Below are 47,247 nucleotides of genomic sequence, written 5' to 3'. Positions count from 1 at the left end.
CCCCCTGGGCCCATCTCTGGGCTCACCTCTGGGTGCCGTCCTCCGGGCCTGTCGGGGACCCCGTCGTCGGCCCGGGCGCCTACCGTGCTGGCGTGCCGTCCCGATCCCGCTCCTCGACGAGCGCCCGCACGCGCCCGCCCGCGGCCACCGCGCTGCGCCTCGCCGACCGTGCGGCCCGCGGAGCGCTCACCCGCGAGCTGTGCCGCCGGAGCCTGTGGGGCACCCTGCCGGCACGGCCGGCGCGGCGCCCGGACGACGTCCGACGGCTGGCCTTCACGGTCGACCTCGACTACCAGGCGGACACCGACGCGCTGCCGGCGCTCGTCGAGCTGCTGCGCCGCCACGACGCCCGCATGACCGTCTTCGCCGTCGGCGCGCTCGTCGACGCCTGCCCCGGCCCGTACGAGCAGGCGCTGGCCGCCGGGCACGAGATCGCCAACCACTCGATGACCCACCCGGACAACCCCGTGCTCGACCCGGACCGGGAGTTCTGGCACCTGAGCGCCGAGGAGATGGCCGCGCAGGTGGGAGACACCCAGGACCTGCTCGAGCGGCGGCTCGGCCTGCGCCCCCGCGGGTTCCGCACCCCGCACTTCAAGGACGCCCACCGCCTCACCGGCGTGCTGCGACGGTTCCCCGAGATCCGCTACGTCTCCAGCGCGCTCGCGACGCGCACGCCGAGCGGTGGCGAGCCCTACCTCGCCCCGACGAGGACGACGGCAGGGGAGGCGTTCTCGCACCTCTTGCCGACCGGCGACGGCGACCCCGACGGCCTGCTGCAGATCCCGCTGACCGCGTGCCCGGCCCACCGCTGGAGCCCCTTCTGCTCCTGGCACGGCATCCGCGCCGGGGCGGTACCGGGCAGCGGCGCGGGCATGCACCCGCTGCCGGAGTGGCAGGCCCTGTGGCGCAGCATGCTCGAGCGCGCCGAGCCTGACGGCCTGGCCGTCGTCTACCTCGACCCGCACGACCTCGTGCGCGACGAGGAGACGACCGCGGCGGTCTCCGCGATGCTCGCCCACGCCGTGGCCGCCGGCTGGGAGCTCACGACGCTCGACGACGTCGAGCGCGCCTACCGGCCGCTGCAGCGGGCCGCCGCGTGAGCCCGCGGCGCCCGACAGGGGTCCTCCACGTCGTCGAGAGCTGGCCCCCGGTCGTCTCGGGGTACACCAGCCGGGGCTGGGAGGTCGTGGGCGCGCAGCAGTGCGACGGCCTCGTCGCGCCGTCGGTGCTCGTGAGCAGCCGCCAGCGGGTCTACGACGACCGGCCGCTGCTGCACCCGGCGGGGCTGGCGCCCGTGGGCGGCGTCGCCCGGGTGCGCCAGGCCCCCGTCAGCTCCTCCGAGCGGCGACGACGGCGCCTGCGGCAGTGGGCGATCGACGGCCGCGCGCTGCGCCGGGCCACCGAGACCGCGGTCGCCGAGCTCGGCGCCCAGGTCGTCCACGGGCACTTCTCCTCGACGATCGGCGCCGCGTGCGCGGGCGCGGCGCGAGCGGCTGGCGTGCCCTTCGTCGCCGAGGTGCGCTTCGACCTCGCCGGAGCAGCGGTCGCCCAGACGCTCCAGCGCGTGCCGCCACGGCTCACCGAGGGGCCCGAGCGCGCCGCCCGGCGGCTCTTCGAGCGTCACCTCGCCCGCGCCGACGCCGTCGTGTCGGCCAGCTCCAGCCTCGCCGGGCTCCTGCTGCGCGCGGACCCCGACCTCGCCGGCAGGCTGACGACGGCGCCGAACGGCGTGGACGTGCGGCGCTTCTCGCCGCGCCCGCCGTCCGGTCCGCAGGCGGAGGAGGCGCTCGGCGTGCGTCGCCGGCTCGGGCTGGCCGACGACGCCGTCGTCGTCGGCTCGACGGCCAAGATGTTGCGGTACGAGGGCCTCGACCTGCTCGTCCAGGCCGTCGGGCGGCTCGCGGCCGGCCCCCCGACGAGCAGGCCGCGGGTGCACCTGCTGCTCGTGGGGGGCGGCCCCGAGGAGACGCCGCTGCGCGAGCTGGCCGCCCGCACCGGTGCGCCCGTCACCTTCACCGGCCTCGTGCCGCCCGACGCCGTCGCCGCCCACCTGCGGGCGATGGACGTCTTCGCGGTGCCGCGCCGGGACGTCTCGGTGACCCGGTACGCCGCGCCGCTCAAGCTGCTGGAGGCGCTCGCGGCCGGTCTGCCCGTCGTCGCGAGCCCCGTCGGGGACATCCCCGAGCTGCTGGGTGCTCCCGCCGGGGACGCCGAGCAGGGACCCGCGGGCGGGGCCCGGGAGGTGCCGCGGGGCCTGCTCGCCCCCGCGGGCGACGTCGGCAGGCTCGTCGCCGCGCTGGAGGCCGTGGCGGGCGACGCCGGCCTCCGCGGGCGGCTCGGCGCCGCGGCGCGCGGGTGGGCCCTGGCCGCCGCGACGTGGGAGGCGACCGCCGCGATCACCACGGGCGTCTACGAGCGCGTCCTGCCGGCCGGCTCGGGTGGCGTGGGTGGCACGGACGGCGTGGTCCCCGGTGCGGCGGCCTCGCCCGCGGACAGGCTCTCGTGAGCAGCCCGCGCCTGCTGCGGCGCGACCCGCGGGCGCTCGCCCCGCCCGCCGGGACCGTCGACGTGCACCTGCACGTGGCGGCCGACCTCGCGCCGGGCGCCTCGTCGCTGCGACGCGACCCGGGCACGCCCCCGCCGACCGACCCGGCCGGTGCGCTGGCCCTGCTCGACGAGGCCGGCGTCGACCGCGCGCTCGCCTTCCCGCCGTACCGCACCGGGTACGCCGTCGCCAACTCCCGGCTGCGGGAGGCGGCGGCCGCCTCGGACGGGCGCCTGCTCGCCGCGGCACGCCTCGGGGGGAGGGTGCCGGCCCTCGTCCCGGCGGTGTGGTCGGTGCGACGCTCGTTGCGCTCGCGGGTCGGCTCGCGACCGCCTGACGTCGACTCCCTCGAGGGCTACGCCGGCGTGAAGCTGGCCCCGCACGTCGACGGCGTCCCCGACGAGGAGCTCCTCGCCGACGTGCGCGCCCGCCGGCTGCCCGTCGTCGTGCACGCCGGGGTGACGTGCCGGCCGGCGTGGATCGCCCGGCAGCTGCTGCCGAGGCTGACCGGCTGCCGCGTCGTCCTGGCCCACCTGGGGTGCTTCCCGGCGTCGGCGCCCGCCCTCGCCGACGCCGTGGCCCTGGCGCGGGAGGGGCGGGTGTGGCTCGACACGAGCGCGTCGTGGCTGGCCGAGCTCGTCGCCGTCGCCGTCCGCGAGGCGCCGGGGCGCGTGCTCTTCGGCTCCGACGCCCCGCTCATGAGCCCGCGGGTCGCGTGGCAGCACGTCGCCGCGGCGGTCCCCGACGACGCCCTGCTCGACTCCGTCGCCCGCGGCGCCGCCCAGGAGGTGCTCGGCCTGTGACGCCCCTCCGCCTGGACCGCTCGCGCCACCCGCTCCCCGGCACGTCGACGACGAGGTGCTGCGGGAGGCGGCGGCGGTGAGCGAGCCGACGCCGCAGGAGGTGGCGCCGGACCAGGCGGCGCCGGACCCGCCGGGGCTGCTGCGGCGCACCGGGCGGGCGGTCCTGCGGCGGGCCGTCGACGCCGGCCTCGTCGGCGAGAGGCTGCAGCGGCACGTCGTCGTGTGCGGGTACCCGCGGTCGGGCTCGACGCTGCTGCAGCTCATGGTCGACGCCTGCGTCGACGGCGTCGACAGCTTCACCGGCGAGGTCGAGGGCCGGTGGGCCGCCGAGCACGCGCCACGGCGTCGCCCGTACCTGCTCACCAAGCGCCCCGCCGACGTCGAGGAGGTCGCGGCCCTGCGCGCCTGGTACGCGCGGCACCCGGGGCGCCTGCAGGTCGTCGTCACCGAGCGCGACCCCCGCGACGTGCTCGTCTCCCGCCACTCCGGCTACCCGCCGTCACGGGGCTACTACTGCTCGCCGCAGCGGTGGCGGCGCGTCCACGACCTGCTCGGCCGGCTCGGCGAGGCCGACGACGTCGTCCGGGTGCGGTACGAGGAGCTCGTCACCGACCCGGCCGCGGTCGAGCGGCGGCTCGCGGACGCCGTCGGCTGGTCCGTTCAGCACCCCTTCGCGCAGTGGCACGCCGTCGTCCAGCACGGTCGGCTCGACCGGATGACGCAGGGGGCCCTCGGCGGCGTCCGCCCGCTCGACGCGTCCTCGGTTGGGGGCTGGCGCCGGCCCGAGCACGCCGGACGGATGGCGCAGGTCCGTGCCGCGCTGCCCGAGCTCGACGACGTGCTGGCCAGCGAGGGGTGGGAGCCGTGAGCGGGCCGCGCTGGAGCGTCGTCGTCCCGTCCTACGACCGGCCCGAGGAGCTCGCGCGGCTGCTCGGCGCGCTCTCCCGGCTGCAGGTCCCCGCCGGGGGGCTCGAGGTGCTCGTCGTCGACGACGGCGGCCGGCGCCCGGCGGCCGACGTCGTCGCGCGCGTGCCGACGCCGCACCGCGTCCGGGTGCACCGCCAGCCCAACGCCGGGCCGGCTGCCGCGCGCAACGCCGGGGCGGCGCGTGCCGAGGGAGAGCTGCTGGCGCTCACCGACGACGACTGCGCGCCCACCCCGGGGTGGTTGACGGCGCTGGAGCCGCACCTGCACGCGGACGACGTGCTGGTGGGCGGTCGGACGGTCAACGCCCTGCGCGAGAACCTCTACGCCGAGGCGACCCAGTCGCTCGTCAGCACGCTCGTCGAGCCGGCGCCGGGCCGGGCGCCGACCTTCTTCCCGACGTGCAACCTCGCCGTCCGCACGCACTCCTTCGCCGCCACCGGGGGCTTCGACGAGTCCTTCCCGCGGGCGGCGGGGGAGGACCGCGCCTTCTGCGACGCCTGGCGGGCGGCCGGTGGCACGCTCGTGCACGAGCCCGGCGCCGTCGTCGAGCACGCGCACGCGCTGACGTTGCGCGGCTTCTGGCGCCAGCACCGGGGCTACGGCGCCGCCGCTCCCGCGGTCCACCGCCGTCGCGCCGCCGCCGGGCTGCTCGACGCCGGGCACGAGCCACCGGACTTCTTCTGGCGCCTGCTCACGCGCCCGCTGCGCGAGCAGCCCCTGCCGAGGGCGGTGCCGGTCCTGGCCCTCGTCGGGCTGTCCCAGGTCGCGACCGCCGCCGGCCGCTGGCGCGCCCGCTGACGCCTGCCACCCCGGCACCTCGACGTCGAGGTGCCGCAGGGAGGTCGGCTGAGAGTGCACTTCGTCGTCGACGTGCCGGGGAGGGGGCGCTCGGGGCCGAGCGGCTGTGCCCGCCTCCGGGGCCGTGTCAGGCGTGGTCGGCGAGGAAGCGTGCGATCACCGCGGCGGCGCGCGGCCCGGCGCGCCCGTCCCACAGCGGCGGCAGCTCGGGTGGGCGCGGGGGCGCGGCCAGGGCCTCCCGCGCCGCAGCGGCGAGGGTCTGCACGTCGACGAGGCGGTTGGTCCCCGAGGTGATGGTGATGGGGCGCTCGGTGTTGGGCCGCAGCGTCAGGCACGGGACGCCGAGCACGGTCGTCTCCTCCTGCAGCCCCCCGGAGTCCGTGACGACGAGGCGGGCGGCGCTGACCAGGGAGAGGAAGTCGCCGTACCCCAGGGGCGCCGTCACCGTCAGCCCCGGCACGTCCTCGACCCCGCCCGCGCGCAGGGTCCGCCCGCCGCGCGGGTGCAGCGGGAAGACCACCGGCACGTCCGCCGCCACCTCGGCGAGCCCGCGCACGAGCCGTGCCGCCGTCGCCGGGTCGTCGACGTTGGCGGGCCGGTGCAGGGTCGCGACGGCGTAGCCCGTCTCCAGCAGCGCGGCGTCCAGGCCCAGCCGCTGCAGCGCCCCGGCCGGGTCGAGCCGCTCGCGGGCCAGCAGCAGGCTGTCGATCATCGTGTTGCCGACGAGGTGCATCCGGCTCGCGGGCAGCCCCTCGTCGGCCAGGTGCGCCAGCGCCTCGGGGCTGGTGGCGAGCAGGACGTCGGAGAGCGCGTCGACGACCCGCCGGTTGACCTCCTCGGGCATGGTCGGGTCGAAGGAGCGCAGGCCCGCCTCGACGTGCGCCAGCGGCACGCCCGTCTTCGACGTCACGAGAGCTGCCGCGAGCGTGGAGTTCACGTCCCCGTACCCGACGATGAGCGCCGGGTCCAGGTCCGCGAAGGCGTCCTCGAGCCCGGTCATGAGCGCCGCCGTCTGGCGGGCGTGGGTGCCCGAGCCGACCCCGAGCGAGACCTCCGGCGCCGGCAGCTGCAGGTCGGCGAAGAAGACGTCGGACATCGCGGCGTCGTAGTGCTGGCCCGTGTGCACGAGGCGCTGCTCGACCCCGAGGTCGCGCAGCGCCGCCAGCACGGGCGCCGCCTTGACGAAGTTGGGCCGCGCGCCGACGACGTGGACGACCGGCCTCACAGCCGCTCCACCGAGTCGCCGGCGGCGACGCCACGGGTGTCGAGGAAGAGCGACGAGCCGGCCGCGACGGCGTCCACGTCGAAGGCCGAGTGCGGCTGCAGCAGCACGACGAGGTCCTGCTCCGGCGCTGCGGCCACCGGGTCGTCCACGCGGGCGACGTCGTGGCCGTCCACGCGCCAGGAGGGCACGAAGGGGTCGGCGTAGGAGACGAGGGCGCCGAGCTCCAGCAGGCGGCGGGCCACGGGCACCGACGGCGACTGGCGCTCGTCGGCGACGTCGGCCTTGTAGGTGACGCCGACGAGCAGCACCCGCGCCCCGCGGACCGAGCGGCTGACGTCGTTGAGCATGGCGCCGGCGCGGGCGACGACGTAGGCGGGCATCCGCGCGTTGACCTCCTGCGCCAGCTCGACGAAGCGGAAGGGGTACCCGAGGCGCCGCACGGCGTAGGAGAGGTAGTCGGGGTCGATGGGGATGCAGTGCCCGCCGACCCCGGGGCCGGGCCGGAACGGCGCGAAGCCGAACGGCTTGGTCGCCGCCGCGTCGATGGCCTCCCACAGGTCCACACCGAGGTCGTGGCAGAAGACGGCCATCTCGTTGACGAGGGCGATGTTGACGGTGCGGTAGGTGTTCTCGAGCAGCTTCGTCAGCTCGGCCACCCGCGTGCTGGCGACCCGCACGACCTGCTCGCAGAACGCCCCGTAGAAGGCCTCGGCGGCGTCGGCGCACGCCGGCGTCAGGCCGCCGAGGACCTTGGGCGTGTTCGCGAGGCCGTACCGGCGGTTGCCCGGGTCGATCCGCTCGGGGGAGTAGGCGAGGTGGAAGTCCGTTCCCGCCACCAGCCCTCCCCGCTCGAGGACCGGCTGCAGCAGCTCCTCGGTGGTGCCGGGGTAGGTCGTGGACTCCAGGACGACGAGCGTCCCCGGCCCCAGCCGCGCCGCCACGGTCTCGGCGGCCTGCTCCACCGCCGTGAGGTCGGGCGAGCCGTCGTCGCCCAGCGGCGTGGGCACGCAGATGACGACGACGGCGGCGCCGGCGAGCACGTCGGGGTCCCCGGTGGGCGTGAAGCCCGCGGCCAGCAGCCCGGCCACGTCGTCGTCGGAGAGGTCGTCGACCGGCGAGCGGCCCTCCTGCAGCACCGCCACCCGCTCGGGGGAGGCGTCGAGGCCGGCGACGCTCATGCCCGCCCCCACGGCGGCCGCGACGACGGGCAGGCCCACGTAGCCCAGGCCCACCACCACCACCCGCCCCTCGGCGGCGGCCCTGGTGGGTGACGACGGCGTCGGCTCAGGCACGGTCAGTTCCCCCTCGGTCCACGGCGCCCTCTGACGCGCGCCCACCGTAGGGGGAAGCCCCGGGTCGCACCGGGCGGCAGGCCGGCGGCGGACCGGCGGTCGACCCGGACCAGGCGCGCCGTCGGTGCCTCCCCCTAGCCTGCCTGCCCATGCCCTCCGTCGCGGTCGTCGTCCCGGTGCGCTCGGGCGGCCCTGCCTTCGAGCGCTGCCTCACGGCGGTCGACCGGCTCGACCCGGCGCCGGACCGGGTGCTCGTCGTCCTCGACGGCACCGACGCGGGCGCCGACCCGGGCGACCGGGAGCGGGCGGTGCGGCATGGGGCGCAGGTCCTCGCGCTGCCCGAGCGCGGAGGCCCGGGCCGGGCCCGCAACGAGGGGGTGCGGCGCCTGCGGGAGGACGTCGTGCTCCTCGTCGACGCCGACGTCGAGCCCGCCCCCGACGCGGTCGGCGTCGTTGCCTCCCACCTGGAGCAGAACCCCCACGTCGCGGCGGTCTTCGGCGCCTACGACGACACGCCCGCCGAGCCGGGCTTCCTCTCGCAGTACAAGAACCTGCTGAACCACCTCATGCACGACCGCGAGCGCGTGGCCAGCACCTTCTGGGCCGGCTGCGGGGCGGTGCGCCGGGCCGACCTCGCCGCCGTCGGCGGCTTCGACGAGCGCTACGAGCGCCCGGAGGTCGAGGACGTCGAGCTCGGCGGCCGGCTCGTCGCGGCCGGCCGCACGATCCACCTGCTGCCGCACCTGCGCGCCACCCACCTCAAGCGGTGGACGGCGCGCGGCCTGCTGCGCACCGACGTCCTCGCGCGCGCGCTGCCGTGGAGCGAGCTCATCCTGCGCACGGGCAGCCTGCCGGGCGAGCTCGACGTCTCCCCGCGCCACCGGGTGCAGGTCGCCCTCGTGCCGCTGAGCCTTCTGGCCGTGCTGGCCGCCGCCGCCACGCGCGGCCGCCGGCGGCCGCTCCTCGCGCTCTCGGCGACGGGCCTTGGCGCCGTCGTCGCCCTCGACGCCCCGCTGCTGGCCGGCTTCGCGCGCCTGCGCGGGCCGGTCTTCGCGGCGCGGACGGCGCCGTGGCGGGTCGCCGCCTACGGGGCCAGCGCCCTCGGCCTCGCCCTGGCCGCGGTCAGGGTGGGGGCCGAGCGCGCCGGTCTGCGCGCGGCGCCCGAACCCCGGCTGCGGCGGGACCTCGACGACCTCGTCGACGACCTGCACGCCCCCGCCGACGTCGACCCCGCCGGTCCTGCCGGCCTGGCCGACCGGGGGAGGCAGCCGTGAGCGTCGAGCAGCAGGCGCCGGCCGGGGGAGCCGCCGCGGCGCACCGCTCCCGGGCGCGCCGCGGCATCGACCGTGACTCGTTGCTGCGGGAGAAGCCGCGCCTGGCCGACGTCCTCGCCGCCGCGCGGCTGCTGGCGGCCGAGGTGCCACGCCCGCGCCGCTCGGCCGCCGTGCTGGTGGGCCTGAGCCTGCTCGAGGTCGGGGCCACCGTCGTCGTCGCGCTCGCCGGGCGCTCGCTGCTCGACGCCGCGACGGGTGGGACCACCGGCGGCGCCGGCGCCCTAGACACCGGGGCGCTGGTCGTCGCGGTCCTCGCCGCGCTCGGTGCCTTCGCCGCGGTGCGGGCGCGCCTGGTGCTCACCGAGGACCTCGCGATGGCCTCGCGCACGCGCGCCGTGCGCCGGCTGGCCGGGACCCTGCACACCGCCGGCGTCGAGGACCTCTCGGCCGTGCCCATGGCCGGCCTGCGCGAGGTCCTCATGACCGACGTCGACGCTGCCTACCGCTTCCTCCTCACGACGGCGAACCAGCTGACGGTCCTGCTCTTCTGGGCGGTCTCGGCGCTCGCGGTCGTCGCGTGGCTGTCCCCGCCGCTGCTCCTGCTGCTGCTCGGGCTGGGCCTGGCGTGCGGCGCGGCGCTCGTGCAGGGCACCCGCCGCCACCTGCGCCTGACGGGGGACCGCTTCGTCGCCCTGGCCAGGCTGTCCGGCCGCGCGCGCGACGTCGTCGAGGTCGAGCGCGTCGTCCTGGCCCGCCAGTTCGGGCTGGGCGACCTGCCGGTGCGCCAGATGATGGCCGCGCACGAGGAGTACGCCGACGTCGCCGTCCGCCAGGGCCGCCTCACGGCCCTCGTCCAGGCGCTGCTCCTCGGGCTGAACTCCCTGTCCTTCGTCGCCGTCGTCGGCGCCGGGGCGGTGCTCGTCGCGGGCGGCGACCTCGGGGTCGGGGGGCTCGTCGCCGTCGTCTTCGTCGTGGGCCAGCTGCTGCTGGCCGTCACCCGCCTCGGCGAGACCTCCTCGCGCGCCGCCGAGACCGCGACCTCCGGGCGGCGCATCGCGGCCTACTGGGACGCCGACGCGCCGCCCGCGCCGCCCCGCGAGCTCGGCAGCGCCCGGGTCGAGGCGGTGCGGGCGCGGGGCCTGGCCTTCGGCTGGGCCTCGGGCCAGCTGCTCGCCGACGTCGACCTCGACCTCGAGCGCGGCCGCACGACGGCGCTCACCGCCGCGACCGGCGCGGGCAAGTCGACCCTCGCGATGCTCCTCACCGGCCTGCTGCCGGCGCGCGCCGGCACCGTCTCCCACGACGTCGACGGCGAGCCGCTGACCCCGGCGGAGCTGCCGGCCGGCCGCGTCCTCTACGTCGGCGCGCGGCCGGTGCTCGTGGAGGGCTCGCTGCGCGACAACCTCCTGCTCGACGACGACGCGGAGGTCGACGACGACGTGCTGCGCCGCGCGGTCGCCCACATCACCGCCGGGGCGCTGCCCTTCGACGTCGACGACGTCGTGGTCGGCCCGCACGGCACCGGCCTGTCCTCGGGGCAGGGCCAGCTCGTCCAGCTCGTGCGGGCCGTGTGGCGCGACCCCGACGTCCTCGTCCTCGACGAGGCGACCAGCGCCCTCGACATGGCCACCGAGGAGCGGGTGCAGGCGGGCCTGCTGTCGTGGTGCTCCCGGCGGGTCTGCCTCGTCGTCTCCCACCGCCGCTGCCCCTGGACCGACACCGCCGCCCAGCAGGTGACGCTGGGCCCCGACCCGGCGGCGCCCGGCAGCCTCACCGTCCTCGCCCGCCCCGCGGGCCCCGGCGCCGACGTCTCCGGCGTCTCGCAGGACCAGGCCCGCCCGCGACCCCCCGAGGAGCCCTCGTGAAGGTCCTGCACGTCGTCAACTACGGCTGGCCGCACGTCGACGGGTACACCGTCCGCAGCCGCAGCCTCGTCGTGGCCCAGCGCCGCGAGCTCGGCTACGAGACCTCCGTCGCCGCCTCGGCCTACCCCGTCTTCGCCCGCGCGTCCGACCCGGCGCTCGTCGTGGACGGGTGGGGCCCCGGGCAGCACCAGGTCGTGCCGCGCGCCGGCCGGCTCGGCCGGGTGGCCGAGCGGGTCGTCCCGGGCGCGCTGCAGCGCGCCCAGCGGCCGGCGCTCGGCCTGGCCCCGCTGCAGGAGCGGGCCGCCGCCCGCGGGCTGCTCGACGTCGTCGACGCCGTGCAGCCCGACGTCGTCCACGCCCACCACCCGGCGTACGCCGCCCGCGCCGCCAGGGCCGCCGCGCGGGCGCGCGGGCTGCCGTTCGTCTACGAGCTGCGCTGCTTCAACGGCGACTACGACCTGGACGCGCGCAACCCCTACTACCTCGCCCGCGGGCGCCGGCAGAACGCCCTGGAGGCCGAGCTCGCCCGCTCGGCCGACCACGTCGTGACCATCGCCGACGGCCTCGCGCGGCGGCTGCGCGCCGCCGGCGTCCCGGAGGAGCGGCTGTCGGTCGTCCGCAACGCCGTCGACACGGCCCGCTTCACCCCGCAGGACCGCTCGGGCCACGACCCGTCGGTGCTGCGCGTCGGCTACGCCACGACCTTCGAGGCCATCGAGAACGTCGACGCCCTCGTCGGCGCGGCCGCGCTGGCCCGCGACGAGCTGGCGCGCCAGGGCCGGCGGCTGGAGGTCACCGTCGCCGGGGCGGGCCGAGACCTGGAGCGGGTGCGGGCGCTCGTCGCCGACCGGGGCCTGCAGGACCTCGTCGACCTGCCCGGCTTCGTGCCCATCGGCGCCATGCCGCAGTGGTACGCCGACCTCGACCTCTTCGTCGTGCCCCGCAAGGCCGCCGCCGTCGCCGCCGACACGACGCCGCTCAAGCCGCTGGAGGCGCTCGCCACCGGCCTGCCGCTGCTCGTGAGCGACCTGCCGGCGATGCGCGAGCTGCTCGCCGGGCGCGCCGGGGTCGAGCTCGTCGAGGCCAGCCCGCAGCCGCTGGCCGACGCCGTGCTGCGCTTCGCCCGGGCGCCCTGGACGCCGCCGCAGGCGCCCGACCTGGGGGACCGGGCGTGGTCGCGGGAGGTGCACCGCTACCCGGAGGTCTACCGGCGGGCGCGCGAGACGGCGGCCGCGCGCCGGGCAGGCACGGCACCCTCGGGCGCTGCGGCGGGCCGCCGGTGAGTCCTCCCGCCGACGTCCCCGACGGCCTCGTCGACGTCCACGTCCACCTGGGGCCCAGCGACTCCGGAGAGGTCTACTACCCCGACCTCGCCGCCGCCGAGCTGGCCGACGTCGCCGCGGTCGCGGGCGTCACCGCCTCGTGCGCCTTCCCGCCGTACCAGGTGGGGGGCTACGCGGGCGCCAACGCCGAGGTGCTCGCCGCGGGCCGCGGCTCGGGCGGCACGGTGCTGCCCTTCGCGCGCCTGGGCGGGCGGCGGCCAGCCTTCTGCCGGACGCCACGCCCGTGGCAGCTGCGCCGCGCGGCCCGGCGCGGGCTGCTCGGCGTCCCGCCCGACCTGCCGGGGGCGCCTGGCGCCCCGGACGGCCTGCCCGCCTACGCCGGGGTCAAGCTCCTTCCGCACCTCGACGGGCTCCCGGACGCCGAGACCTTCGCGGTGCTGCGCGAGCTGCGGCTGCCCGTCGTGGTCCACGGCGGCGAGCACGTGCCGCCGGCCTGGGTCGAGCGGCGGCTGCTGCCGCTGCTGGGGCGGTGCCCCGTCGTGCTGGCGCACCTCGGCGTCTTCCCCCTGGCCGAGCCGCTGCTCGCCGACGCCCTCGCCCTCGTGCGTCGTCGCCCGGGCGTCGTGCTCGACACCTCCGGGGTCTGGTCGTCGGTGCTCGTGGCCCGGGCGGTGCGTGCGGCGCCCGACCAGGTCGTCTTCGGCTCCGACGCCCCGCTCACCCACCCCGCGGTCGCCTGGCAGCACGTCGCCGAGTCCGTCCGGGACGACGGCCTGCTGGAGCGCGTCGGCGCCGTCAACCCCGCGCGGGTGCTCGCCGGCGCGCTGTGAGCGGGTCGCCGGCCGGGGCCGGACTTCTCAGGGCCCGTGGACGACGAAGCCCTCGGGCGTGAGGTCGTAGACGGCGACGGGCGCCTCCGAGGGTGGCAGCCCGGGCGGGCCGTCGTCGCCCCAGACGACGAGGTGGCGCGCACCGACCGCGCGCATCGCCGCGGCGACGTCCTCGGCGTCTGCGTCGGTGCCGGTCGTGCCGACGTAGGGCACGCCGGAGAGGTAGGCGAGCATCTGGGTCGCCTGCCAGTCCTGGGCGCCGGCGACCGGACCGGTCAGGGGGGCGGTGGCCTCCAGCTGCTCCGCGGTCCGCCACTCGACCTGGTTCTTGCCGAAGCGCAGCCCGAAGGCCGGGATCAGGGAGACGAAGACGAGGCCGGTGAGGACGACGCCCACGACGGTGGTTGGCCGTGCCCGCCGGCCCCCGAGCGCCGCGAGGCCGGCAGCGGCCAGGGGGATCGAGGCGAGCATCGGCGTCCACAGGTAGCGCTCGATGACGACGAGGAGGCTCAGCCCGCCGACGAGCACGGCGGCCGCACCGACGAGGCCGAGGGCGGTGGCGGCCGCCGTGCCGCCCCGTCGCAGCGCGAGGGCCAGCCCGAGCAGCGCGACCGGCACGACGGCCCACCACCGGACGACCGCCACCCACAGCGTCGTCCCGAGCTGCTCGACGACGTTGTCGAGGCGCTCGTCACCGGTCACGGCGCCGTCGCCGCGCTCCTCGCTGCGCAGGTCGGGCAGCGCCGCCGGGTCCTCCCACGGCGTCACGGCGTCGGGGCCGGCCGGGGCGTAGAGCCCGTCGTAGGTCAGCGGCGTCCCGAGGGAGCCGTCGGCGGCCCACCGGGCGTTGTAGGAGCCGGCCGAGGAGATGGTCGGCTCGCCCGCCTCGGCGCTGACGGCCGCCACCCACGGCCCGGCGACGACGGCCACGAGGGCGAGCGAGATCGCCGCCCTCCGCAGCACCTCACGTCGAGGGCGGTCCGGGCGCACGAGCCGCGCGAGGCCCACGAGGACGACGACCGCCACCGCGAAGGGCAGCCCGATCGCCTTGGCCAGGTAGGCCAGTCCGCCCAGGACCCCGGCGAGGACCGCCGTGCCGGTACCCCGGCCACCGGCGGGCACGGGAGCCGTCAGGGCCCAGACGAGCCCGAGCGCGAGCACGCACAGCAGCAGCTCGGGGTAGATGGCGAACCAGGCGGCGGTGACGAGCAGGGGCACCGCCAGCAGCGTGCCGACGTCGGCGCCGCGCCGGGTCGCGCCGCAGCGCAGGGACAGGCTGCGCAGCAGCGGCAGCGCGAGCAGGGCGGTGGCCAGGAGCACCAGCCGCAGCGCCATCGTCGTCTCGACGCCGAGCGCCACGAGCGGCGCCGCCAGCGCGGGGTAGAGCGGGCTCCAGTACGTCGTCACGGCGCCAGCGAGGTCTCCGGCGGCGAAGCGGTCGGCGAGGGCCGCGTAGACGACGCCGTCGGGGCTCACGAACCAGCGCTTGAAGGGCAGGAGGGCGAGCCAGCCGCCGACGGTGGCGACGTAGGGCATGGCCGCCCACAGCCGGTCCGCGCCCGGGCCGTCGTCGAGCGCCTGCACCGCGCGGGGTCGCCCGCGGGTCTCGCTCGTGCCGACGTGGTCGGCGCGGGCCGCGCTCATGGGACCTCGCTCGGGACGGGGGCTGGGGCCGCCGGCCGCGCCCGGCGGGAGGCGTCGGCCGCCGTCACGGTAGCCGCCGACCCCCTCCTCGCGGTGGGGCCGGTGAGCATCCGCGGATAGCCTCCGTGGGACCGGCCGGCCGGTGTCCGAAGCCGGTCGCCGCCCCCGTAGCCCAACCGGCAGAGGCGGGCGCCTTAAAAGCGCTGCAGTGCGGGTTCGAACCCCGCCGGGGGCACGAGCGCCATCAGGACGACGGGCGCCGGCGGGACGAGCGGGGCCGTGGAACGTGGCAGGTGGGTGCGACGTTGGACCACCCGAGGGCGGCGGCGCCCTCGATCGGCCACACTGGCCCAGGGCCGCCGGCCCTTCCTCGCCGACGCTCTTCCCGACAGGAGTCCCATGCAGAGCAGCAACCCCGCCTTCCGGAACGACAAGGCGTTCACGCAGGGTGGCTACGCGACGTTCGACGACACCGACCGCCGCCGCGGCCAGGCGCCGACGCGCGGCGGCTCGCAGCAGACGCAGGACATGACGCCCGAGCAGCTGCAGGAGATGTACTCCCAGCCCTCGGCGGGTGGCCCCCAGACCGGGCGGATGACCTACGACGACGTCGTCGTCCGCACGGGCGTGCTCTTCGGCATCCTCGTGGCGTCGGCGACCGCCACGTGGGTGCTGACGCCTCCCGGCCTCGGCCTCGGGCTCCTCCTCCCGCTCATGCTCGTGGGCGCCGGGCTCGGGATGTGGGCGTCGCTCAGCAAGAAGGTCCGCCCAGGCGTCATGGTCGCCTACTCCTTGCTCATGGGCGCCGTGCTCGGTGCCCTCAGCCAGGCCTTCGAGTCGGTGTGGGACGGCATCGTCCCGGCGGCGATCATGGGCACCCTCGGCGCCTTCGCCGCCATGCTCGTCGCCTACAAGACCCGGCTGATCCGGGCGACGGAGAAGTTCACGAAGCGACTCCTCATCGCGGGCATGGGCTACTTCGTCTTCGTCCTCGTCAACCTCGGCATCAGCCTCTTCACCGGTGCCAGCGTCTGGACCTCGCCGTTCGGCTGGCTCTTCGGCCTCATCGGTGTCTCGCTGGCCTCGCTGTTCCTCATCCTCGACTTCGACTACATCGAGCAGGGCGTCAAGAACGGCCTCCCGCAGGAGTACGCCTGGCGGGCCGCCTTCGGCCTCGTGACGACCGTCGTGTGGCTCTACATCGAGATGCTGCGCCTGCTCGCCATCCTGCGTGGCGGCGAGTGACCGCCCCCGCGTGAGCAGCACCCCCGGCGGGAGGGCAGGAGCAGCAGGCCCCGCCGAGGAGGGCGCGGTGCGCGAGCTGCACCGGGTCCTCGACCGTCTCGCCGCCCTCGGGCCCGGCCGCCTCGCGCGCCCGGGCCCGAGGCCTGTCGGGGCCGAGGTCGTCTCCGCCGAGCCCGCCAGGCCGGTCGACGTCGTCCGTCCGCTCCTGCAGCAGCTGGCCGACGAGGCCGCGCACCTCGAGGGGCGCTCGCGGCGCGACGTCCCCGAGCTGGCCTCGCACGCCCTCGGCGACCAGCTCGCCGTCCTGGCCGGCGACGTCCTCGCCGCCGCCCGGGCCGGGGGGGACGTCGCCGCGACGGGGCGGCTGCACCAGCACCTCACCCGCCTGCGCCGGGCTCTCTAGGGCGGGCTGCCCCGGGTCACGTGGCGCTCGGCGAGGACGGGGTGCTCTGGCCCCGCGCCCGCGGCGCCGCCACAGCACCGGCGCGCCGACGCAGACGGGCCCACTGCCCGAGCGGACCCCGGTCCGCGCCGTCGCGACGGGCCCCCTCGACCTCGGTGCCGGCTTCCTGGGCGGCGGCGACGGCCGCCTGGGCGACGGGCACGACGCGCTCGCTGCGACCGGAGTCCTCCTGCACGGGCCACAGCCCCAGCGACGTCGCGACGGCCGGCAGCAGGACGGCGGCGGCCCGCGCGTACCCGGCCGGCGACGGGTGGAAGCGGTCGGCGCTGAAGAGCTCGGGGGCGTTGCGGAACTCGACGCTCAGCAGGTCCCCCAGGGAGACCGACCGCCCGCCGGCCTCGACGACGGCGATGGTCTGGGCCGCGGCGAGCTCGCGGGACCAGCGCCGCGCCAGCGAGCGCAGCGGCTGGGCCACCGGCTCGACGATGCCGAGGTCGGGGCAGGTGCCGACCACCACCTCCGCGCCGGCCTCCCGCAGCCGCGAGATCGCCGCGCCGAGCGCACGCACCGCCTCGGGCGGGCGCAGCCGCTTGACGACGTCGTTCGCGCCGACCATGACGAGGACGGCGTCGGGGGAGGGCATCTCGGCGAGCAGGTCGTCGACCTGGCGGTCGAGGTCACGGGAGTCGGCGCCGACGACGGCCCGGTTGACCAGGCGCACGGGTCGCCCGGCGAGGGCGGCGAGGCCGACGGCGACGATGGCGCCGGGCGTCTGCTCGGCGGTGTCGGCCCCGAGGCCGTCGGCGCTGGAGTCACCGACGACGCCGAGGTCGAGCGGCGTCCCGGGGCCGGCCCCGTAGACGGCGTCGGCCTCCGGCCCGGCGGGGCCGAACTGGCGGCCCACGACCCGGCGGGCCAGCTTGGCCTCGACGGCGAGGACCCCGACGCCGACGGCCGTCAGCGCGGTCAGCCCGCCGCCGCCGTACGCCGCGGCCGCGGCCACCCGTCGTGCCCTGCGCGCCCTCGACATCGACCGCCTCCTCCCGTCCGCCTCCTGGTCCCGATGCTGCCGGCGCGCCCCCCTCCGGGGCGTCGCAGCACGGCTCCGTCGCCGCCGAGGCTAGAGGGACGGGCGCCCGTCCTGGCGTCACCTGGCCGTCGCCTGCCCCGCCGAGGGCGCGCGCGCGTCCGTCGCCCCGGGCGGGCGACCTGCAGAAGGGCCCCTCGCCCTACGTCGTCGCAGGTCAGGGCGGTCGGTGCCGGGACGAGGCCGTGCTGCGCCGGTCGGCCGGTCCCGGTCCGAGGTGGGAGGATGCGCCGGTGCGCTACGCCGAGTCCGTCGTCGACCTCGTGGGCGGCACGCCGCTCGTCCGGCTCTCCGCGGTCACGGAGGGGATCGAGGCGACGGTGCTCGCCAAGGTCGAGTACCTCAACCCCGGCGGGTCGGTGAAGGACCGCATCGCCGTGCGCATGGTCGACGCCGCCGAGGCCTCGGGGGCCCTGCAGCCGGGCGGGGTCATCGTCGAGCCGACGTCCGGCAACACCGGCGTGGGGCTCGCGCTCGTCGCCCAGCAGCGCGGCTACTCGTGCGTCTTCGTGTGCCCCGACAAGGTCGGGGAGGAGAAGCGGGCGGTGCTGCGGGCCTACGGCGCCCAGGTCGTCGTGTGCCCCACGGCGGTGCCGCCCGAGCACCCCGAGTCCTACTACTCCGTCAGCGACCGGCTGGCCCGCGAGCTGCCCGGCGGCTGGAAGCCCGACCAGTACTCCAACCCCAACGGGCCGCTGAGCCACTACGAGACGACCGGCCCGGAGGTGTGGGCCGACACCGACGGGAGGCTCACGCACTTCGTCGCGGGCGTCGGCACGGGCGGCACCATCACGGGGACCGGGCGCTACCTCAAGGAGGTCTCGGCGGGGCGCGACGGCGGACCGGTGCGCGTGGTCGGCGTCGACCCCGTCGGGTCGGTGTACTCCGGCGGGTCCGGCCGTCCCTACCTCGTCGAGGGCGTGGGCGAGGACATGTGGCCGTCGGCCTACGACCCGTCGGTGCCCGACCGCATCGTCGCCGTCTCCGACGCCGAGGCCTTCGCGATGACGCGGCGGCTGGCCCGCGAGGAGGGCCTGCTCGTCGGCGGCTCGTGCGGCATGGCCGTCGTCGGGGCGCTGGAGGTGGCGCGCGAGCTCGGGCCCGGCGACGTCGTCGTCGTGCTGCTGCCGGACTCCGGCCGCGGCTACCTCGCGAAGATCTTCGACGACCGGTGGATGGCCAGCTACGGCTTCGCGACCGCAGGCACGCAGGCGGCCGAGGCCGGCGAGGCCACGACGACGGTGCGCGACGTGCTGCGGCGCAAGGACGGCGGGCTGCCGGCGCTCGTCCACACCCACCCGAACGAGACGGTGCGCGACGCCGTGGAGATCCTCCACGAGTACGGCGTCTCGCAGATGCCGGTGGTCACCTCGGAGCCGCCCGTCGTCATCGGCGAGGTCGTCGGCGCCGTCAGCGAGCGCGACCTGCTGGACGCCGTCTTCTCCGGGGCGGCGCAGCTGACCGACCCGGTGAGCCGGCACATGTCGGCGCCGATGCCGCGCATCGGGGGCAGCGAGAGCGCGGGGGCCGCGCGCACGGCGCTCCAGAAGGCCGACGCGCTCCTGGTCGTCGACGACGGCTCCCCGGCCGGCGTCGTCACCCGCGCCGACCTGCTCGCCCTCGCCGCCGGCTGACGTCGAGGGCGGGTGCGCGCCCCGCCCCCTCCCCGCGGCGTGCGACCTCGTCGCGCCGGTCTCCCGCGACGTGTGACCTCATGTCGAGGAAGAGGTGAGGTCTCGACGCGCGCTGACTACCGTGCCCGCGTGGCCGAGCCGCGACGACTCACGACCTTCAAGCGCTGGCGGCTGGCGGACGGCGTCACGCTCGCGCACGTGCGACGGGTCGTCGAGGAGGCCGTCGTGCCTCACTACCGCGACCTGAGCGACGACGTCGAGCTCGGCCTCGAGGCGGCGGACGACCGGACGATCATCGCCGTGCAGCGGTGGCCGAGCCGGGCGGCTCGTGACGCGGCGATGTCCGGACCGCGCTTCGAGGCGTGGTGGCAGGCCTACCTCCCGGTGCTGGCCCGGTGGGACGAGCTCGTCAGCCTCGTGGACGAGTGGGAGACCGAGGTCCTCCTCTGAGCACGCGTCACCGGGCCGCGACCGCCCGGCCGACGTAGCGTCGAGGCCATGAGCATCCCCTCCGGTGACACGCCCGACCCGATCCAGCCCCAGGTCCCCACGGTCAAGGACCGGCAGGAGCACGGCAAGAGCCCCGACCTCGACGAGGAGGCCCTCGACCACCGCACGGAGCGCGAGGCGGAGACGCTGCGCCAGGACGCCGGCGGCGGCGACCACGCGCCCACGAGCTTCGACCGGGACGCGGTGCCGAACGCCGAGGAGTGACGGGCCGCCCAGAGCACGACGAAGCCCCGGTGACCGAGGTCACCGGGGCTTCGTCGTGCGCGGCTCTCGCGTGCGCGGAGATCTGTCAGCGGCCGGCGTCGACCGGCCCGTCGGCCGGCAGCACGCCGGCGGGGCAGCTGACGCCGGTGCCGGCGAGCCCGCAGTAGCCGCCGGGGACCTTGTGCAGGTACTGCTGGTGGTAGTCCTCGGCGTAGTAGAAGGGTCCGGCGTCCCGCGCCGACCGCGCCTCGGTCGTGATGGGGCCGAGGCGGAAGCGCTCCAGCTCGGCGGCGAAGGCGTCGCGGGTGCCGCGCACGGCCTCCTCCTGCTCCGGCGTCGTCCAGTAGACGGCCGAGCGGTACTCCGTGCCGACGTCGTTGCCCTGGCGGTTGCCCTGGGTCGGGTCGTGCTCCTCCCAGAAGGCCTTGAGCAGCGCCTCGGCGCTCGTGCGCCGGGGGTCGTAGGCCACCATCACGGTCTCGGTGTGCCCCGTCCGCGCGGTGCAGGTCTCCTCGTACGTCGGGTGGGGCGTGTACCCGCCCATGTAGCCGACGGCCGTCGTGACGACGCCGTCCATGCCCCAGAACAGCCGCTCGGCGCCCCAGAAGCACCCCATCGCGACGTAGAGGCGCTGCGTGCCCTCGGGCCACGGCCCCTCGAGCGGCGTGCCGAGCACGGCGTGGTTCGCCGGCACGTGGTACGGGCGGTGCTCACGCCCGGGCAGCGCGTCCTCGCGCGTCACCATCGTCGTCCTCATGCGGGTCCCGAACAGGGCCACGGCTCCTCCAGCGGGTCGAGGGGTGTGCTCCGGCGGCGCCGCACGGACGGTCGGCGCCGGTCTCCTGGCACAACCGCGCGTCCCGCCGAGGCGTTCCCCGACGCCGTCGTGCCCCCTGCCCGGACCTCGTGGCCCCTCTCCGCCCTCGAGTGCCTCACGGGCGGTCTTCGTGGCCCTCCGCTCCGCTGGGGAGGGCGCCGCTGGATCAGCCGAGCACCGCCCCGGTCCGCGACGACGTCGTCGGGGCGCCCCACGCGCTGTCGGCGTCCGCGGCGGCCCGCACGAGCCGGTCGACGGCGTCCAGCAGCACCGGCACGGGCTGGGTGAACGGCAGCCGGAGGTGCTCGTCGAACTCGTGGCTGACGCCGAAGCGTGAGCCGCTCGCGAGGAACAGGCCGTGCCGCTCGGCCGCCTCGGTGACGGCCGACGACGACGTCCCGCGCGGCAGCCGGCACCACAGCGACAGGCCGCCGGGCGGGCGCGGCACCTCCCACGTCGGCAGGCGCGCGCGGACGGCGTCGACCAGCGCGTCGCGCTGCTCCCGGAGCCGCCCGAGGCGGGCCGGCAGGCCGGCGTCGAGCCCGTCGAGCAGCACGCACGCGGCGAGCTGGTCGACGACGGGCAGCGACCCGTGCTGGCGGCTGGCGGCTGCGGCCACCTTGGCCAGCAGGGCCGGCTCGGCGCGCAGCCACCCGACGCGCAGGCCCGCCCACACCGATTTGCTGAGCGACCCGGCGGTCAGGACGGCGCCGGCCGGGCCGACGGAGGCCAGCGGCGGGCGGCCGGTGGGGTCGCCGGCGTCGAGCGCGAGGTCGGCGAGGGTCTCGTCGGCGAGGGCGAGCACGCCGCGCTGGTGCAGGCTGGCGACGACCCGGGAGCGCTCGTCGGGGGTCAGCACCGCCCCGGTGGGGTTGGCGAAGTCGGGCACGAGGTAGGCCATGGCGGGTGAGGTCTCGCGGGCCGCCCGGTCCAGCGCGCGGACGAAGCCGCCGTCGCCCCACGGCGCCGCAGGGTCGCGCGGCACCGGGACGACGCGCGCGCCGTGCCCCCGGAGCTTGTCGACGGCGTTGGGCCACGTCGGGTGCTCCACGAGCACGCGCTCGCCCCGCCGGACGACCGTCTCGATCGCCCCGGAGACCGCGGCGCTGGCGCCCGTGGTGACCAGCACCTGCTCGGGCGTCGTCGGGAGCCCGCGGGCCGTCATCCGCTCGGCGACGCGGGCCCGCAGGTCGGCGAGACCGCCGGCCGCGTAGCCGTGGCCGGGCAGCAGCTGGGGCAGCGCCTCCAGCGCGGCGGCGTAGGCGTCCGCGACCTCGGGCGGGCCGGCGGGCGAGGCGTAGGTGAGGTCGACCGTGCCGTCGCGCGGGCTGCCGGGCACGAAGGCGGCGACGACGCCGCTGCGGTCCGGCAGCGTCGTCCAGGTGCCCGAGCCGGTCCGGGAGCGGGCCCAGCCGCTCTCGCGCAGCCGCCGGTAGGCGGACGTCACGGTGACGCGGCTGACGCCGAGGGCGACGGCGAGCTCGCGCTCGGCGGGCAGCCGGCCGCCGACCGGGAGGCGCCCGTCGGCGACGAGCGCCCGCAGGCCCTGGGCGAGCGTCGCGGCGACCGGCGGGTGCAGCGACGTCCTGCCCACGAGGTCGGCGACCTCCTGCGCCGAGCGCTGCGCCGGCGTCGACGCCTCGACGGAGGTCGTCCTCCCGCCTCGCGACGGTGCGGACCGGCGGGCGCTGGGCGACGAGGAGGCCATGGAGCCAGGATGCCACGAGAGCAGGCCAATGGCGCGGTGTCAGCGGGCCAATCCATGCACCTGCGCGCCCGCCGGCGCTGGTGCCCCGAAGGCCCGGTCGCGCCAGGGCGCTGCCTCGCCCCCTGAGGTCGGGCATCGGGTCGAGGAGAGAGGGAAGACCTCCGGCATGAGGCCAGTCGTGCGTGATTGGACTGCCGCTGAGAGGCCAACGTGCGGCACACTTGAGCCATGGCATCGATCGCTCTCACCGTCCTGTTCATCGCCCTCTTCGTCGCCGGCGTCGCCCTGGCCGTCCGGGACATCCGCTCCGACGGCTACCGCGCCGAGCGCGCCGACGTCCCGGGCCCCTACTACGCCCGCCGCGCCGCGGCCGCGCACGCCCCGGTCGACCGCCTCGTCGCCGGCCCGGACCCGCGGTGACGACGGCCGGCCCGGCGGCTGGCGGCCCTGCTCCCGACGTCGCCGCCGCCGGCCGTGCCGCCGCCCCGGAGCCCGCGACGCCCTCCAGCTCCCCGCGCCCCGACCGTGCCTCGGGCGGTGCGCCGCGACCGGCGTCCTGGTCCCTGCCCCACCGCCTCCTGCGCCTGCTCGGCGGGCAGCTGCTCTTCGGCGTCGGGCTCGCCGCGCTCCTGCGCGCCGGTCTCGGCCCCTCCCCGTGGGACGTCCTGCACCAGGGGCTCGTCCGCCAGAGCGGCCTCGGCTTCGGCGTCGTGGTGCTGCTGTCCGGCGTGGCCGTCCTGCTGTGCTGGCTCCCGCTGCGGGTGCGGCCGGGCCTGGGGACGGTCACGAACGTCCTCGTCGTCGCCGTGGCCATCGAGATCGGCCTGGCCGTGGTGCCTCCGGCGTCCTCCTGGCCGCTCGGCGTCCTGCTCCTGCTCGTCGGCCTCGCCCTCAACGGTCTCGGGACGGCGCTCTACCTCGGCGTCCGCCTCGGCCCCGGCCCGAGGGACGGGCTGATGACCGGGCTGGTCGCCCGCACCGGCTACCCCGTGGCCCTCGTGCGGGGGGCCATCGAGGGCTCGGTCGTCCTCGCGGGCTGGCTGCTCGGCGGCACGGTCGGGGTGGGCACGGTGGTCTTCGCCCTGGCCATCGGCCCGCTCGTCGGTCTGCTGCTGCCCCGGCTCTCGATGCCGGTGCCTGTGCCCGCGCCCGCGCCCGCGCCCGCGCCCGTGCCCGTGCCTGTGCCCGTGCCCGAGGCTGAGGCTGGTGCCGACGCGGTGCCCGCGCCGCGTCCGGCGCCCGTCGCGGGAGACCTCGTGGTGCCGGCTCCGACTCCTCCTCGCCCGACGAGGGCCGGCCGGGTCGGCCGGCGTCGCGCTGGCCGCCGCGTAGCCTCGGGGGCGTGACCTCCGCCGTCGACCCAGCCCCCGCGGGACCTCCGGACGAGACGGCGCCACCCGGCCACCGGCCGCCCGCGGCCGGCCCCACCGACTGGTCGGGTGCGGGTTTCGCCACGCGCGCGGTCCACGCCGGCTCCGAGCCCGACCCGGTGACGGGCGCCGTCGTCCCGTCGGTCCACGTGGCCACGACCTTCGCCCAGGACGGCGTCGGCAACCTCCGCTCGGGCTACGAGTACGCCCGCTCGGCCAACCCGACCCGCGACGCGCTCCAAGAGTGCCTCGCCGCGCTGGAGGGCGGACGTGCGGCGTACGCGTTCGCCTCCGGGCTCGCGGCCGAGGACACGCTGCTGCGGACGGTGCTCGCGCCGGGCGACCACGTCGTGATCCCCGACGACGCCTACGGCGGCACCTTCCGCCTGTTCAGCACCGTCCTCGCCCGGTGGGGCGTCGACCACACGCCTGCGGACACCTCCGACGTCGGCGCTGTCGCCGCCGCGATGACGGACCGCACCCGCCTGGTCTGGTGCGAGACGCCGTCCAACCCGCTGCTCGGCGTCTCCGACGTCGCCGCGCTCGCCGCGGCGGCCCACGAGCGCGGCGCCCTGCTCGTCGTCGACAACACCTTCGCGACGCCGTACCTCCAGCAGCCGCTGGCGCTCGGGGCCGACGTCGTCGTCCACTCCACGACGAAGTACTGCGGCGGGCACTCCGACGTCGTCGGCGGCGCGCTCGTCGTGGACGACGCCGTGCGCGCCGACGGCGAGCCGCTGGCGGAGCTGCTGACCATCCACCAGAACGCCATGGGCGCCGTCGCCGGGCCGATGGACGCCTGGCTGGTGCTGCGCGGGCTCAAGACCCTCGCCGTCCGGATGGAGCGGCACTGCACCTCCGCCGAGGCGGTCGCCGCGCACCTGCAGGCCCACCCGGCCGTGCGCGAGGTGCTCTACCCGGGCTTGCCCGGCCACCCTGGCGCCGACGTCGCGGCGCGGCAGATGCGCCGTCCCGGCGGCATGGTGTCGGTGCGCCTGGCCGACGAGGCCGCCGCGCTCGCCCTGTGCGCGCGCACCCGGGTCTTCACCCTGGCCGAGTCGCTCGGCGGGGTCGAGTCGCTCGTCGAGCACCCCGCGCGGATGACGCACGCGAGCGCCGCGGGCTCGCCGCTGGAGGTGCCCGCCGACCTCGTGCGGCTCTCGGTCGGGCTGGAGGACCTCGAGGACCTCCTCGCCGACCTCGACCAGGCGCTCGACGGCGCCGCCGCCGCGTGAGCGCCCCGACCAGCGCCGAGCTCGCCTCCTCGCAGGCCGGCTCGGCTGCGCCGCAGGCGGTCTCGGTCGAGGACGTCGAGGCCGCCGCCGACCTGCTCGCGGGCGTCGTCCGCACGACGCCGCTGGAGCCGAGCACGGCCCTGTCCGAGCTCGTCGGCGGCCCGGTGCTGCTCAAGTGCGAGAACCTGCAGCACGCGGGCTCCTTCAAGATCCGCGGGGCGTACACGCGGATGGCGCGCCTGACGGCGGCCGAGCGCGGGCGCGGCGTCGTCGCGGCCAGCGCCGGCAACCACGCGCAGGGCGTCGCCCTGGCCGCGCGGATGCTCGGGATCGAGGCGGCGATCTGGATGCCCGTCGGTGCGCCGATCCCCAAGGTCGAGGCGACCCGGCGCTACGGCGCGCAGGTGCACCTGGCCGGCGCGACCGTCGACGAGGCCCTCACCCACGCCGCCGCCCGCAGCGCCGAGACCGGCGCCGTCCTGGTCCACCCCTTCGACCACGTCGACGTCGTCGCCGGGCAGGGCACCGTCGGGCTGGAGCTGCTGGAGCAGTGCCCCGAGGTGCGCACCGTCGTCGTCTGCACCGGTGGGGGCGGGCTCGTCGCGGGCATCGCCACGGTGCTGGCGGCGCGCGCGCCGCACGTGCGCGTGGTCGCGGCGCAGGCCGCCGGGGCGGCCGCGTGGCCGGTCTCGCTGGAGGCGGGCGAGCCGCGTGCGCTCGCGCAGATGTCGACCATGGCCGACGGCATCGCCGTCGGGAAGCCGGGGGAGGTGCCCTTCGGGCTCGTGCGCGACCTCGTCGACGACGTCGTGACCGTGTCCGAGGAGTCCCTCTCGCGCGCCCTCCTGCTGCTGCTCGAGCGCAGCAAGCTCGTGGTCGAGCCGGCCGGCGCCGCTGCCGTCGCGGCCGTGATGGAGGACCCGGGCGCCTTCGAGCCACCCGTCGCCGTCCTGTGCTCGGGCGGCAACGTCGACCCGCTGCTGCTCATGCGCGTCATCCGGCACGGCATGGCGGCCGCGGGCCGCTACCTGGGCTGCCGCGTCCGCGTGACCGACCGGCCCGGGGCGCTGTCCGGCGTCCTCGCCGTCCTCGCCGGCGCCGGTGCCAACGTCGTCGAGGTCGTCCACACCCGGACGGCGCAGGGGCTGGAGGTCGACGAGGTCGAGATCGGCCTGCAGCTGGAGACCAGCGGCGAGGAGCACACCACCGCCGTCCTCACCGCGCTCGCCGCCGCCGGCTTCCGCGTCGTCGGCTGACGGCCGCCGGGCCGCCACGCCCTCTCCCGCAGCCCCGCCACCCGCTCCTGCCCCTCCTTGGCGCGACATGTGACCTTGACGCCCTTCCTCGTCTCCCCGTGTGTGACCGTGACGGCGGACCCGGAGGGCTCCGGGAGCCCTGCGCGCGTGCGTGACAGGGGCCGGGGGCGCGTCGAGGTCACACGGGGCGGGAGGGGGGCCGGTGGGGTGGGGGAGGCGGCGATGAGCGCGGGAGCCGACGGCGGTCTGCACGACGACGCCGCCCCGACGCCCGCACGCCTGCCCCGCCACCGACGAGGAGACCGCACGTGACCCACGCACAGCCCAGCCCGGAACCATCCGGTCATCCGTTGTCCGACCCGCTGCCTACGGTGCGCCCATGACCTCCTCGACGTCGTCGCGCAGCGGCGACCACCCCGTCGTCGCCGAGGGCCTCGTCAAGCGGTACGGCGGCGTGACGGCGCTCGACGGGCTCGACCTCGCCGTGCCGCGGGGGGCCGTGCTCGGCGTCCTCGGCCCCAACGGCGCCGGGAAGACGACGGCCGTCCGCGTGCTGACGACCCTCCTGCGTCCCGACGCCGGCCGTGCCGCGGTCGCGGGCGTCGACGTCGCCGCCGACCCGGCCGGCGTCCGCCGCCGCATCGGGGTCTCGGGGCAGTACGCGGCGGTGGACGAGCAGCTCACCGGCACCGAGAACCTCGAGATGGTCGGCAACCTCTACCACCTCGGGCGGTCCCGGTCGAAGACCCGCGCCAAGGAGCTGCTGGAGCGCTTCAGCCTCACCGACGCCGCCGCGCGCCCGGTCAAGACCTACTCCGGCGGCATGCGACGACGCCTCGACCTCGCCGGCGCTCTTGTCGCCGAGCCCGAGGTGCTGTTCCTCGACGAGCCGACCACGGGCCTGGACCCCCGCAGCCGCCTCGGCATGTGGGACGTCATCGGCGAGCTGGTCTCCGGCGGGACGACGCTGCTGCTGACGACCCAGTACCTCGAGGAGGCCGACCGGCTCGCCGACAGCATCGCCGTCGTCGACCGCGGCCGGGTCATCGCCGAGGGCACCGCCGACCAGCTCAAGGCCCAGGTCGGCGGGGAGCGGGTCGAGCTGACGGTCGCCGAGGCGGGCGACCTCGTACCGGCGCGCGAGGCCCTCGAGCGGGCCGGCGCGGACGAGGTGACCGTCGACGAGCACACCCGCTCGCTGTCGGCACCGGTCAGCGGCGGCGCGGGCGCGCTGATGGCGGTCCTCGGCGCGCTGCGCGACCGCGACGTCGAGGTGCTCGACGCCGGGGTGCGGCGCCCGACGCTCGACGACGTCTTCCTCACCCTCACCGGGCACGGCGCGGACGACGCGCCCGAGGGCGGCGAGGGTGAGCAGGAGCAGGGGGGCCGGCGCGGACGTCGGGCCCGGTCGGGCCAGGCAGCAGGACGAGGTACGGGAGAGGGCTCCTGATGGCGACGAGCACCCAGACGCAGGACCGCCCCGGGGGAGGGCCCGACGCAGGACGTGACCTGCCGCCGGTCGGCGGGCTGGGGCAGGCGCTCGGCGACGGCTGGACGGTCGCACGGCGCAACCTCATCCGCATCAAGCGGGTGCCCGACCTGCTGGTCGGGTCGGTCGTCTCGCCGATCATGTTCGTGCTGCTCTTCGCCTACGTCTTCGGCGGGGCCATCGCCCTGCCCGGCGCAGACGGTGAGGCCGTGGCGGACCCGCAGGCGTACCGCACCTACCTCATCGCCGGGATCTTCGCCCAGACGGTCATCTTCGGCGCCACCATCACCGGCTCGTCGATGGCCCAGGACCTCAAGAGCGGCATCGTCGACCGGTTCCGCTCGCTGCCGATGGCGCCCTCGGCGGTGCTGGTGGGACGGACGACGGCCGACGTCGTCAACAACGTCCTCACCGTCGTGATCATGACGCTGACCGGGCTGGTGGTCGGGTGGCGCATCACGACGTCGGTGGGGGAGGCGGCCCTGGGCTACCTGCTGCTGCTCTTCTTCGCCTACTGCGTCAGCTGGATCATGGCCTTCTTCGGCCTGCTGGTGCGGACGCCGGAGATCTTCAACAACGTCAGCTTCATCGTCATCTTCCCGCTGACCTTCGTCGCCAACACCTTCGTGCCGCTGGAGAGCTTCCCCAGCGTGCTACGGGCCTTCGCGACGTGGAACCCGGTGTCCGCCGTCACGCAGGCCGCGCGGGAGCTCTTCGGCAACCTGCAGCCCGGCGCGCCGGCGCCGACGTCGTGGCCTCTGCAGAACCCCGTGCTCTACACGCTGCTGTGGGGCGTCGCCCTGCTCGTCGTCTTCGTCCCGCTGACCGTGCGCCAGTACCAGAAGGCCGCGGCGCGCTGACGGCGGCGGCGCAGCGGTCCGGCTGACCAGCGGGTCGCCCAGCGCGAGATCGCCAGGCCGAGGTCACCAGCGCAGGAGCGCCGGACGGCCGCCGTGGCGCACACTGGCAGACGACGGCCCGGCCTCCCGGGGAAGGAGGCCGGGCCGTCGTCGCGCGCGGGTTCCGGCGGCCGGTAGGGCCGCGGTGAGGTCAGCCGGTGAAAGGCTCCGCCGCCACGACCTTCACGGGGATCTCGCGGCCGTTGGGCGCCTTGTACGTGGTCTCGTCCCCGGCGGACAGGCCCGAGATGGAGGCGCCGAGCGGCGAGGTGGGGCTGTAGACGTCGAGGTCGGTGCCCTCGGCGACCTCCCGGGAGCCGAAGAGGAAGCGCATCTCCCGACCGGCGACCTCGGCGGTCACGACCATGCCGGGGGCGACGCGGTCGGACTCGGTCGGCGCCTGGCCGACCTCCGCGTTGCGCAGCAGCTGGGTCAGCTGGCGGATGCGGCCCTCCTGCTTGCCCTGCTCCTCCTTGGCGGCGTGGTAGCCGCCGTTCTCCTTGAGGTCGCCCTCCTCGCGGGCCGCCTCGATGCGCTGGGCGATCTCCTGGCGTCCCGGGCCGCTCAGGTGGTCGAGCTCGGACTTGAGCCGGTCGTAGGCCTCCTGGGTCAGCCAGGCGGGCTCGGCGGGTCCGGTGGTCGTGGGTGTCTGCGTGGTCTCGGTCACGGAGGACCTCCTCGGGTGTTCGCCCGACGTCAGGTGTCGGGCGGGGAGGGCGGGGGCGGGCGTCATGGCCCGTCCAGGTCGGTCGGGCCCGTGCGGGCCCGTTGGCGAGTGCACGAGCGGCGCCGTCCAGGGACGAGGAGCCCGGGCGGGCCGGCAGGCCCCGTCCCTGGCCTGGCCCTGCTGCTGGCCGGCTCTGCTGCTCGCTCGAACCGGTCCTGCCTCGGGTCGCGCCGCCCCTGCGGCACCGCGAACGCGCGATGCTAGCCGAAGAGCCGGCGAGGCTCAGCCCTCGAGGACCTCGCAGCCCATGACCTCGGCGCTCACGGACTCGGACTGGGTGGGGATGGTCACGGCCTGCCGGAGCGTCGTCTCCTGGCTCGGCCCCAGGTCGACGGTGCGCCACCCGACGGTCGAGAAGTCCTCGGCCAGCGCGCGGACGTCGCAGCGCACGGTGTCCTCGGGGTCCTTGGTCACCTGGAAGGTCAGGACGACCTCGGTGGCCGTCGGCGTCGCGAAGCCGATCTCCTGGTAGCTCACCGTCTGCGCCGACGCCAGGCCCAGCCCGGCCCAGACCACCCAGGCGACCAGCGCCGCACCCGCTGCGGCGGCACCGGCGACGGCGGCGCGGCGACGCCGAGGGGAAGGGGGGCGGCGGCCGTAGCGTTCGTCGAGACGCTGCTGCGCGCTCGGCTCCACGTCGGCACTCCCTCCGTCGTCCGTCGACGACGCGCTGGACCTGTCGGCGCCCGGGGACCGGGTCGCTGCACCGGGGCGGCCACGGCGTCGTCCATCATGGCTGTCGACCACCCGCCTCGGCGCACCCAGTGTCGCCGACGGCCGCACCCGAACGGAGCCCAGGTGTCCGAGAACGGCGTCGCCGCGACCGTCGAGCGACTGCACGCACCCTCGCCGGAAGAGCTGGCCGAGCGGCTGGCCGGGGACGGCCCGCTGCGGCTGATGGCCGTCCACGCCCACCCCGACGACGAGTCCAGCAAGGGCGCCGCGACGTCGGCGAAGTACGTGGCCGAGGGCGCGGAGGTCATGGTCGTCAGCTGCACCGGCGGGGAGCGGGGCGACGTCCTGAACCCCAACATGGCCGACGACCCGCGGGTCCTGCGCGACATGAGCGCGCTGCGCCGCGAGGAGATGGCGTCGGCGGCAGCGGCGCTCGGCGTCCAGCACCGCTGGCTCGGCTTCGTGGACTCGGGCCTGCCCGAGGGGGACCCGCTGCCGCCGCTGCCCGAGGGCTGCTTCGCCCTGGAGGACGTCGAGACGCCGGCCGCCGCGCTGGTCCGGCTGGTCCGCGAGTTCCGCCCCCACGTCGTGACGACCTACGACGAGCAGGGCGGCTACCCCCACCCCGACCACATCATGTGCCACAAGGTCTCGCTCGCCGCCTTCGAGGGCGCCGCCGACCTCGCCCGCTTCCCCGGCGGGCAGCCGTGGCAGCCCCTCAAGCTCTACTACAACGGAGGCTTCAGCCGCGAACGGCTGCAGCTCTTCCACGACGCCATCGTCGCGAGCGGCCAGGAGTCGCCCTTCGCGGAGTGGCTCGAGCGTCGCGGCGACCGCCCCGAGCGCCGGGTGGACGCACGGGTCGCCTGCGCCGAGTTCTTCGAGGCCCGCGACAACGCCCTGCTGGCGCACCGGACGCAGATCGACCCGGGCGGCTTCTTCTTCCGGGTTCCCCGCCAGCAGCAGGCCGAGATCTGGCCGACCGAGGAGTTCGAGCTGGCCCTCTCGCTCGTGCCGACGCAGACGCCGGAGGACGACCTCTTCGCCGGGATCCGCGCGCTCGTGGCGGCCGAGCAGCCCGTCGCGGCCGACGGGGCGGGCCCCCGGTCGTGAGCGTCGCCCTCCTCGCGCTCGGTGCGCTCGCGCCAGGCGCGCTCGTGGCCTCGGCGCCCGCACCGACGCCGGACCCCACCGAGGGGCTGCGCGAGGGGCTCGAGGTCATCGACATCGGGCCGGGTGTCGCCGGCTTCTTCGCCACCGCGGCCGTGGTGCTCGTCTCCATCCTCGTCATCGTCAACATGGTCGGCCGGCTGCGTCGCCTGGAGCACCGCCGGCTGGCGGACGAGCGGGCCGAGGACGAGCGGCGTCGCCTCGCCGGCGAGCCGCCCCGGGCGCCGGGCGAGCCGGCGCCACCGCGCCCCCGCGACGGCCGTCACGGGCCGGGGTCGGGCTCGGGTGCAGGTTCAGGGCCGCCGGACGGGCAGTCGCGGTGAGCGCCGACCGGTCCGCGCTCCCCGGTGGTCCGGCGGCACCGGGGACGGCCAGCTCCCCGGGAGCGCCGCCCCCGGGTCCGCCGACGCCGGTGCGGCCGAGCCGCCGTCGCTCGGCGCGGACCCGCGCGGCCCGGCTCGCCGGCGCGGCCGTCGGGACGGCGTCACGACTGCTCGGCCGTGGTGCGGGCGAGGTCATCTCCGGCCACGTGGTGCTGCGGCTGGCTCCGGCCGCCGTCCACGAGCTGGCGGGGGAGCGGGTCGCCGCGGTCGTCTCCGCCACGAACGGCAAGACGACGACGACCCGCATGCTCACCGCCGCGCTGGCCGCCCGCCCCGGGCCGGCCGGTCGCGGCGTCGTCAGCAACGGCGGCGGGGCGAACATGCGCGCCGGCATCGTCACGGCGCTGACGAGCGGGCCGGGTGACGCCGTGCTCGAGGTCGACGAGATGCACCTGGCCGGTCTGCTGCCCGAGCTGGCCCCGCGTGCCGTCGTCCTCATGAACCTCTCCCGCGACCAGCTCGACCGCACCGCCGAGACCCGCCAGCTCGCCGCCGGGTGGCAGCGGGCGCTCACCGGGCTCTCCGCCGGGGCGTCGGCCCGGACGGTCGTCGTCGCCAACGCCGACGACCCGCTCGTCACGTGGGCGGCGTCGGCGGCCCCGCGCGTCGTGTGGGTCTCCGTCGGGGCGTCGTGGACCGCGGACGCCCGCAGCTGCCCGCGCTGCGAGCAGCTCCTGACGCTGCCGGGCGACCTCCGCCCCGCCGGGCCGGGGGCCGGCGGCGAGGCCTCGGCGAGCGCGCCTGCGCCCGTCACCGACGGCGTGGACAGCGACGGCTGGCACTGCCGCAGCTGCGGCCTGGAGCGGCCGGCGCCCGACGTGGTGCTCGAGGGTGACGTCGTCCGCGAGCTCGGCGGCTGGGGCCCGGCGAGCGCCGACGGCCCGGGCGCGCGCGAGGAGGTCGCCCGCCACCCGGTGCGCCTGGCCCTGCCCGGCACGGCCAACCGCCGCAACGCGGCGATGGCGGCCACCGCGGCGCGCGAGCTCGGCAGCCCGCTCGGTGCGGCGCTCGCGGCGATGGCCGACCTCGGCGACGTCGCCGGCCGGTACGCCTGGTTGCGCGCCGAGGGCGTGCGCTTCTGGCTGCTGCTGGCCAAGAACCCCGCCGGGTGGGTGGAGAACTTCGACGTCATGGGCGCGAGCGAGCGCCCGCTCGTGCTCGCCGTCAACGCCCAGGGCGCCGACGGCCGCGACACCTCGTGGATCTACGACGTGCCCTTCGAGCGGCTGCGCGGGCGCCGGGTCGTCGTCGCGGGGGAGCGGGCGGCCGACCTGTCCCTGCGCCTGGTCGTCTCGGGCGTCGACCACCAGCGGGTGCCGCCGCTGCGGGCGGCGCTGCGGGCGGCGCGGGCCCTAGGGGCGCCGGGCGCCGGCGGCCCGGCGGCCGAGGTCGACGTCGTCGGGAACTACACCGCCTTCCAGCAGCTTCGGCGGCTGGCCGTCGAGGCGACCCCGGAGCCTCGCGTGGCGCCGGACGCCGCGACGGCGGCGGCGCGCACGGGAGCGACGCGATGAGCGGCCCGTCGGCGGTCCGGGTCGCGGTGCTCTACCCCGAGCTGCTCGGCACCTACGGCGACGGCGGCAACGCGGCCGTGCTGCGCGCGCGAGGGCAGGCGCGCGGCCTGGACGTCGAGGTGGTCGAGGTCTCCGGCGGTGACGCCCTGCCGCGGTGCGACGTCTACCTGCTGGGCGGCGGTGAGGACGGCCCGCAGCGCCACGTCGCGCGCGTGCTGGCCGAGGGCGAGCGGATGGCGAGGGCCGTCGACGCCGGGAGCGCGGTGCTCGCGGTGTGCGCGGGCATGCAGATCCTCGGCAGCGCCTTCCGTGACGTGGACGGCTCCGTGCCCGGCCTGTCGCTGCTGCCGTGCCGCACGGTCGAGCCGCTGCCGGCGCAGCGGCGCGCGGTCGGCGAGGTCGTCGTCGAGGCCGACCCGCGCCTGGGTCTGCCGCGCCTGGTCGGGTTCGAGAACCACGGCGGGCGGACGGCGCTCGACGACGGCGCCGTGCCGCTCGGGCGGGTGCTCTCCGGCACGGGCAACGGCGTCGGGGACGCGGCGGTCGACGGCGTCGTCGCCGGCCGGGTCGTGGGCACCTACCTGCACGGCCCCGTGCTCGCGCTCAACCCGGCGCTGGCGGACCGGTTGCTCGAGTGGGCCACCGGGGCGGACGCCGACGGCCTGCCCGCGGGGGACGAGCGCCTCGTGGCGCTCGACGAGGCCGCGGCGCACGCCCGGGCGCTGCGGCTGGAGATGGCGGGGGTCGCGGCGCGCGGTTGAGCGGGCCGTGGTCCGGGGAACCTCCGGTCCGTCGACGGCGGTGCGGCCGTCGCGTCCACCAGCGCGCGCTGGCCGGGCCGTCCTCAGATCACCGGTGCGGCCGCCGCGGCCCGCGCGTCGGTGTCGGGTCCGTCGAGGTCGAAGCGGGCCCACACGTGCTTGAGGTCGTCGGCGACGTACCAGCCGACGCCGTCGGCCAGGCGCGCGGCCAGGTGCATCCCGAAACCGCCCTCGCCGAGGGCACGGCCGTCGGCCATCTCGGGGGAGGACTCGGCGGCGGTGTCCGTGACGTCGACGGCGCAGGCCCGCTCGTCGTCGACGAGGAAGCGGACGGTGCTGGGCGGTGCCCCGTGGCGCAGCGCGTTCGTCGCCAGCTCGCTGACCACGAGGAGCATGCGGTCCTGCAGGTCGTCCAGCAGCGGGGAGGCGACCTGGCCGCGCTCGAGCAGCTCGCTGTTGAGGGCCCGGCGGATGCGCGCCAGGTCGTCGGAGGTCGACAGGTCCCAGGTGGTGACCTCCGCGAAGCCGCCGGGCGGTCGGGTGCTCGCCCTCAGCGCCTCCACCACGCCCGCCTCCCACGACGATCTCGACCGGCCCTCCCTGGCGGGGGGCCGCTGGCCGGCAGCGATGCGCGCAGCGGCGTCGTCGCGACCGGCCGGGAGAGACGCTACGGCTCAGCGCCCGTCGCCGCTCGACAGGGGGCGCCGACGCGCCGTCCGGACGCACACGGCCGGCGACGACGGCGGGGGGTGGCGCTGGCGAGGGGAGGGCACGGCGACCACGATGGCCGCCGTGCCGAACCGCCTCGCGAGCTCGACGAGCCCCTACCTGCTCCAGCACGCCGACAACTCCGTGGACTGGTGGGAGTGGGGCCCCGAGGCCTTCGCCGAGGCGCGGCGCCGCGACGTCCCGGTCCTCGTCTCGGTCGGCTACGCGGCGTGCCACTGGTGCCACGTCATGGCCCACGAGTCCTTCGAGGACGAGGAGGTGGGCCGCCAGCTGGCCGCGGGCTTCGTCGCCGTCAAGGTCGACCGGGAGGAGCGCCCCGACGTCGACGCCGCCCTCATGCGCGCGACGACGGCGCTGACCGGCCAGGGTGGGTGGCCCATGACGGTGCTGTGCACCCCGCAGGGCGAGCCGTTCCACGCCGGCACGTACTACCCGCCGCGCCCGCACCCGCGGATGCCGAGCTTCCGGCAGCTGCTCGACGCCGTCACGCAGGCCTGGACCGAGCGCCGGGAGGAGGTGCTCGGGCAGAGCGCGCAGATCACCCAGGCGCTCGCCGAGCGGGCGGCGGCCGGCGTCGGGCCGCCCGGGGGCGCCCCGCCGACCGCGCCGGCGCTGGCCGGCGCCGTCCGTGCGCTGCTCGCCGAGGAGGACACGGTGCACGGCGGGCTCGGCGGGGCTCCGAAGTTCCCGCCGTCGGCGGTGTGCCTGTGGCTGCTGCGGCACGCCGCGACGGACGCGCCCACGGCCGGCGACGCGCTCGGGCTCGCGGGACGGACGCTGACGGCGATGGCGCGCTCGGGCACGTACGACCAGGTCGCCGGCGGCTTCGCCCGCTACGCCGTCGACGCCGCCTGGGTGGTGCCGCACTTCGAGAAGATGCTCTACGACAACGCCCAGCTCGCCCGCGCCTACCTGCACTGGTGGCGGCTGACCGGCGAGCCGACGGGCGCGCGCGTCGCCGCCGAGACGTGCGACTGGTTGGTGGCGGCGCTGCGGACGCCCGAGGGCGGGTTCGCCTCGTCCCTGGACGCCGACACCCTCGTCCCGAGGTCTCAGGCCGAGGGCGAGGCCGGCAGCCGCTCGGTCGAGGGCGCCACCTACGTGTGGACGCCGCTGCAGCTCGCCGAGGTCCTCGGGCCCGCAGACGGCGCGTGGGCCGCGGAGCTGCTCGGCGTCACCGCCGAGGGCACCTTCGAGCACGGCACCTCGACGGCGCAGCTGAGGCGCGACGTCTGGGCCGACGACGGCGAGGTGGGACGGTGGGTCGACGTGCGGGCCCGGCTGCGCGCCGCCCGCGACCGGCGTCCTCAGCCGGCGCGCGACGACAAGGTCGTCACCGCCTGGAACGGCCTGGCGGCCGCCGCGCTCGCCGAGGCCGGCGTGCTGCTGGAGCGGCCCGACCTGCTGGCGGCCGCCGTGCGGTGCGCGGACCTGCTGCTCGCCGTCCACGTCGACGACGACGGCCGGTGGCGCCGCACCTCGCGCGACGGCCGCGCCGGCCCCTCCCGGGCCGTGCTGGAGGACCTCGGTGACCTCGCCGAGGGGCTCGTGGCCCTGCACGCCGCCACGGGCGACGCCGCCTGGGCTGAGACGGCCGAGGCGCTGTGCGAGGAGGTCCTCGCCGAGCACCTGCGCGAGGGCGGCTTCTGCGACGTCCCGGCCTCGTCCGACGACGCCGTGCTGGCCCGGCTCGGCACCGGTTCCGACCCGACCGACGGCGCGGCGCCGTCGGGCACGAGCGCGGCGGCGGGGGCGCTGCTGGCGGTCTCGGCGCTCACCGGGTCCGACCGGATGCGTGCGGCGGCGGAGACGGCGCTCGTCCCGGCCGGGGCGCTCGTCGGCGCCGCGCCACGCTTCGCCGGGTGGGCGCTGGCCGTCGCCGAGGCGGCGCTCGACGGGCCGCGGGAGGTCGCCGTCCTCGGCAGCGGGGCGGCGGACGACCCGGAGGGGCGGGCGGACGCCGACGCCCTGCACCGGACGGCGCTGGCCGGGACGGCACCCGGGCTGGTCGTGAGCCGGGGCCGTCCGGGCCAGGAGCAGCCGCCGCTGCTCGCGCACCGTGGCCTCGTCGAGGGCCGGGCCGCGGCCTACGTCTGCCGCGGGCAGGTCTGCGAGGCGCCGACCACCGACGTCGACGCGCTCGCGGCGGCCGTCGGGGCACGGCCCGACGTGGCCGCCGGGGTCAGAGCGTGACGTCGCCGCTGTAGAGGGCCAGCGACGCCGCGACGTAGTGGCACACGAAGGCGGCCACGGTGAAGGCGTGGAAGATCTCGTGGAACCCGAAGTAGCGCGGGCTCGGGTCGGGCCACTTGAGCCCGTAGACGAGCGCCCCGGCGGTGTAGAGCACGCCGCCGACGACGACGAGGGTGAGCACCGCTGCGCCGCCGCCGGCGAAGAACTGCGGGAGGAAGGCGACGGCGACCCAGCCCATCGCCAGGTAGGCCGGGACGTACAGCCAGCGGGGAGCGCCGACCCAGAAGATGCGGAAGGCGATGCCCACGAGGGCGGCGATCCACGCGACGAGCAGCAGCACACGCTGTGGGCCCGGCTGCAGCAGCAGCACCGCGAAGGGCGTGTAGGTGCCCGCGATGATGAGGAAGATGTTCGAGTGGTCGAAGCGCTTGAGCAGCACCTGCGTCCGCGGTGACCAGGTCCCCCGGTGGTAGAGCGCGCTGACCCCGAACAGCATCGCCGCGGTGAGGCCGAAGACGGCCATCGCCCAGCGGGTGCCCGAGGTCGGCGCGAGGCTGACCGCGACGATCCCGGCGGCCAGGACCAGCGGGAACATCCCCAGGTGCAGCCAGCCGCGCAGCAGCGGCTTGACCACCTGGACGCCGCCCTTGCGGCGGGAGCCGGTGAGGCGGGCCTCGTCCGGGACCGAGGGGTCCGCCGAGCGCACCTCGTCGGTCGCCGCCCCGTCGCCGGTCGCCGCCTCCTCGCCGGTCGTCGGGCCACCGTGCGTCCCGCTCGCGCTGCGTCCGCCCACGTGTCCTCCTGCGCCGGTGCTCCGGCAGCCGCCCGGGCCCGCCGTCGCCCTCGATCCGAGGGCCGGCCCCGAGGGTAGGCGCGTGCGGCCGGCGCTCGGGCCGGTGTCTCGACGGCCCCGGAGTAGCGTGGAAGCCGTGGCCCTGCGCGATCTCCTCTACCGGGCCTACGAGCGCCGCCTCGCCGGCGACGTCGGGCCGACGACGGGTGGTCCGCACCACGTCGGTGTCATGCTCGACGGGAACCGCCGCTGGGCCAAGAAGTCCGGGCTCGCCTCCGCGCACGGCCACCAGCGCGGCGCGGACAAGATCATCGACTTCCTGGGGTGGTGCGAAGACGCCGGCGTCGGCGTCGTCACCCTCTACCTGCTCTCGATGGACAACCTGCGGCGCGACCCCGAGGAGGTCGCCGAGCTGCTCGACATCATCGAGGGCGCCGTCCTCGGGCTCGCGGAGACCGGTCGATGGCGGGTGCACCCCATCGGTGCCCTGGACCTGCTGCCCGAGGCGATGGCGCTGCGCCTCGCCGACGCCGCGGCGAGCACCCCCGAGGACGGCGGGATGCACGTCAACGTCGCCATCGGCTACGGCGGCCGGCAGGAGATCGCCGACGCCGTCCGCTCGCTCCTGCGCGACACCGCGGACCGCGGCGGGAGCCTCGAGCAGCTGGCCGAGGTGGTCACGGTCGACCACATCGCCGAGCACCTCTACACCAAGGGCCAGCCGGACCCCGACCTCGTCATCCGCACGTCGGGGGAGCAGCGGCTGTCCGGCTTCCTCCTCTGGCAGAGCGCGAACAGCGAGTTCTACTTCTGCGAGGCGCTGTGGCCCGACTTCCGCCGCGTCGACCTCCTGCGGGCCCTGCGCGCCTACGCCGCCCGCGAGCGGCGCTACGGCCGCTGAGGCGCCGTCTGCCTCGCCCGCCGTCCTTCTCGTCCGCGACGCGACTCGTCGCGTGAGAGCGGGGCGGGGCGCGTCACGGTCTTGCATGGGGTGTGGGAGTCGGGCGGGGCGCGTCACGGTCACGCAGGGGGTGGTGGGTGACCGGATGGGTGATCGCGACGCGCCGGCGGGGCGCTTGTGCCCCGACCTCCACCGCGCGGACGGCGGGCGGCGTAGCGTCGGCGACGGCGACGGGGGGCCCGTCGCCCGGGAGGTGGAGTGCTGCAGCCGAGCGTCTCGTGGGGCAGGCCGAGCCCGTCGGCAGGCCCTCTCGCGCTCCGTGCGCCTGGTCCACGAGAAGTGACGCCCGCCTGCGTGCGCACCGCCATTCCGCCAGCGGCTCTCCCGCCCGGAGGCTTCCCACCCGCAACCCTCCTGCCACTGCCGCCCGCCCTGCGACCCCACCAGGCATCCCGCCTGGACCACACCGACGAGTAGCCGCCCGCGCGGCTGCGCGCGGGCGGGTGAGGAGCACCACCGTGGCCGACACCGCCGTGCGCACCTACGTCCTCGACACCTCCGTGCTGCTGTCCGACCCCCGCGCCATGCTGCGCTTCGCCGAGCACGAGGTCGTCCTGCCGCTCGTCGTCGTCGTCGAGCTGGAGGCCAAGCGCGACCACCCCGAGGTCGGCTACTTCGCGCGCACGGCGCTGCGGCTGCTCGACGACCTGCGCCGCACCCACGGCCGCCTCGACGGCCCCGTGCCCGTCGGCAGCGCCGGCGGCACGCTGCACGTCGAGCTCAACCACGTCGACCCCTCCGGCCTGCCCGCCGGTCTCCGGCTCGGGGACAACGACTCCCGCGTGCTCGCCGTCGCCCGCAACCTCGGCGCCGAGGGGCGCGACGTCGTCATCGTCAGCAAGGACATGCCGATGCGCGTCAAGGCCTCGGCGCTCGGCCTGCCCGCCGAGGAGTACCGCGCCGACGCCGCCGTCGACTCCGGCTGGACCGGGCTCACGGAGATGGAGCTCGGCGAGGCCGACATGGCCGTCCTCTACGGCGAGGGCCACCTGGACCACCTGGACGCCGCCGAGCTGCCCGTCCACACCGGCCTCGTGCTGACGAGCCCGCGCGGCTCGGCGCTGGCCCGCGTGGCGCCCGACAAGTCGGTGCAGCTCGTGCGCGGGGACCGCGACGTCTTCGGCGTCCACGGCCGCAGCGCCGAGCAGCGCATCGCGGTGGACCTCCTGCTCGACCCCGACGTCGGCATCGTGAGCCTCGGCGGGCGCGCGGGCACGGGCAAGTCGGCGCTGGCCCTGTGCGCCGGGCTCGAGGCGGTGCTGGAGCGCCGGACGCAGAAGAAGGTCGTCGTCTTCCGGCCGCTCTACGCCGTCGGCGGCCAGGACCTCGGCTACCTGCCCGGCACCGAGGCCGAGAAGATGGGCCCCTGGGCGCAGGCCGTCTTCGACACCCTCGGTGCGCTCGTCAGCCCCGAGGTCGTCGAGGAGGTGATGGAGCGCGAGCTGCTCGAGGTGCTGCCGCTCACCCACATCCGGGGCCGCAGCCTGCACGACGCCTTCGTCGTCGTCGACGAGGCGCAGTCGCTGGAGCGCGGTGTGCTGCTCACCGTGCTCTCCCGGATCGGCCAGGGCAGCCGCGTCGTGCTCACCCACGACGTCGCCCAGCGCGACAACCTCCACGTCGGCCGGCACGACGGCGTCGCGGCGGTCATCGAGAAGCTCAAGGGGCACCCGCTCTTCGCGCACGTGACGCTCACCCGCTCCGAGCGCTCGCCCGTCGCGGCGCTCGTCACCGAGCTGCTGGAGGGTCTGGAGCCCTAGGCCTCCCGGCGTCGTCCCAGCGGATCGGGAGGCGGGACGCACCCCTTCTCAACGTGCGCCGACGGGTCACACGGGGTCACCGCCTCAGGGTAAGAGGTGGGTGCGCGGGCCCGCGACGGTGACATGGCGGTCGCCCGTCGTCACCGATGGTGACGTCGGCGGCGGTCGTCGACGTCGGACGTCACGCCCGCGCTTTGACCCGTGACCATTCCGTGATGCACGGTGACCCCCGTCGCGCGCCGCCGGGGTGCGCCGAGGAGAGGTCACCCGTTGCCCCGCGCCCCCCGCCGCACCGCCCGCCACGCCGTCCCGAGGGGCACCTCCGACGCGACGGCCGGCGCGGGGGCGTCACCGGCGGGCACCGGTCGCCCGGTGAGCGCCGCCCGTCACGCAGCGCCGCCGCACCGGCCCGCGCAGGGCCTGGTCGGTGCCCTGCTTCGGGCAGGGCACGGGCGCCCGGCGCGCGTCGCCCTGGCGGGCGTGCTGGGCCTGGGGGTCGTCGCCGCCGGGACAGGCGCCGTCACGGCGAGCTCCCCGGTGACAGACCCGTTCGCGGCTGCGGTGGAGGAGGTCGAGCAGACCGCCGCGCAGCGTGACGCCGCCCGGCTGGACCAGGCGAAGCAGTCGGCCGCGGTGGTCGCGGCGGAGCGCGCCCAGGAGGAGGCAGAGCGGCTCGCCCGCGAGCAGGCCGAGCGGGAGGCTCGCGACCAGGCCGAGCGGGAGGCCCGCGAGCAGGCCGAGCGGGAGGCCGAGGAGGCCCGCGCGGCCGAGCAGGCCAGCCGTGACGCGCTGCGCGACCCGCGGTCGGTGGCGGCGGCGATGGTCGCCGAGCGCGGATGGAGCTCGGAGCAGATGTCCTGCCTGGACAGCCTCTGGACCAAGGAGAGCAGCTGGCAGTGGGACGCCGACAACCCCACCTCCAGCGCGTACGGCATCCCGCAGGCCCTGCCGGGGGAGAAGATGGCGAGCGCCGGGGCCGACTGGGAGACCAACCCCCGGACCCAGATCGCCTGGGGCCTGGGGTACATCGACGCGGTCTACGGCACCCCCTGCAGCGCCTGGAGCCACAGCCAGTCCTACAACTGGTACTGAGCCGCTGAGCCGGCCCCCGGCACGTCGTCGTCGACGTGCCGGGGGACGACGCAGGTCAGCGCTGGGGCGGGCGCGTCATCGCGAGGACGTCGAGGGCGCTGTCGAGCTGGGCCTCGGTGACCTCGCCGCGCTCGACGAAGCCGAGGGCGACCACGGCCTCGCGGACGGTCACGCCGTGCGCGACGGCGTGCTTGGCGACCTTGGCGGCCGACTCGTAGCCGATGTGGCGGTTGAGCGGCGTGACGACGGACGGCGAGGACTCCGCCAGCGCGCGGGCGCGCTCCTCGTCGGCCTCCAGCCCGTCGACGGTCTTGTCGGCCAGCAGCCGCGCGCCGGCGCCGAGAAGCTGCACCGACTCCAGGACGTTGCGGGCCATGACGGGGATGCCGACGTTGAGCTCGAAGGAGCCGCTGGCGCCCGCCCACGCCGTCGCGGCGTCGTTGCCGACGACCTGCGCGCACACCATGAGCACGGCCTCGGGGACGACGGGGTTGACCTTGCCCGGCATGATCGAGCTGCCCGGCTGCAGGTCGGGGATCCGCAGCTCGCCCAGGCCCGTGTTCGGCCCGGACCCCATCCACCGCAGGTCGTTGCAGATCTTGGTGAGGCTGACGGCGACCGTCCGCATCGCCCCCGACAGCTCGACGAGCCCGTCCCGCGCGCCCTGCGCCTCGAAGTGGTCGGGCGCCTCGGTGATCGGCAGGCCGGTGTCCGTGGCCAGCAGCTCGATGACGCGCTGCGGGAAGCCCGCGGGGGTGTTGATGCCGGTGCCCGTCGCCGTCCCGCCGAGGGGCACCTCTGACGTCCGCGCCAGCGCGGCGTGCACCCGCTCGGAGCCGTAGCGGACCTGCTGGGCGTACCCGCCGAACTCCTGCCCGAGCGTCACGGGCGTCGCGTCCATGAGGTGCGTGCGGCCGGCCTTGACGGTCTGCGACCACAGCCGCGCCTTGCGCTGCAGGGCCTGCGCCAGGTGGTCCAGGGCCGGCAGCAGGTGGTGGATGACGCCCGCCGTCGCGGCGACGTGCACCGAGGTCGGGAAGACGTCGTTGGAGGACTGCGAGGCGTTGACGTGGTCGTTGGGGTGCACCGGGCGGCCGAGCGCGCGCGAGGCCAGCGTCGCGATCACCTCGTTGGTGTTCATGTTCGACGACGTGCCCGAGCCGGTCTGGAAGACGTCGACGGGGAAGTGCTCGTCGTGCGCGCCGTCCGCGACCTCCTGCGCGGCGGCGGCGATGGCGTCGGCGACGTCCTGGTCGAGCACCCCCAGCTCGGCGTTGGCCAGCGCCGCGGCCTTCTTGATCCGGGCGAGGGCCTCGATGTGGGTGCGCGACAGCGTCGTCCCGCTCAGGGGGAAGTTCTCCACGGCCCGCTGGGTCTGCGCCCGGTACAGCGCGTCCGCCGGGACGTGGACCTCGCCCATCGTGTCGTGCTCGACGCGGTACCCCTCGGGTGCGTCGGCGGCCGGCCTCGTCGTCGTGTCCGTCATGGGCGCCATCGTGCCGTGAGGAGGGGGGCGCAGCCACCAACGGCCAGGGGTGACGACGGTCACGGGCGGGACCGGCGCGACGGGCCCCGGGACGCGGGGAGCCCCGGGCGGCAGGCGCCCGGGGCTCTCCGGTGGTCGGCCCGGTGGGGCCGTCGGGTCAGCTCACCCGGCCCGGCCGCCGACGGTCTCGCGGTTCTCCTGGGCGTACCTGACCTGCTCGGCGCGGTCGTCGGCGGCCATCTGCGTCAGCTCTGCCCCGGCGTCCTCGTCGCGCGTCAGGTTGAGCCCGGAGGTGGGGTCGAAGACGTGCACCTTGCGGCTGTCGAGCCAGAACTCGGCCTCGCGTCCTTCACGGATGCGGCTCGTCGCGTCGATGGACACGATGGCCTGCGTCCGCAGGGCCTCGCTGTCGAGCTCCTTGGAGAGCTCCTTGAGTCGCTCGGTGATCTCCGGGCTCGCCTCGTAGGGGATGTAGGCGTACTGGGAGTCGCCCAACCACTCCGTCACGTCGACGGGCGCCCGGAAGACCGAGCCGAGGTGTTTCTTGGACTCGTCGACGAGGGAGGCGTCCTCGAAGTACTCCGGCCGGATCCCGACGAGCAGCAGCTCGTGGCCAGAGAGCTTGGCCATCCGGTCGGGGCTGAGGTCGATGCGCCCGAACGACGTCGTGAGGTGGTCGCCCTCGACGTTCGCCGGGATGAAGTTCATCGGTGGGGAGCCGATGAAGCCGGCGACGAAGAGGTTGACCGGCTGCTCGTAGAGCTCGCGCGGCGACGCGACCTGCTGGATGACGCCCTTGCGCAGCACGCACACCCGGTCGCCGAGCGTCATGGCCTCTGTCTGGTCGTGCGTGACGTAGACGGTCGTGATGCCGAGCCGGCGCTGCAGCCGGGCGATCTCCGTGCGCATCTGGCCGCGCAGCTTCGCGTCGAGGTTGGACAGCGGCTCGTCGAAGAGGAAGGCCTCGGCGTGCCGGACGATCGCGCGACCCATCGCCACCCGTTGACGCTGGCCGCCGGAGAGGTTGGCGGGCTTGCGCTCCAGGTGCTCGTGCAGCTCCAGGACGTCGGCCGCCTCGGTGACCCGACGACGCACCTCGTCGTCGGGCTTCTTCGCCAGCCGCAGCGGGAAGGCGATGTTCTCGAAGACCGTCAGGTGCGGGTAGAGGGCGTAGTTCTGGAACACCATCGCGAGGTTGCGCTCGCGCGGGGCCTTGTCGTTGACGCGCTCGCCGCCGATGACCATGTCGCCGCCGTTGATGTCCTCCAGCCCGACGATCATCCGCAGCAGCGTCGACTTCCCGCACCCGGACGGGCCGACGAGGATCATGAACTCGCCGTCGGCGATGTCCAGGCTGATGTCGTTCACCGCCTGGAAGCCGTCCCCGTACTCCTTGACGATGTTGTGCATCTCGATGGTGGCCATGGGGTCTCCTTCTCAGCCCTTGACGGCGCCGTTGGTCAGGCCGGCCACGATCTTCTGCTGGAAGGCCAGGACCAGGATGATGACGGGGATGGTGACGAGCACGGACGCCGCCGCGATGGACGCCGTCGGCTGCTCGAACGAGCTCGCGCCCGAGAAGAAGGCGAGTGCGGCGGGCACGGGGCGGGCGGCCTCGCTCGAGGTGAGCGTAATGCCGAAGATGAAGTCGTTCCAGATCATGAAGAAGGTCAGGATGGCCGCGGTGAAGACACCCGGTGCGGCCAGCGGGACGATCACCCGGCGGAAGGCCTGCCAGCTCGTGGCGCCGTCCACCTGGGCCGCCTGCTCCATCTCCCACGGGATCTCCCGGAAGAAGGCCGACAGGACGTAGACCGACAGCGGGATGGAGAAGGACAGGTAGGGGATGATCAGGCCGGGCCAGGTGTCGTACAAGCCGATGACCCGCCAGAGGTCGAACAGCGGGGTGGCGATGGCGATGATCGGGAACACGGTGATCATCAGCGCCACGCCCAGGAGCACCCGCTTGCCGGGGAACTCCAGACGCGCCACCGCGTAGGCGGCGAGCGTCGCGGCGACCACCGAGATCGACGTCGCGATGAGGGAGATGCCGACGGAGTTGCGCAGCGCCGTCAGGAACAGGTCCGAGGACAGCACCGTCGCGTAGTTGTCGAGGCTGAGCGACGCCGGGTCCCAGCCGTCGATCGTCAGCGGCGTCGGCAGGAACTGGGTGTTGTTAATGTCGTCGCCCGCCTTGAAGGACAGGGACAGGATCCACAGCACCGGGACGAGGGCGTAGGCGATGATGAGCAGCGACCCCACGCCCCACAGGAGCTGGCTCTTGCGGTTCTTGGTACCCATCGCTCACGCACCTCGCTGGGACAGGTCGGTCTTGAAGCCCTTGATGAACATCACGGCGATGAGGATCACCAGGACGGCGAGGATCACGCTCACCGCCGAGCCCAGGCCCAGCTGGACCCGGGTGATCGTCTGCCGGTAGGCCAGGAAGGAGAGGGTCTCGGTGCCCTGGGCGCCCTGGGTCATGATGAAGACGTTGTCGAAGATGCGGAAGGCGTCGAGCGTGCGGAACAGCAGCGCCACCATGATGGCGCCCTTCATGTTCGGCATCACGACCCGTCGGAAGCGCTGCCAGGCCGTCGCGCCGTCCACCTTGGCGGCCTCGAGGTAGTCCTCGGGGATCTGCGCCAGCCCGGCGAGCAGCAGGAGCGACATGAACGGCGTCGTCTTCCAGATCTCCGAGAGGCAGATGACGAAGAGTGCGGGCAGCGTGTCCCCGAACCAGTTGAGGTCGCTCCCGATGAGCGGGTTCACGAAGCCGTAGGCCGGGGTGAAGGCGTACTGCCAGGCGTAGGCCGAGACCACGGTGATGATGCCGTAGGGGATGAGGATCGCCGTGCGCAGCGTCTTGCGCAGGAACAGGGCCCGGTGCATCACCAGGGCGAGGGCGAAGCCGAGGACGAACTCGATCGCCACCGTGAAGACCGTGATGCCGGCCGTGACGCCGAACTGCCGCCAGAAGAGCCCGTCGGTGAGGATGGTGGCGTAGTTCCCGAGCCCGGCGAAGGTGCGGTCGTCCGGGGCGGTGAGGCGGTAGTCGAAGAGCGAGAGCCACACGGCGTTCGCGATGGGGTACCCGGTGACCGCCACCATCAGGACGAGCGCGGGGCCGGCGAGCATGAGCCCGAGGCGGCGCTCGTGCCGGGTCCGGTTGCTGAAGTGCGGCTTCTTGCCGTTCTTGCTGTCCTTCGCGGGGGCGGGGGGCGTCGCGCGCTCCCGGGCCGGCGCGGCGCCGGCGGGTACTGCTGTGCTCACGATGCCCTCCTAGAGCAGCTGCTGGTTGGACAGGACGCCGAGCATGAGGTTGGCCGTGGCCCGCGGCGTGACGTCGGGGCTGAGCTCGTCGGGCGGGTGGTACCCGGCCTGGATGACGCCCGTGACGTCGCCGTAGTACGGGCTGATCGGCCTCGGCGCCGCGACCTCCAGGCCCGAGCGGATCTGCTCGTACATCGGGAAGACCTCTTGGATCTCCGGGTCCTCGTAGACCGCTGCCGACGCCGCGGGGTCCCCGGCCGCCAGCATGTAGGCGGTCTGGGACTCCGGTGAGCGCAGGCAGCGCAGCGCTTCGAGGGCGAGGTCGGGGTTCTCGGAGAAGGCGCCGACCGACAGGCCGATGCCGCCGAGCGGCGTCGCGCTCTCGACGTCGGGGTCGACACGTGGGTAGCGCGTCCAGCCGACGTCCTCGCGGAAGTCCGCCGGGAGGCTGCCGTCATCCTCGGCGGCGGCGAAGGCGGCCCAGACGTAGGGCCAGTTGACCATGAAGCCGCCGGTGTCGCTCTGGAAGGCGGCGCGCGACTCCTCCTCCCCGGCCGTGCTGAGCGCCGGCGGGGCCGCAGGGGAGTCCGCCAGCGTGCGCATGACCTCGGCGGCCCGGGCCCCCGCCGGGCTGTCGATGGCGGGCTGCACCTCGTCGGCCGGCAGTCCCTCGGACCCGTTCTCGAGGATGGTGCCGCCGTCGGACTCGACGAGGGCGTTGACCCAGACGGTGAGGCTCTCGTTGCGCCGTCCCTGCGCGGCGACGGTCGTACCCGTGTCCTCGGCCGCCTGGATGATCTGCTCCCACGTCACCGGCTGGCTCATGTCCAGACCGGCCTCCTCGGCGACCGACCGCTTGTACCAGAGCAGCTGGGTGTTGCCGTAGAAGGGTGCGGAGAACATCGTGTCGTCGAAGATCGACTGCTCGAGCGGGCCGTCGAGGACGCCCTCGGAGAGCTCCTCCCGCTCGGCGTCGGTGAAGGGCCGCAGGAAGCCGGCGTTGGCGAACTCCGCCATGAACGGCGGGTCCAGGCTCATGAGGTCGACCGTCCGGTCGTTGGCCGCCAGCCGTCGCAGCAGCTGCTCGCGCTGGCCGCTGGCTGCGGCCGGAAGCAGCACGGTCTCGATCTGGTAGCTGTCGGACTCGGCCGAGCAGGTGGCCGCGAGCGACTCCTGCTCGACGTTGTTGACGTACCAGGTGACGACCGGAGGCCCTCCGTCGCCGCTTCCGCACGCCGTGAGCAGGGTTCCGGCCAGGGCCGCCGCCGGCAGCGCGGTGGCCACCCTCCTGCTCCTGCTGTGGCCTGGCCCGCGGCACTGCCCCTCTGGTCGAGCGTGCACCCACATAGCAGCTCCTCACCTCGACGCGTCGGTGCGTCGACTG

43 protein-coding genes and 1 tRNA gene are annotated in these 47,247 nt (G+C 76.1%); 29 read left to right on the top strand and 15 right to left on the bottom strand.

The window, feature by feature from the left end:
- Window positions 1-92: 92 nt before the first annotated feature.
- From WDV86_RS11950 to WDV86_RS11930, 5 genes are all read left to right on the top strand, one after another.
- Window positions 93-1,103 carry a polysaccharide deacetylase family protein gene (locus WDV86_RS11950; RefSeq protein ID WP_339567863.1) on the top strand — a complete coding sequence of 337 codons (1,011 nt, stop codon included), beginning with the start codon at window positions 93-95 and terminating at the stop codon, window positions 1,101-1,103.
- Window positions 1,100-2,509: a glycosyltransferase gene (locus WDV86_RS11945; protein ID WP_339567862.1), complete on the top strand. Its 1,410-nt coding sequence runs from the start codon at window positions 1,100-1,102 to the stop codon at window positions 2,507-2,509. The genes WDV86_RS11950 and WDV86_RS11945 overlap by 4 nt, the downstream gene beginning before the upstream one ends.
- Window positions 2,506-3,351, top strand: coding sequence for an amidohydrolase family protein (locus WDV86_RS11940; RefSeq protein WP_339567861.1), 846 nt, complete (start codon window positions 2,506-2,508; stop codon window positions 3,349-3,351). Before WDV86_RS11945 ends, WDV86_RS11940 begins: the two co-directional genes overlap by 4 nt.
- A gap of 76 nt (window positions 3,352-3,427) precedes the next feature.
- Window positions 3,428-4,219, top strand: coding sequence for a sulfotransferase family protein (locus WDV86_RS11935; protein WP_339567860.1), 792 nt, complete (start codon window positions 3,428-3,430; stop codon window positions 4,217-4,219).
- On the top strand, window positions 4,216-5,076 hold the full coding sequence (locus WDV86_RS11930) for a glycosyltransferase (RefSeq protein ID WP_339567859.1): 861 nt from the start codon (window positions 4,216-4,218) through the stop codon (window positions 5,074-5,076). Before WDV86_RS11935 ends, WDV86_RS11930 begins: the two co-directional genes overlap by 4 nt.
- A 127-nt stretch (window positions 5,077-5,203) precedes the next feature.
- On the opposite strand, the gene wecB is transcribed toward WDV86_RS11930, so the two are convergent.
- On the bottom strand, window positions 5,204-6,301 hold the full coding sequence (gene wecB / locus WDV86_RS11925) for a non-hydrolyzing UDP-N-acetylglucosamine 2-epimerase (protein ID WP_339567858.1): 1,098 nt from the start codon (window positions 6,299-6,301) through the stop codon (window positions 5,204-5,206).
- A complete protein-coding gene (locus tag WDV86_RS11920) occupies window positions 6,298-7,593 on the bottom strand; it encodes a nucleotide sugar dehydrogenase (protein ID WP_339567857.1) in 1,296 nt (431 codons plus the stop codon). The genes wecB and WDV86_RS11920 overlap by 4 nt, the downstream gene beginning before the upstream one ends.
- A gap of 149 nt (window positions 7,594-7,742) precedes the next feature.
- On the opposite strand from WDV86_RS11920, the gene WDV86_RS11915 reads away from it, so the two are divergent.
- The 4 genes from WDV86_RS11915 to WDV86_RS11900 are packed head-to-tail and all read left to right on the top strand — an operon-like array spanning window position 7,743 to window position 12,845.
- Entirely contained in the window at window positions 7,743-8,867 is a 1,125-nt protein-coding gene (locus tag WDV86_RS11915; protein ID WP_339567856.1) for a glycosyltransferase family 2 protein, read from the top strand.
- Entirely contained in the window at window positions 8,864-10,732 is a 1,869-nt protein-coding gene (locus WDV86_RS11910; protein WP_339567855.1) for an ABC transporter ATP-binding protein, read from the top strand. Before WDV86_RS11915 ends, WDV86_RS11910 begins: the two co-directional genes overlap by 4 nt.
- Complete coding sequence (locus WDV86_RS11905; protein ID WP_339567854.1) at window positions 10,729-12,015, top strand: glycosyltransferase; 1,287 nt, start codon at window positions 10,729-10,731, stop codon at window positions 12,013-12,015. The genes WDV86_RS11910 and WDV86_RS11905 overlap by 4 nt, the downstream gene beginning before the upstream one ends.
- On the top strand, window positions 12,012-12,845 hold the full coding sequence (locus tag WDV86_RS11900; protein WP_339567853.1) for an amidohydrolase family protein: 834 nt from the start codon (window positions 12,012-12,014) through the stop codon (window positions 12,843-12,845). The genes WDV86_RS11905 and WDV86_RS11900 overlap by 4 nt, the downstream gene beginning before the upstream one ends.
- Before the next feature lie 27 nt (window positions 12,846-12,872).
- Here WDV86_RS11900 and WDV86_RS11895 read toward each other — a convergent pair whose 3' ends face one another.
- On the bottom strand, window positions 12,873-14,489 hold the full coding sequence (locus tag WDV86_RS11895; protein ID WP_339567852.1) for a hypothetical protein: 1,617 nt from the start codon (window positions 14,487-14,489) through the stop codon (window positions 12,873-12,875).
- Window positions 14,490-14,650: 161 nt separating this feature from the next.
- Here WDV86_RS11895 and WDV86_RS11890 point away from each other — a divergent pair.
- The 3 genes from WDV86_RS11890 (at window position 14,651) to WDV86_RS11880 (ending at window position 16,137) form a co-directional block, all read left to right on the top strand.
- A tRNA-Leu gene (locus WDV86_RS11890) sits at window positions 14,651-14,724 on the top strand.
- A gap of 164 nt (window positions 14,725-14,888) precedes the next feature.
- Window positions 14,889-15,734 (top strand): Bax inhibitor-1/YccA family protein, encoded by an 846-nt coding sequence (locus tag WDV86_RS11885; RefSeq protein ID WP_339567851.1) that lies wholly within the window; start codon window positions 14,889-14,891, stop codon window positions 15,732-15,734.
- A 10-nt stretch (window positions 15,735-15,744) separates the two neighbouring features.
- Window positions 15,745-16,137, top strand: coding sequence for a hypothetical protein (locus tag WDV86_RS11880; RefSeq protein WP_339567850.1), 393 nt, complete (start codon window positions 15,745-15,747; stop codon window positions 16,135-16,137).
- 16 nt (window positions 16,138-16,153) lie between these two features.
- Here the strand turns inward: WDV86_RS11880 and WDV86_RS11875 are convergent, their stop codons facing one another.
- Entirely contained in the window at window positions 16,154-17,167 is a 1,014-nt protein-coding gene (locus WDV86_RS11875) for an SGNH/GDSL hydrolase family protein (RefSeq protein WP_339567849.1), read from the bottom strand.
- A 290-nt stretch (window positions 17,168-17,457) separates the two neighbouring features.
- On the opposite strand from WDV86_RS11875, the gene WDV86_RS11870 reads away from it, so the two are divergent.
- The 3 genes from WDV86_RS11870 to WDV86_RS11860 all read left to right on the top strand — a co-directional run bounded on the left by WDV86_RS11870 (window position 17,458) and on the right by WDV86_RS11860 (window position 19,572).
- The gene (locus tag WDV86_RS11870) at window positions 17,458-18,858 is read left to right on the top strand and encodes a cystathionine beta-synthase (RefSeq protein WP_339567848.1); all 1,401 of its coding nucleotides are present in this window, start codon (window positions 17,458-17,460) and stop codon (window positions 18,856-18,858) included.
- Between the two features lie 129 nt (window positions 18,859-18,987).
- Window positions 18,988-19,308 carry a hypothetical protein gene (locus WDV86_RS11865; RefSeq protein WP_339567847.1) on the top strand — a complete coding sequence of 107 codons (321 nt, stop codon included), beginning with the start codon at window positions 18,988-18,990 and terminating at the stop codon, window positions 19,306-19,308.
- A 48-nt stretch (window positions 19,309-19,356) separates the two neighbouring features.
- A complete protein-coding gene (locus WDV86_RS11860) occupies window positions 19,357-19,572 on the top strand; it encodes a hypothetical protein (RefSeq protein WP_339567846.1) in 216 nt (71 codons plus the stop codon).
- 85 nt (window positions 19,573-19,657) lie between these two features.
- Here WDV86_RS11860 and msrA read toward each other — a convergent pair whose 3' ends face one another.
- Complete coding sequence (gene msrA, locus WDV86_RS11855; RefSeq protein ID WP_445263058.1) at window positions 19,658-20,317, bottom strand: peptide-methionine (S)-S-oxide reductase MsrA; 660 nt, start codon at window positions 20,315-20,317, stop codon at window positions 19,658-19,660.
- Window positions 20,318-20,555: 238 nt separating this feature from the next.
- Entirely contained in the window at window positions 20,556-22,097 is a 1,542-nt protein-coding gene (gene yczR, locus WDV86_RS11850; protein ID WP_339567844.1) for a MocR-like transcription factor YczR, read from the bottom strand.
- A 228-nt stretch (window positions 22,098-22,325) separates the two neighbouring features.
- Between yczR and WDV86_RS11845 the strand changes: the two genes are divergently transcribed.
- The 6 genes from WDV86_RS11845 to WDV86_RS11820 all read left to right on the top strand — a co-directional run bounded on the left by WDV86_RS11845 (window position 22,326) and on the right by WDV86_RS11820 (window position 28,307).
- Window positions 22,326-22,517, top strand: a complete 192-nt coding sequence (locus tag WDV86_RS11845) for a hypothetical protein (protein WP_339567843.1) — start codon at window positions 22,326-22,328, stop codon at window positions 22,515-22,517.
- A gap of 143 nt (window positions 22,518-22,660) precedes the next feature.
- Window positions 22,661-23,443, top strand: coding sequence for a membrane protein YczE (yczE, locus tag WDV86_RS11840; protein WP_445263057.1), 783 nt, complete (start codon window positions 22,661-22,663; stop codon window positions 23,441-23,443).
- 143 nt (window positions 23,444-23,586) lie between these two features.
- Window positions 23,587-24,702: a cystathionine gamma-synthase gene (locus tag WDV86_RS11835; RefSeq protein ID WP_445263056.1), complete on the top strand. Its 1,116-nt coding sequence runs from the start codon at window positions 23,587-23,589 to the stop codon at window positions 24,700-24,702.
- Complete coding sequence (gene ilvA / locus WDV86_RS11830; RefSeq protein WP_339567840.1) at window positions 24,699-25,958, top strand: threonine ammonia-lyase; 1,260 nt, start codon at window positions 24,699-24,701, stop codon at window positions 25,956-25,958. The genes WDV86_RS11835 and ilvA overlap by 4 nt, the downstream gene beginning before the upstream one ends.
- Before the next feature lie 379 nt (window positions 25,959-26,337).
- A complete protein-coding gene (locus WDV86_RS11825; RefSeq protein ID WP_339567839.1) occupies window positions 26,338-27,408 on the top strand; it encodes an ATP-binding cassette domain-containing protein in 1,071 nt (356 codons plus the stop codon).
- The gene (locus tag WDV86_RS11820; protein WP_339567838.1) at window positions 27,408-28,307 is read left to right on the top strand and encodes an ABC transporter permease; all 900 of its coding nucleotides are present in this window, start codon (window positions 27,408-27,410) and stop codon (window positions 28,305-28,307) included. The genes WDV86_RS11825 and WDV86_RS11820 overlap by 1 nt, the downstream gene beginning before the upstream one ends.
- Window positions 28,308-28,497: 190 nt before the next feature.
- Here WDV86_RS11820 and greA read toward each other — a convergent pair whose 3' ends face one another.
- Window positions 28,498-29,013: a transcription elongation factor GreA gene (greA, locus tag WDV86_RS11815; protein WP_339567837.1), complete on the bottom strand. Its 516-nt coding sequence runs from the start codon at window positions 29,011-29,013 to the stop codon at window positions 28,498-28,500.
- 282 nt (window positions 29,014-29,295) lie between these two features.
- Window positions 29,296-29,709, bottom strand: a complete 414-nt coding sequence (locus WDV86_RS11810) for a DUF4307 domain-containing protein (protein ID WP_339567836.1) — start codon at window positions 29,707-29,709, stop codon at window positions 29,296-29,298.
- A gap of 261 nt (window positions 29,710-29,970) precedes the next feature.
- Between WDV86_RS11810 and mca the strand changes: the two genes are divergently transcribed.
- From mca to WDV86_RS11790, 4 genes are read left to right on the top strand one after another with little or no spacing between them, the layout of a single operon-like run.
- Complete coding sequence (gene mca, locus WDV86_RS11805; protein WP_445263055.1) at window positions 29,971-30,861, top strand: mycothiol conjugate amidase Mca; 891 nt, start codon at window positions 29,971-29,973, stop codon at window positions 30,859-30,861.
- Window positions 30,858-31,241, top strand: a complete 384-nt coding sequence (locus WDV86_RS11800) for a hypothetical protein (RefSeq protein ID WP_339567834.1) — start codon at window positions 30,858-30,860, stop codon at window positions 31,239-31,241. Before mca ends, WDV86_RS11800 begins: the two co-directional genes overlap by 4 nt.
- Window positions 31,238-32,815 (top strand): MurT ligase domain-containing protein, encoded by a 1,578-nt coding sequence (locus WDV86_RS11795; RefSeq protein WP_339567833.1) that lies wholly within the window; start codon window positions 31,238-31,240, stop codon window positions 32,813-32,815. Before WDV86_RS11800 ends, WDV86_RS11795 begins: the two co-directional genes overlap by 4 nt.
- Window positions 32,812-33,576 (top strand): type 1 glutamine amidotransferase, encoded by a 765-nt coding sequence (locus tag WDV86_RS11790; RefSeq protein WP_339567832.1) that lies wholly within the window; start codon window positions 32,812-32,814, stop codon window positions 33,574-33,576. The genes WDV86_RS11795 and WDV86_RS11790 overlap by 4 nt, the downstream gene beginning before the upstream one ends.
- Window positions 33,577-33,659: 83 nt before the next feature.
- Here WDV86_RS11790 and WDV86_RS11785 read toward each other — a convergent pair whose 3' ends face one another.
- Window positions 33,660-34,139 carry an ATP-binding protein gene (locus WDV86_RS11785; protein ID WP_339567831.1) on the bottom strand — a complete coding sequence of 160 codons (480 nt, stop codon included), beginning with the start codon at window positions 34,137-34,139 and terminating at the stop codon, window positions 33,660-33,662.
- 220 nt (window positions 34,140-34,359) lie between these two features.
- Here WDV86_RS11785 and WDV86_RS11780 point away from each other — a divergent pair, with 220 nt between their 5' ends.
- On the top strand, window positions 34,360-36,498 hold the full coding sequence (locus tag WDV86_RS11780) for a thioredoxin domain-containing protein (protein ID WP_339567830.1): 2,139 nt from the start codon (window positions 34,360-34,362) through the stop codon (window positions 36,496-36,498).
- Here the strand turns inward: WDV86_RS11780 and trhA are convergent.
- Window positions 36,488-37,204 carry a PAQR family membrane homeostasis protein TrhA gene (trhA, locus tag WDV86_RS11775; protein ID WP_445263054.1) on the bottom strand — a complete coding sequence of 239 codons (717 nt, stop codon included), beginning with the start codon at window positions 37,202-37,204 and terminating at the stop codon, window positions 36,488-36,490. The two genes, WDV86_RS11780 and trhA, sit on opposite strands and share 11 nt — an antisense overlap.
- Window positions 37,205-37,427: 223 nt before the next feature.
- Here trhA and WDV86_RS11770 point away from each other — a divergent pair, with 223 nt between their 5' ends.
- The 3 genes from WDV86_RS11770 (at window position 37,428) to WDV86_RS11760 (ending at window position 41,104) form a co-directional block, all read left to right on the top strand.
- Window positions 37,428-38,192: an isoprenyl transferase gene (locus tag WDV86_RS11770; protein ID WP_339567828.1), complete on the top strand. Its 765-nt coding sequence runs from the start codon at window positions 37,428-37,430 to the stop codon at window positions 38,190-38,192.
- A gap of 584 nt (window positions 38,193-38,776) precedes the next feature.
- A complete protein-coding gene (locus WDV86_RS11765; protein WP_445263053.1) occupies window positions 38,777-40,012 on the top strand; it encodes a PhoH family protein in 1,236 nt (411 codons plus the stop codon).
- Between the two features lie 372 nt (window positions 40,013-40,384).
- Window positions 40,385-41,104: a hypothetical protein gene (locus WDV86_RS11760; RefSeq protein ID WP_339567826.1), complete on the top strand. Its 720-nt coding sequence runs from the start codon at window positions 40,385-40,387 to the stop codon at window positions 41,102-41,104.
- Window positions 41,105-41,159: 55 nt separating this feature from the next.
- On the opposite strand, the gene WDV86_RS11755 is transcribed toward WDV86_RS11760, so the two are convergent.
- The 5 genes from WDV86_RS11755 to WDV86_RS11735 form a co-directional block, all read right to left on the bottom strand.
- A complete protein-coding gene (locus WDV86_RS11755; RefSeq protein ID WP_339567825.1) occupies window positions 41,160-42,590 on the bottom strand; it encodes a class II fumarate hydratase in 1,431 nt (476 codons plus the stop codon).
- A 162-nt stretch (window positions 42,591-42,752) separates the two neighbouring features.
- Window positions 42,753-44,015: an ABC transporter ATP-binding protein gene (locus WDV86_RS11750; RefSeq protein ID WP_339567824.1), complete on the bottom strand. Its 1,263-nt coding sequence runs from the start codon at window positions 44,013-44,015 to the stop codon at window positions 42,753-42,755.
- 12 nt (window positions 44,016-44,027) lie between these two features.
- Window positions 44,028-44,891 (bottom strand): carbohydrate ABC transporter permease, encoded by an 864-nt coding sequence (locus WDV86_RS11745; RefSeq protein WP_339567823.1) that lies wholly within the window; start codon window positions 44,889-44,891, stop codon window positions 44,028-44,030.
- Window positions 44,892-44,894: 3 nt separating this feature from the next.
- Complete coding sequence (locus WDV86_RS11740; protein ID WP_339567822.1) at window positions 44,895-45,863, bottom strand: carbohydrate ABC transporter permease; 969 nt, start codon at window positions 45,861-45,863, stop codon at window positions 44,895-44,897.
- 9 nt (window positions 45,864-45,872) lie between these two features.
- Entirely contained in the window at window positions 45,873-47,147 is a 1,275-nt protein-coding gene (locus tag WDV86_RS11735) for an extracellular solute-binding protein (protein WP_339567821.1), read from the bottom strand.
- Window positions 47,148-47,247: the final 100 nt, after the last annotated feature.

Origin of the sequence: Pseudokineococcus sp. 1T1Z-3 (genome assembly GCF_037482365.1) — a bacterium.
Lineage (GTDB): Bacteria > Actinomycetota > Actinomycetes > Actinomycetales > Quadrisphaeraceae > Pseudokineococcus.
This window is presented reverse-complemented; position numbering and strand designations above follow the sequence as displayed.

Coding starts and splice junctions, on each gene's coding strand:
- WDV86_RS11915 (WP_339567856.1), top strand. CDS start 7,743: ATGCCCTCCGTCGCGGTCGTCGTCCCGGTGCGCTCGGGCGGCCCTGCC.
- WDV86_RS11895 (WP_339567852.1), bottom strand. CDS start 14,489: ATGAGCGCGGCCCGCGCCGACCACGTCGGCACGAGCGAGACCCGCGGG.
- WDV86_RS11885 (WP_339567851.1), top strand. CDS start 14,889: ATGCAGAGCAGCAACCCCGCCTTCCGGAACGACAAGGCGTTCACGCAG.
- WDV86_RS11875 (WP_339567849.1), bottom strand. CDS start 17,167: ATGTCGAGGGCGCGCAGGGCACGACGGGTGGCCGCGGCCGCGGCGTAC.
- WDV86_RS11860 (WP_339567846.1), top strand. CDS start 19,357: ATGAGCATCCCCTCCGGTGACACGCCCGACCCGATCCAGCCCCAGGTC.
- msrA (WP_445263058.1), bottom strand. CDS start 20,317: ATGGTGACGCGCGAGGACGCGCTGCCCGGGCGTGAGCACCGCCCGTAC.
- yczR (WP_339567844.1), bottom strand. CDS start 22,097: ATGGCCTCCTCGTCGCCCAGCGCCCGCCGGTCCGCACCGTCGCGAGGC.
- WDV86_RS11845 (WP_339567843.1), top strand. CDS start 22,326: ATGGCATCGATCGCTCTCACCGTCCTGTTCATCGCCCTCTTCGTCGCC.
- WDV86_RS11825 (WP_339567839.1), top strand. CDS start 26,338: ATGACCTCCTCGACGTCGTCGCGCAGCGGCGACCACCCCGTCGTCGCC.
- WDV86_RS11820 (WP_339567838.1), top strand. CDS start 27,408: ATGGCGACGAGCACCCAGACGCAGGACCGCCCCGGGGGAGGGCCCGAC.
- mca (WP_445263055.1), top strand. CDS start 29,971: ATGGCCGTCCACGCCCACCCCGACGACGAGTCCAGCAAGGGCGCCGCG.
- WDV86_RS11790 (WP_339567832.1), top strand. CDS start 32,812: ATGAGCGGCCCGTCGGCGGTCCGGGTCGCGGTGCTCTACCCCGAGCTG.
- WDV86_RS11780 (WP_339567830.1), top strand. CDS start 34,360: ATGGCCGCCGTGCCGAACCGCCTCGCGAGCTCGACGAGCCCCTACCTG.
- WDV86_RS11765 (WP_445263053.1), top strand. CDS start 38,777: ATGCTGCGCTTCGCCGAGCACGAGGTCGTCCTGCCGCTCGTCGTCGTC.
- WDV86_RS11755 (WP_339567825.1), bottom strand. CDS start 42,590: ATGACGGACACGACGACGAGGCCGGCCGCCGACGCACCCGAGGGGTAC.
- WDV86_RS11750 (WP_339567824.1), bottom strand. CDS start 44,015: ATGGCCACCATCGAGATGCACAACATCGTCAAGGAGTACGGGGACGGC.
- WDV86_RS11745 (WP_339567823.1), bottom strand. CDS start 44,891: ATGGGTACCAAGAACCGCAAGAGCCAGCTCCTGTGGGGCGTGGGGTCG.